The organism is Vibrio sp. FF145, assembly GCF_041439075.1.
In the GTDB taxonomy this organism is placed as follows: Bacteria; Pseudomonadota; Gammaproteobacteria; order Enterobacterales; family Vibrionaceae; genus Vibrio; species Vibrio tasmaniensis_A.
The window spans coordinates 57,672-106,505 of the sequence record NZ_JBGONH010000007.1 but is presented as its reverse complement, the minus strand read 5'-3'; the positions used below and the strand labels follow the sequence as shown (position 1 = coordinate 106,505).

43 protein-coding genes and 1 pseudogene (1 of these 44 cut by a window edge) are annotated in these 48,834 nt (G+C 44.2%); 15 read left to right on the top strand and 29 right to left on the bottom strand.

The genetic code is table 11. The features are described from left to right. A partial coding sequence (locus ACED42_RS04760) for a transposase (protein ID WP_371701641.1) occupies positions 1-349 on the top strand: 349 nt, incomplete at its 5' end. Positions 350-405: 56 nt separating this feature from the next. Continuing rightward, positions 406-624: pseudogene (locus tag ACED42_RS04755) on the top strand (hypothetical protein); the annotation flags it as partial. 87 nt (positions 625-711) lie between these two features. Here ACED42_RS04755 and ACED42_RS04750 read toward each other — a convergent pair. The 3 genes from ACED42_RS04750 to ACED42_RS04740 all read right to left on the bottom strand — a co-directional run bounded on the left by ACED42_RS04750 (position 712) and on the right by ACED42_RS04740 (position 5,005). Further along, positions 712-1,935: a DUF819 domain-containing protein gene (locus ACED42_RS04750; RefSeq protein ID WP_371701639.1), complete on the bottom strand. Its 1,224-nt coding sequence runs from the start codon at positions 1,933-1,935 to the stop codon at positions 712-714. A 526-nt stretch (positions 1,936-2,461) separates the two neighbouring features. After that, entirely contained in the window at positions 2,462-4,387 is a 1,926-nt protein-coding gene (locus tag ACED42_RS04745; RefSeq protein WP_371701637.1) for a monovalent cation:proton antiporter-2 (CPA2) family protein, read from the bottom strand. Positions 4,388-4,390: 3 nt separating this feature from the next. Further along, entirely contained in the window at positions 4,391-5,005 is a 615-nt protein-coding gene (locus ACED42_RS04740) for an NAD(P)H-dependent oxidoreductase (protein ID WP_009845593.1), read from the bottom strand. Between the two features lie 303 nt (positions 5,006-5,308). Between ACED42_RS04740 and ACED42_RS04735 the strand changes: the two genes are divergently transcribed. After that, positions 5,309-6,385, top strand: a complete 1,077-nt coding sequence (locus ACED42_RS04735) for a low specificity L-threonine aldolase (RefSeq protein WP_371701635.1) — start codon at positions 5,309-5,311, stop codon at positions 6,383-6,385. A gap of 124 nt (positions 6,386-6,509) precedes the next feature. Here ACED42_RS04735 and ACED42_RS04730 read toward each other — a convergent pair whose 3' ends face one another. Continuing rightward, positions 6,510-6,635, bottom strand: coding sequence for a hypothetical protein (locus ACED42_RS04730; RefSeq protein WP_017098479.1), 126 nt, complete (start codon positions 6,633-6,635; stop codon positions 6,510-6,512). Positions 6,636-6,909: 274 nt separating this feature from the next. Between ACED42_RS04730 and ACED42_RS04725 the strand changes: the two genes are divergently transcribed. Continuing rightward, positions 6,910-7,344, top strand: coding sequence for a YccF domain-containing protein (locus ACED42_RS04725; protein WP_017075771.1), 435 nt, complete (start codon positions 6,910-6,912; stop codon positions 7,342-7,344). 120 nt (positions 7,345-7,464) lie between these two features. Here ACED42_RS04725 and ACED42_RS04720 read toward each other — a convergent pair whose 3' ends face one another. The 3 genes from ACED42_RS04720 to ACED42_RS04710 all read right to left on the bottom strand — a co-directional run bounded on the left by ACED42_RS04720 (position 7,465) and on the right by ACED42_RS04710 (position 10,198). After that, positions 7,465-8,388: a hypothetical protein gene (locus tag ACED42_RS04720; RefSeq protein ID WP_371701634.1), complete on the bottom strand. Its 924-nt coding sequence runs from the start codon at positions 8,386-8,388 to the stop codon at positions 7,465-7,467. A gap of 237 nt (positions 8,389-8,625) precedes the next feature. Next, entirely contained in the window at positions 8,626-9,774 is a 1,149-nt protein-coding gene (gene yiaY, locus ACED42_RS04715; protein WP_012600397.1) for an L-threonine dehydrogenase, read from the bottom strand. A 238-nt stretch (positions 9,775-10,012) separates the two neighbouring features. After that, positions 10,013-10,198: a hypothetical protein gene (locus ACED42_RS04710; RefSeq protein WP_371695299.1), complete on the bottom strand. Its 186-nt coding sequence runs from the start codon at positions 10,196-10,198 to the stop codon at positions 10,013-10,015. A gap of 213 nt (positions 10,199-10,411) precedes the next feature. Here ACED42_RS04710 and yjjG point away from each other — a divergent pair, with 213 nt between their 5' ends. Both yjjG and yddG read left to right on the top strand, forming a co-directional pair. After that, positions 10,412-11,086 (top strand): pyrimidine 5'-nucleotidase, encoded by a 675-nt coding sequence (yjjG, locus tag ACED42_RS04705; protein WP_017098476.1) that lies wholly within the window; start codon positions 10,412-10,414, stop codon positions 11,084-11,086. A 172-nt stretch (positions 11,087-11,258) separates the two neighbouring features. Beyond that, positions 11,259-12,185, top strand: coding sequence for an aromatic amino acid DMT transporter YddG (gene yddG / locus ACED42_RS04700; RefSeq protein WP_371701632.1), 927 nt, complete (start codon positions 11,259-11,261; stop codon positions 12,183-12,185). A gap of 25 nt (positions 12,186-12,210) precedes the next feature. Here the strand turns inward: yddG and ACED42_RS04695 are convergent, their stop codons facing one another. Further along, on the bottom strand, positions 12,211-13,107 hold the full coding sequence (locus ACED42_RS04695) for a cation diffusion facilitator family transporter (RefSeq protein ID WP_371701630.1): 897 nt from the start codon (positions 13,105-13,107) through the stop codon (positions 12,211-12,213). A 282-nt stretch (positions 13,108-13,389) separates the two neighbouring features. Here ACED42_RS04695 and ACED42_RS04690 point away from each other — a divergent pair, with 282 nt between their 5' ends. Next, positions 13,390-13,740, top strand: a complete 351-nt coding sequence (locus ACED42_RS04690; protein WP_017103721.1) for a hypothetical protein — start codon at positions 13,390-13,392, stop codon at positions 13,738-13,740. Positions 13,741-13,801: 61 nt separating this feature from the next. Here the strand turns inward: ACED42_RS04690 and ACED42_RS04685 are convergent, their stop codons facing one another. Beyond that, entirely contained in the window at positions 13,802-14,680 is an 879-nt protein-coding gene (locus tag ACED42_RS04685) for a LysR family transcriptional regulator (protein WP_009845583.1), read from the bottom strand. Positions 14,681-14,841: 161 nt separating this feature from the next. Between ACED42_RS04685 and ACED42_RS04680 the strand changes: the two genes are divergently transcribed. The 3 genes from ACED42_RS04680 (at position 14,842) to ACED42_RS04670 (ending at position 18,380) form a co-directional block, all read left to right on the top strand. Beyond that, complete coding sequence (locus ACED42_RS04680; RefSeq protein ID WP_009845582.1) at positions 14,842-15,441, top strand: class I SAM-dependent methyltransferase; 600 nt, start codon at positions 14,842-14,844, stop codon at positions 15,439-15,441. Between the two features lie 409 nt (positions 15,442-15,850). Next, positions 15,851-17,416: a YjjI family glycine radical enzyme gene (locus ACED42_RS04675; RefSeq protein ID WP_371701628.1), complete on the top strand. Its 1,566-nt coding sequence runs from the start codon at positions 15,851-15,853 to the stop codon at positions 17,414-17,416. A 49-nt stretch (positions 17,417-17,465) separates the two neighbouring features. Then, positions 17,466-18,380 (top strand): YjjW family glycine radical enzyme activase, encoded by a 915-nt coding sequence (locus tag ACED42_RS04670; protein WP_371701626.1) that lies wholly within the window; start codon positions 17,466-17,468, stop codon positions 18,378-18,380. A 65-nt stretch (positions 18,381-18,445) separates the two neighbouring features. On the opposite strand, the gene ACED42_RS04665 is transcribed toward ACED42_RS04670, so the two are convergent. The 5 genes from ACED42_RS04665 to yccS all read right to left on the bottom strand — a co-directional run bounded on the left by ACED42_RS04665 (position 18,446) and on the right by yccS (position 23,980). After that, entirely contained in the window at positions 18,446-19,357 is a 912-nt protein-coding gene (locus ACED42_RS04665) for a LysR family transcriptional regulator (protein WP_009845579.1), read from the bottom strand. 53 nt (positions 19,358-19,410) lie between these two features. Continuing rightward, positions 19,411-20,670 carry a hydroxymethylglutaryl-CoA reductase gene (locus tag ACED42_RS04660; RefSeq protein WP_371701624.1) on the bottom strand — a complete coding sequence of 420 codons (1,260 nt, stop codon included), beginning with the start codon at positions 20,668-20,670 and terminating at the stop codon, positions 19,411-19,413. Positions 20,671-20,837: 167 nt separating this feature from the next. After that, entirely contained in the window at positions 20,838-21,158 is a 321-nt protein-coding gene (locus ACED42_RS04655) for a hypothetical protein (protein WP_009845577.1), read from the bottom strand. A gap of 121 nt (positions 21,159-21,279) precedes the next feature. Then, the gene (locus tag ACED42_RS04650; RefSeq protein WP_009845576.1) at positions 21,280-21,441 is read right to left on the bottom strand and encodes a hypothetical protein; all 162 of its coding nucleotides are present in this window, start codon (positions 21,439-21,441) and stop codon (positions 21,280-21,282) included. Between the two features lie 352 nt (positions 21,442-21,793). Next, entirely contained in the window at positions 21,794-23,980 is a 2,187-nt protein-coding gene (gene yccS, locus ACED42_RS04645) for a YccS family putative transporter (protein WP_102250417.1), read from the bottom strand. Between the two features lie 177 nt (positions 23,981-24,157). Here yccS and helD point away from each other — a divergent pair, with 177 nt between their 5' ends. Together helD and ACED42_RS04635 are read left to right on the top strand one after the other, a co-directional pair. Then, positions 24,158-26,233 (top strand): DNA helicase IV, encoded by a 2,076-nt coding sequence (gene helD / locus ACED42_RS04640; RefSeq protein ID WP_371701623.1) that lies wholly within the window; start codon positions 24,158-24,160, stop codon positions 26,231-26,233. 87 nt (positions 26,234-26,320) lie between these two features. Beyond that, the gene (locus ACED42_RS04635; protein WP_371701621.1) at positions 26,321-26,671 is read left to right on the top strand and encodes a VOC family protein; all 351 of its coding nucleotides are present in this window, start codon (positions 26,321-26,323) and stop codon (positions 26,669-26,671) included. A gap of 186 nt (positions 26,672-26,857) precedes the next feature. Here ACED42_RS04635 and tkt read toward each other — a convergent pair whose 3' ends face one another. Together tkt and tal are read right to left on the bottom strand one after the other, a co-directional pair. Next, complete coding sequence (gene tkt / locus ACED42_RS04630) at positions 26,858-28,849, bottom strand: transketolase (protein ID WP_371701619.1); 1,992 nt, start codon at positions 28,847-28,849, stop codon at positions 26,858-26,860. 90 nt (positions 28,850-28,939) lie between these two features. Continuing rightward, positions 28,940-29,890 (bottom strand): transaldolase, encoded by a 951-nt coding sequence (tal, locus tag ACED42_RS04625; protein WP_029224345.1) that lies wholly within the window; start codon positions 29,888-29,890, stop codon positions 28,940-28,942. Positions 29,891-30,349: 459 nt separating this feature from the next. On the opposite strand from tal, the gene ACED42_RS04620 reads away from it, so the two are divergent. Further along, on the top strand, positions 30,350-31,348 hold the full coding sequence (locus ACED42_RS04620; RefSeq protein WP_065679926.1) for a sugar-binding transcriptional regulator: 999 nt from the start codon (positions 30,350-30,352) through the stop codon (positions 31,346-31,348). Between the two features lie 90 nt (positions 31,349-31,438). Here the strand turns inward: ACED42_RS04620 and ACED42_RS04615 are convergent, their stop codons facing one another. The 7 genes from ACED42_RS04615 to moeA form a co-directional block, all read right to left on the bottom strand. Next, complete coding sequence (locus tag ACED42_RS04615) at positions 31,439-33,742, bottom strand: bifunctional diguanylate cyclase/phosphodiesterase (protein WP_102250423.1); 2,304 nt, start codon at positions 33,740-33,742, stop codon at positions 31,439-31,441. A 285-nt stretch (positions 33,743-34,027) separates the two neighbouring features. After that, positions 34,028-34,876 (bottom strand): sulfurtransferase, encoded by an 849-nt coding sequence (locus tag ACED42_RS04610; protein ID WP_371701617.1) that lies wholly within the window; start codon positions 34,874-34,876, stop codon positions 34,028-34,030. Between the two features lie 17 nt (positions 34,877-34,893). Next, a complete protein-coding gene (locus ACED42_RS04605; RefSeq protein WP_371701616.1) occupies positions 34,894-35,232 on the bottom strand; it encodes a hypothetical protein in 339 nt (112 codons plus the stop codon). A 227-nt stretch (positions 35,233-35,459) separates the two neighbouring features. Next, positions 35,460-36,176 carry a hypothetical protein gene (locus tag ACED42_RS04600; RefSeq protein WP_371701614.1) on the bottom strand — a complete coding sequence of 239 codons (717 nt, stop codon included), beginning with the start codon at positions 36,174-36,176 and terminating at the stop codon, positions 35,460-35,462. A 10-nt stretch (positions 36,177-36,186) separates the two neighbouring features. Beyond that, entirely contained in the window at positions 36,187-38,322 is a 2,136-nt protein-coding gene (locus ACED42_RS04595; protein WP_371701612.1) for an LruC domain-containing protein, read from the bottom strand. A gap of 255 nt (positions 38,323-38,577) precedes the next feature. Further along, positions 38,578-39,327 carry a molybdopterin-synthase adenylyltransferase MoeB gene (gene moeB, locus ACED42_RS04590; protein ID WP_102582322.1) on the bottom strand — a complete coding sequence of 250 codons (750 nt, stop codon included), beginning with the start codon at positions 39,325-39,327 and terminating at the stop codon, positions 38,578-38,580. 12 nt (positions 39,328-39,339) lie between these two features. Beyond that, positions 39,340-40,575, bottom strand: a complete 1,236-nt coding sequence (gene moeA / locus ACED42_RS04585; protein WP_065679931.1) for a molybdopterin molybdotransferase MoeA — start codon at positions 40,573-40,575, stop codon at positions 39,340-39,342. 216 nt (positions 40,576-40,791) lie between these two features. Here moeA and folE point away from each other — a divergent pair, with 216 nt between their 5' ends. Continuing rightward, positions 40,792-41,445: a GTP cyclohydrolase I FolE gene (gene folE, locus ACED42_RS04580; RefSeq protein ID WP_004731548.1), complete on the top strand. Its 654-nt coding sequence runs from the start codon at positions 40,792-40,794 to the stop codon at positions 41,443-41,445. Between the two features lie 65 nt (positions 41,446-41,510). Here folE and ACED42_RS04575 read toward each other — a convergent pair whose 3' ends face one another. From ACED42_RS04575 to ACED42_RS04555, 5 genes are all read right to left on the bottom strand, one after another. Continuing rightward, entirely contained in the window at positions 41,511-42,983 is a 1,473-nt protein-coding gene (locus ACED42_RS04575) for a C69 family dipeptidase (protein WP_122046278.1), read from the bottom strand. 707 nt (positions 42,984-43,690) lie between these two features. Beyond that, positions 43,691-44,272 carry a hypothetical protein gene (locus ACED42_RS04570; RefSeq protein WP_371701609.1) on the bottom strand — a complete coding sequence of 194 codons (582 nt, stop codon included), beginning with the start codon at positions 44,270-44,272 and terminating at the stop codon, positions 43,691-43,693. Then, positions 44,265-44,804 (bottom strand): YaeQ family protein, encoded by a 540-nt coding sequence (locus tag ACED42_RS04565; protein WP_004731545.1) that lies wholly within the window; start codon positions 44,802-44,804, stop codon positions 44,265-44,267. The genes ACED42_RS04570 and ACED42_RS04565 overlap by 8 nt, the downstream gene beginning before the upstream one ends. 115 nt (positions 44,805-44,919) lie before the next feature. Continuing rightward, positions 44,920-45,129: a cold-shock protein gene (locus tag ACED42_RS04560; RefSeq protein WP_004731543.1), complete on the bottom strand. Its 210-nt coding sequence runs from the start codon at positions 45,127-45,129 to the stop codon at positions 44,920-44,922. A gap of 448 nt (positions 45,130-45,577) precedes the next feature. After that, positions 45,578-46,663 carry a PQQ-dependent sugar dehydrogenase gene (locus ACED42_RS04555; RefSeq protein ID WP_371701607.1) on the bottom strand — a complete coding sequence of 362 codons (1,086 nt, stop codon included), beginning with the start codon at positions 46,661-46,663 and terminating at the stop codon, positions 45,578-45,580. A gap of 297 nt (positions 46,664-46,960) precedes the next feature. Between ACED42_RS04555 and ACED42_RS04550 the strand changes: the two genes are divergently transcribed. After that, positions 46,961-48,154 carry a multidrug effflux MFS transporter gene (locus ACED42_RS04550; protein ID WP_102249781.1) on the top strand — a complete coding sequence of 398 codons (1,194 nt, stop codon included), beginning with the start codon at positions 46,961-46,963 and terminating at the stop codon, positions 48,152-48,154. A 148-nt stretch (positions 48,155-48,302) separates the two neighbouring features. Here the strand turns inward: ACED42_RS04550 and ACED42_RS04545 are convergent, their stop codons facing one another. Then, positions 48,303-48,834 carry the 3' portion of an ABC transporter ATP-binding protein gene (locus ACED42_RS04545; protein WP_371701604.1) on the bottom strand. The gene runs 254 nt beyond the window's last position, so the window shows 532 of its 786 coding nt (coding positions 255-786); its start codon lies off the right edge, out of view; the stop codon is at positions 48,303-48,305.

Here is a 48,834-nt window from a genome sequence, read left to right as displayed (position 1 = left end):
TGGTGATGGCGCTTATGATACGAGAGCATGTCACGATGCAATTAAGATTAAGCGAGCCGTTGCGCTTATTCCTCCAAGAGAAGGGGCTGCCTTCTGGGAGCGGGGTCATCCCCGAAATCTCGCAGTAGGTTGCCAGAAGTTATATGGCTCAAATAAGTATTGGAAAGAGCGGAATGGTTACCACAAACGCTCCCTCTCAGAAACAGCGATGTATCGAGTTAAACAGTTATTTGGTGGTCGTTTAAGTTTAAGAAATTACAATGCACAAGTGGGAGAAACTTACGCGATGATAAAAGCGTTGAACAAGCTCACTGGGTTAGGTATGCCTGAAACTTGCCGTATTGACTAAGAAACGCACGAAATGGGGCTGCTCTGTCTCTAAACTGAATTACGCAACAAAGCCGCTCTGCGCCGACATTCTCGTATGATTGGAATAAGGATCAGGCGGAAATTCCGTTGAATATAAGCGTAAGCAAGACTACTGTGTTGAACGGACGTCCTTGGAAGTTTGGCATTGAAGCGAACTATTACCTTGAGAAAGACGAAGAAACGCGTCCAGATTTTATGTTGAGCTTTAATATCAGCCCAGTTGTTGAAAATAAGCTGGCGTCTTTGTTCGATTAAGCCGTTATTTGAAATACAGTTTTAGAAACGAAAAAGGCTGAACGATCATCGTTCAGCCTTTTGTGTTATTGGATTGAAGCGATTCTATTAACCCGCAGCAGCCTGCATGATGAGACCACAGATGTAAGCGCCGTATGTACCGAGTGCGTAACCAAGTACCGCCATTAGGATACCTACTGGCGCCAGAGCTGGGTGGAATGCAGCTGCTACGATAGGAGCCGATGCTGCGCCGCCAACGTTAGCTTGGCTACCGACAGCCATGAAGAACAGTGGTGCACGGATAAGCTTCGCCATCACAATCATTAGAATGGCATGGATAGTTAGCCATGTGATACCAATGAAGAAGTAGCCTGGATTGTCTAAGATAGCCGTCACATCCATTTGCATACCGATGGTTGCAACTAGGATGTAGATGAACGCTGAACCAACTTTAGACGCGCCGCTGTGCTCAAGGCTGCGTGTAGATTTGAAGCATGAAGCGATGAGCGCGAACGTTGTCACCATTACGATTAACCAGAAGAAGCCAGATGTTAGGCTGTATTTCGCAAGCTCTGGCGCGTTGGTTGAGATCCACGGTGCAATCATGTCACTGAATAAGTGAGCCAAACCTGTTAAACCGAAGGCAATTGCCGTGATCTTCATGAGATCGGTCGTGGTTGTTGGGCGAGCGTTCTCTTCTTGGTATTTAGAAACCGTCTCTTTTAGCTCTTCAATAGATGAAGTATCTGCTTTTAACCATGCATCAATCTTCTTTTGGCGACCTGCCATGATAAGTAACACGGCCATCCAAATGTTCGCACAGATAACATCAACCGTAATCATTGCAGAGAATAATTGGTCATCAACCTCGAACACTTCTTTCATTGCTGCTTGATTTGCACCGCCGCCAATCCAAGAGCCAGCCACTGTTGTAAGGCCGCGCCATACATCGCCAGATACAAGGTCAGGGTTAACTTGGTCGATAATTAGAATCGCTAAAGGCCCGCCAATGATAATGCCGACAGTACCGGTTAGGAACATGATGACGGCTTTAGAACCAAGGCCAAATATTTTACGAAGGTCTGCTGAGATGATCAGAAGAACGAGTGCACTCGGTAATAGGTAGCGACTTGCAACGAAGTATAGCTTTGAGTTTGACGCATCGATGATGCCTAAACTATTCAATAGAGAAGGAACAAAGTAACAGAGCAATAGACCCGGAACGAACGAGTAGAATTTTTTCAGTGCGCTATTTTGGCTACTTTCCGTGATAAAAACACCGCCAAGAATAACAGCTAACATGCCCATTATTACTGCATCATTAGTAATCATTATTATATCTCCTTTAAGGTGAGCGCAACCGCCTCACTTTTTGAAGTGCAGGACTATACCGACAACTGGCATGCGTTACAAATTGTAACGACAGACACACTTTGAAACGTTTGTGTTAATTTTTATGGTTTGAATTTGTGAGTGCGGAGCGTTAATTATTGGCGATGTGAATGCTTTAGTGGCGACTTGTGAGGCGTGTTTAGATATATGCAATGTAACTCAAACGTTAGTGGATGGTCGCTACGAATTAGAACGACGACTGAAGGGCTTAAAAGAATGCATATATACCCGCATTGACGGTATGGTTTATGTGGAGAGGTAATGTTTTATAAATGTAAAAAGTGAATTCATTTTTGACGGGTAGCTTGAGATTGAAAATTATAACTGGATCACATAAATGTCGTGGTTCATCTGATTTAGGTTCCGTGTTTTGGCTTCATCGGTCGTGCTATTCGTATTTAGAGAATGAAAAAGCGACCCGAAAGCCGCTTTTTGAGTGGTTGTTAACCTCGAATTTGAGCTCTGCTTAGGTTTGTTCTTCCTCAAAGCCATCTGCATAGCCTTTCGGTGGCGGTGTCCAACCTCGTTCTGAGCGAGAGTGCTTGTCTGAACGGTCTTTTTTCATGTCTTCTTTCATTGCTTCTTCAAGGTGAATGAAGATTTGTCGGTAGTTGTTGTCGTAACGTGGGTTCTCTTCCGCTTCAGACCAAGCTTGGTATAGTTTTTCAGACTTACGGCTTTCAACACGTTGATACGTTGATTTTTGCTGTTCAACGAAGAATGGATGGTGCCCTAAAGAACGTAGAGCTTCTGCGCCCATTTCGAGTGCCGAGTGGTACGTTTCTGAGACTACAGAATCTGCACCAGCTTCTCGTAGGCGGTAACTGTGACCACGGTCGAACGCACGCGCTAAAATTTTCACTTTAGGGTAGGTGTGTTTAACGTATTTTACTAATTCAACGCTTGAGTCTTGGTTATCGATAGCGACGACAAACATTGCGGCTTCTTCGATCCCTGCTGTATGCAATAAGTCATGACGAGTCGCATCACCAAAGTAAGATTTGATGTTGATAGAGCGAAGTAAATCGACTTGGTTGGCTTGGTGATCCAAAACCACAGTCTTGACATCATTCGACACCAATAAGCGGTTAACGATTTGACCGAATCGGCCAATACCAGCAATGATCACCGTACCTTTCTCTTCGATAGTATCGGCTTCTCGGTCGTTAGACTTTTGCTCGTAACGAGGAAGTATCACTTTATCAAATAGAATGAATAAGCCTGGTGTTAGGAACATTGAAAGAGCAACAACCAGCGACAGAGTTTGGACTATATCAGCAGGCAATACGTGGTTTTGAGCCGAGAAGCTCAGTAGTACAAAACCAAATTCACCGGCTTGCGCCAAGCTCAACGTAAACAACCAACGGTCGCTATTTTTAATTTTGAAGATCAACGCCAATGTAAACAACACCAAGGCTTTAAGTAGCATAACGCCAAGAGTGAGGCCAATGATCAAATCAAAGTCGTTGAATAGAACATCAAAGTTGATGCCCGCACCTACCGTAATGAAGAACAAGCCAAGTAGCAGCCCTTTAAACGGGTCTATATTAGACTCAAGCTCGTGGCGGAATTCACTGTTCGCCAATACCACACCCGCAAGGAAGGTTCCTAAAGCTGGTGAGAGGCCGACTAGGCTCATTAGTGCAGCAATACCAATAACCAACATCAGTGCGGTTGCAGTAAAGATTTCACGCAGGCCTGAGCTCGCCACAAAGCGGAACAGTGGACGACTCAAGAAGTGCCCGCCGACCACAACAATCGCAATAGATGCTGTGATCACAAGGCCATAAGCCCAGCCGGGTAGGCCAGCAACAAGACTCAACTCTTCATGGTGATCAGAAGTCGAAGCGACCGCGCTTTGTGCAGCTTCGATTAATTCTGGCAATGCCAATAGAGGGATAAATGCCAGCATCGGAATGACAGCGATATCTTGGAACAGTAAGACCGAGAAAGCATTCTTGCCGCCTTCTGTCTTGGAGAGCCCTTTTTCATTAAAGGTTTGGAGAACAATCGCGGTAGATGACAGTGCGAAGATCAAACCGATAGTCAGCGCGATCGTCCAAGGTTGCCCGAAGAACAGAGCAATCCCCATGACTATGGCCGTTGTGCCACCGACTTGTAGGCCGCCGAGCCCCATCAGGCGGTTTCTCATTGCCCAAAGCATCTTCGGCTCAAGCTCAAGCCCGACCAAGAACAGCATCATTACTACACCGAATTCGGCAAAGTGTTGAATGGTCGTGGTCTCTTCACCCACTAAGCCGATGATTGGGCCAATCACCACACCGGCAATCAGGTAACCAAGCACAGAGCCGAGGCCAAGCCTTTTGGCGATAGGGACGGCGATGACTGCCGCGAGCAAATAGATAAATGCTTGTAGAAAATATCCTGTCATGATCTAACCTCTGCTCATCATTTCATCGACATAATGGTTTAGCTTTTCAGCCTTGCTTGCCTTTTTAAGATCGACTTCGCCCGCAACAAAAGCCTCTAAAAGCGATTTGTAGCTATTTACATGATCTTGAATTCGGCCTTCTTCTAACGCAGTACGTGAACCAAACAAAGCCAATGGAGCCAAGTAGTTCATGCCGCACAAAGACGCCGTTTGTTCGATTGGGTGAAGCAGTTCACGGATGGTGAAGTGGTTATAACCGTCAGTTTGATAAGCCTCTTTTTTGCCGCCAGCGGTGATACTGCATAACAAGCTCTTACCTTGCAGTTCATTACCGTCGGTGCCGTAAGCAAATCCGTATTCTAGGACGAGGTCTTGCCATTCTTTAAGAATCGCGGGTGTTGAGTACCAATATAGTGGGAACTGAAAAATGATGATGTCATGGTCCAACAGGCGTTTCTGTTCACGATCGATATTGATCTTGAAGGTCGGGTATTCAGCATAAAGATCGACACAGGTGACGCCTTCAATACGCTTGGCTTGCTCAAATAAGGGTTTGTTCGCTTCAGAGCGATGCTGAGAAGGGTGGGCGAATAGCACCAAGACTCGATTTTTCGACATATAGCCCTCTTTGTCCATTAACGAATAATATTTATTGGAATTATAGATATACAATAATAGAAGAATGGTTGAACAACAACGAATTAGCCCATACTTATCTAGTTAGATGCGCGTGTTTTTAGGGACTTAATTATATAAAACACCCGTCAATTTGAGTATTTCCGGCACACGCAGCCGATGACTGCGTAAAACTAATTATTCGCTAATAATAAAAGCGAAGAGGTGCACTTTATGTCACCGTTGAAGGCTAACGTAAATAATTCAATCACCCTACATAGAACGACAATGAATAAAGGAAAAACTATGAGCATGGACTTGCGTCAACAATGTGATTTGTTGCTTTCCGGTCACCTAGAACCGACTCCAGCACAAACATTCGCTCAGATGGCTGAATGGTGTGAGGCACATAATGTGAGCCATGATAGCTACGGCGATGGTGAGTTTATCGAGAGCTTCGAAAACAAAGTCGCGGAACTGCTAGGTTATGAAGCGGCTGTATTTGTGATTACTGGCACAATGAATCAACCGACAGCGTTAGAGATTGCTTGCCAAGAAAAAAGAAATCCTTTGGTGGCGATGCACGAATCCAGCCATATTATGCGCCATGAACACCAAGGGTATCAGCTCCAGAACCGTTTCAATATACTTCCGGTTGGTAATGTATTTCGCACTTGGAATGTCGACGACTTAAAGGCTTGGCCTGATGAGATTGCCGCGGCATTGTATGAACTACCGATGCGAGAGATTGGTGGTCAGCTGCCTGAGTGGGAAGAGCTTGAAGCGATAAAGCAGTACTGCAAAGAACAATCGATTCATCTGCATATGGATGGTGCTCGTTTGTGGGAGTGCGGCGCGTATTATCAAAAGCCATATAGCGAGATCGCGAAGGGGTTCGATACAGCTTATGTTTCGCTCTACAAAGGGTTAAACGGTCTTGGGGGGTCACTCCTACTAGGTGATAAAGCTTTCGTAGCAAAAGCTTCAGCATGGATGAAGCGTCAGGGCGGAAATGTTTATCATCGCACGCCTTACGTGGTTTCGGCAGCAATGCAGTTTGATCAACGGATTGAGTTGATGCCTGCATTGTATGAGCGTACCAAGCAAATCTATCAAATCTTACAAGATTACCCGCAGTTCAAAGTGAACCCGCAGCAACCCCAAGTAAACATGCTTCACCTCTATTTACCGGTGGGTTTTGAGGATGGCATTATCCTGCGCGACAATATAGCTAAGAAGCACAAGGTTTGGATAGGAAACCCAGCGATCAGCGAACTGCCTACCCAATGTAAGATTGAATGGTATGTGGGTGATAACTTACTAAACTTGCCAGATCATGAGCTGATCGACATTCTAGACTTTATTAACGAAGAGCTGATTTAATTAACTAAGAGTTGATTTGATCGCAGAAGAATTGAATTAATTACAGTAGAAGTGATTTAACTGAGATGAATACAGGACATGTTTCCTGTATTCATTTTTACGCCGATAGGATGGCGGGGTCTTGTTACATGTATTGGTTGATGTACACGTCGACTAAAAACATGAATACAGGCACCGTGCTGAGAAGTCCGAAGAAGACGATTGGCACCCAGTTTTTCATTTTCTTTTTAGGTTGCTCAGTGTTGCTCATAAATTCGGCCTTAAATTAGTTGTTGTAGTTGTTGTAGTTGTTGTAGTTGTTGTAGCTGTTTAGCTTTGTGATACTAAAAATCTACGAACATGGTATCAAATAAAATCGATGATCCCTATGCGGATTTGGCGTTTCGTGGTGTGTATCAATCACAGAAAATCTAGGCGATTCATAAGCGGTTCATAAAGACTCAATAATAATGAACCTATTAGAACAAGTATTGCCTTACTCGGCATATGAGATAAACAGCATTCAAAGATTTGGAGAAGACAACATGAGAACAATAGGAAACATCATTTGGTTTCTGTTTGGTGGCGTATTTATGGGACTGGCATGGTGGTTCTTCGGACTGCTCGCATTCCTCACCATCGTTGGTATTCCATGGGGTAGAGCGTGTTTTGTAATGGGTAACTTCTCATTCTTCCCATTTGGTCAAGAAGCGATTTCACGTGATGAATTGACCAATGAAACTGACATCGGGACCAGCCCACTTGGTATGATTGGTAACATCATTTGGTTCTTATTTGCTGGAATCTGGTTGGCGATTGGTCACATCATGTCAGCAGTAGCGTGTTTCATTACTATTATAGGTATTCCGTTTGCGATTCAGCACCTTAAGCTCGCGGTTATCTCATTGGCGCCAATCGGTAAAACCGTTGTCGACAAGCGTGAAGCAGAAGCGGCACGAGTAAGAAACTACAAGGGTTAAGACTACAGTTTAAGCCTTATATAGAACTGAAAAAGCACATCACATGATGTGTTTTTTTGTGCCTCGTTTTCGATCTAACGATGCCCCAATCTCACAAACACTCACTAGATACTAGTTCCACTAGACATTGTTGAACAAGACTTCAAGCCTAAGGGTGATGTTGGCTTCTTCGGTATGTTTCTCATAGGGCTTTCGTTCCCATTGGTAGCGCGGAATCAATTCGTAGAACAGCCATTCTTTCCAAACGTTTTCTCGGTAGGTTATCGACACCTGTGAGTATTCGTAGTGGTTATACGGCTCGCTGGTTGCTGCAATCGTCGCGCTGTATTGTAGAGCTTGGTCTTGAGAAAGATAGTGATACAAAGTTAGCCCCGTACCGTACTCCCAGCCTTTAAGGTCGTCGTTATAACCTGCAAAGTTCGACCATCGCGCTAAGAAGTCATCACTCAAAGAAAGATCAAAATCGATATCGGTGATCTCGCCAGTTTCTTGCTTTTCTTGATACACACGTTGGGTCAGCCTGAATACGGCATCGGTAGTGAGAGGGTAGGTAAAGCGATAACGAGCTTCAATACGCGGACGCAGTGTCGCTTTAATATTGAAGCTACTGTAACCCTTCGCATAAGCATCGTAACGAAGGCCGAGTGCGCTCTCTAATTCCTCTGAATCTTGTGGAAAGAAATCAAAGAACTCTTCATCGCTGACAGATTCGTAGATTAATTTTAGGCGCTTACTCGCAAAGGGAAGATGTAAACGTGCGTTGAGCTTGGTTGAGTAGTCGACGTCACCACCTTCTGAGTAAATAAAATCGTTGTACCAACGGACAGACGTGCCCGCTCGAGCATCTTCGGTAATGCGGTCATCGACAAAGAAACTGTCAAACCATAATGCGGGTTGGCAAAATTTACTGTTTAGGTAGTGATAGGCTTTTTCGACAGGGGCGTCTTCTAGCGGCTGACTGTGGCACTCATTTTGTTCCTCTGCTTGAGCGGAGTGGATAACGAGTGAAGCTAATAATGAGGTGCTAACTATCCAACGACTCAATGGAACCTGTTTGTCATTCTATATATCAATAGTTTAACTATAACCAAGCGATCGCAACAATGCGACTTTTTAGTGGTGAGCAGTGAGTGATTAGTCACTACTGATTAGTGATGAGGGTAAAGATCTGAAAGGTATCGGACAGATAAAAAAACGGGCTCAGAAGGTGAGCCCGTTTGTGTTAGCTATTTGTTTTTAGCAAGAGCCGCGTGTTTCTAGCTCGAATAAATTGTCGCTAGATTACATTGCCGCTTCGAAGATCGCTGAGATTTCTTCGTGAGTCGCTTGTTTAGGGTTAGTGAAACCACAAGCGTCTTTAAGAGCGTTGTCAGACAGAGTCGGGATGTCTTCCAATTTAGCACCCAGTTGAGCAATACCTGTTGGGATGTTCACGTCATTTGCTAGTTGAACAATCGCGTTGATAGCTGCTTCTGCGCCTTGCTCTGCTGTCATACCTTCAACATTCACACCCATCGCTTTTGCAACATCACGTAGACGATCTGGACAAACTTGAGCGTTGTAACGTTGAACGTGTGGTAGCAAGATAGCGTTACATACACCGTGTGGAAGGTCGTAGAAACCACCCAGTTGGTGCGCCATTGCATGAACATAGCCAAGAGAAGCGTTGTTGAATGCCATCCCCGCCATGAACTGTGCGTAAGCCATTTGCTCGCGAGCTTCAATGTCTTCACCGTGCGCTACTGCTGTTCTTAGATGTGCTTGCACAAGTTCGATTGCTTTAATCGCAACTGCGTCTGTGATTGGCGTTGCTGCGATTGAAACGTAAGCTTCGATTGCGTGTGTCAACGCATCCATGCCTGTTGCTGCCGTTAGTGATGCAGGTTTAGCAAGCATCAACTCAGGATCGTTTACTGAGATAAGCGGTGTTGTGTGCTTATCAACGATAGCCATCTTAATGTGACGAGCTTCGTCAGTAATGATGCAGAAACGCGTCATTTCAGAAGCTGTACCTGCTGTTGTGTTGATAGCAATTAGAGGCATCATTGGCTTTTCAGACTGGTCTACGCCTTCGTAATCTGCAATTTTGCCGCCATTAGAGGCAACCAGAGCGATACCTTTTGCACAGTCATGTGGCGAACCGCCACCTAGTGAAACAACGAAATCACAATCGTTGTCAGTTAGTAACTCAAGACCATCGTTCACGTTAGTGATGGTTGGGTTTGGTTGAGTACCGTCGAATACAACTGCGTCTACGCCACGTTGGCTAAGTAGGTCTTGTACCTGTTTAACCACGCCAATTTGGTTAAGGATCTTATCCGTTACGATCAGACCTTTTTTGAAGCCTTGAGACTGAATGCTATCAGCAGCATCTTTCAAACAGCCAGTACCCATGAAGTTGATTGTAGGGATGTAAAATGCAGTAGACATTGGAAAACTCCGTTAATTATGATTTTTTAATTTCCTACATGTTGTCGGCAATCAACTGGTCGACCATTGATCTGGAACAACTTTGATTCCGAACTACCACTTTGTGATTATGTGTTGTGATAGGGCTCATATAGCAATCGTTTTTATGGTTTTCTTATGTGTTTATTGTCAGTAATGGAAAGCGAACTATTGATTGATTTAATAACAGAATTACGTTCCATGACCATGAAAGTAAAGGCTATTCACTCAACGTCGGTTCAAGTTCAGTTTGTGTCGATGGTTTGCGTGAGTCATCGTTAGCTTCAATTTGAGGTTGCTGAGACTCATCGGCATCTAAGGCGTCAGAGGTGTCTTCTGGTTGTTCATCATAATACTTAACAAGGAATGGGGTGAGCATGACGGATGACGGTAAGAAGTGCTTCATGGTACCTCCCGGTACTTAAGTGTATTTCTTGTATGGTATTGGTTTAATATGTGGCAAAATTTGCGATACATCATGACTTGTTGCTTGTTTTCTATAAATTCTTAGAACTATATTCAGGCTCACAAAATTGATAGTAGAATGCACATCTGGCCTTTGAGGCAACGAGAAAATAAATACAAGCACTGCTCAACCGCGCGAATAATAGGACATAAAATGAAGTACGATTGGATATTCTTTGATGCAGATGAAACCTTGTTCCACTTTGATGCTTTTCAAGGAATGAAGCTGATGTTCTCCCGTTTTGGCGTGGACTTTAGCGAACAGGATTATTCAGTGTATCAAGAGGTTAATTTGCCGTTATGGGTCGATTACCAAGATGGCCGTATTACGGCGGCACAACTGAAGCACGCGCGTTTTGAAAGCTGGGCAACAAAATTAGAGACAACAACGGCAGCACTAAACAGTGCGTTTTTAGCCGCAATGGCAGACATCTGTTCTCTGCTTCCTGGTGCAAAAGAGTTGATGGAGTCGTTAAAAGGCAAAGTGAACATGGGCATCATCACCAATGGTTTCACAGAGCTGCAGTCAATCCGTTTGGAACGAACAGGAATGACAGACTACTTTGATCATGTGATCATTTCTGAGGAAGTCGGTGTCGCTAAACCAGACGCGGAAATTTTTGAGCATGCGCACAAGCTGATTGGATTGCCATCAAAGCAAAGAGTATTGATGGTCGGGGACAACCCACACTCTGATATTTTAGGTGGCTTGGATTTTGGTATTGAGACCTGTTGGTTAAACAGTCAAGAAAAGGCAACACCAGCCGGCATCAACCCTCACTATCAAGTGAAGTCTTTGGCTGACCTGCAAGCACTTTTGTTGGCATAATTGCTAATTGCTAACTGCTTTTAGAATTTTGAGTAAATGATTGATAGCCGAGTACAGTTATGTGCTCGGCTACTTATTTTTACTCACTGCAACTTATCGATAGTGGTGTTTAAGCCTACCTTTGCTTAAGCTCGCTTTGATTACCTAATTACAATAAAGAGAAGGAAGAGGCGTGCTGAAATCTCATCGCCATAGCTGCTACGGCATTGCTGCCATTTTACTATGGAGCTGCTTAATTGCATTGTCTCGTAGTGTGTCAGAACAACTGGGCCCAATTGGTGGTGCTGCCAGTCTTTATACAGTGAGCTCACTGTTGTTAGTCTGTGTTATGGGGTTACCTAAGCTGTCGCGCTTCTCTAAATCGTATTTGATGATCGGTGGTGCCTTATTCGTTTGCTACGAAATCTTCTTGGCTCTGGCTTTAGGAATGGCAAATAGCCGACATCAAGCCTTAGAAATGGCCGTTATCAACTACCTATGGCCTGCACTAACGGTGTTGTTTGCGGTGCTGTTGAGTGACAAAAAGATAAACTGGTTGGTTTATCCAAGTATCGTCTTAGCGTTTTTTGGCGTGGCTTGGAGTATCAGCGGCGATCAGGGGCTTTCTGTCGATCAAATCGCGGCTAATATTGCAACCAACCCTAAAACCTATTCGATGGCATTCTTCGGCGCGATTATTTGGGCGGTATATTGCAATTACACCCAACGCGTTGCTAAAGGACAGAATGCGATTGTGCTTTTCTTTATCGCTACGGCGATCACTTTGTGGATCAAATACGCATTGAGTGATGAAACCGGCATGGTGATGACTTCAAGTGCTGCGATTGACTTAGTGCTTGCTGGGGCATGTATGGGGGCTGGTTACGCGCTTTGGAACACGGCGATTCTAGGTGGCAACATGGTGTTTTTGGCAACCATGTCTTACTTTACGCCAATCTTCGCGACGTTACTTTCCTCGATGATTTTGGGCTTGTCATTGACCATGACGTTTTGGCAGGGCGTATGTATGGTAACTGTTGGTTCACTGGCTTGCTGGTGGGTAACCAGAGACAAAAAGCCGACGGTTAAGGTGTCGGCTTCTAAAAAGGTTCAGTCTTGATTGTTGAACTTAAGAGAGAATGCTCTTAGCTCGCGATATTGAGGTTCAATTGAAGCTCATAAGGCATTTTAGATAAGCGTCGCTTTAATTGATGGCGTGTTCGTTCAATATCATCAACCGTAATCGCATCTTGGTCGTTAGTATGAATATCAACATTGACTCTTAGTTCCGGGCCAACCTTAGTCACACCCATTAGCTCCAAATCTTGCTCCGCATCTTTGTCCACAGCGACAACATTCTTATCTACCGCGTCACAAATATCTTTGGTTGCCGACATCATTAGCAGTTCACGCATTGCTTCACGTAACATGCCGAACGGCACTTTGATAAAGTAGAAAGACATCAGCAACATCATCATTGGATCGGCATATACCGCGTATTCAGCAAACGGAGAGTAAGCCACCAACCAAGCAACAACGAAACCTGCCGTAACTGCCACACTCAACAGCGTATCCATTTGCCACTGTTTAGACTCAGCTTGAATCAAACCTGAAGAAATACGTTTGCTCTTGTTAGCGATGTACCACCAAGCGTAACCACAACCCAATACGTTGAAAATACCAAACAGAGTTGCGATAGAAGCATCAACTTCACGACCACCTGTCATCAGAGCACCAATCGCAGAATAAAGCGAATAACCGACCACAAGCAGAATCACAATCGCTTTAATCGCGATTACGATTGGCTCAATGATTGCTCGACCGAACGGGAACTCCCTGTCTGATGGGCGATTAATGTATCTTGAAGCAGCTAGTGACAATAAAGTTAACAGTAAACTGATAAGAGAATAGACACCGTCAAATACTATGACTAAAGAGCCAACGAGAAGACCCAACACCAATCCGCCAATTGCGAAGCCTGATGCTAAAAGGGCTGAGAACAATAGTACTCGGTTTTCGTTTTGGCTTTTCCTGTCACACATAATATTTTCCAGATGTTTTTGATAACTTCATTGTTCTAATATTGAGCTAGCTTTACAAACTTTATCTGATGACGTTTATATGTCGGTAACTCGTTTTATACTCAAGTTGTTATAATTCAATAACTTAGCGACAGACTCAGGTGTCAGTAAAGTTGACGATGACTGTTTTCTAGAGATGGTGTGCAAGTAAAATAAGATCGCTTATGATTAATAAAACAGATTGGTTACAAGCGTTTTATCGAATTGTGTTATTTGGCTGCAGTTTCAAAGGAATGGATAGATATGAAGTTTGACGATATTGGTGATAGTGAGTTGTGGGTGATTGCTAACCCGATCATGGATAACCTGATGGATGGTTCAACTAAGGTTGATCATGCGCAGCACTGTAGGGACTTTACTCAAAGGATGAAAGACATTGTTACGCCGGAGTATCTGGAAAAGGTGTGTCATCATTATCAACACAGCAACGGATTTTTTGCTGAACGTGAGCCTGTGGCGCTATTCAGACGCTCCGATTCCATCGCCTTTGTTTGGAAGCAAGCGTATACCATTGCGAAAGGCGAATTTGTGGCAGAAATGGTGTTAGTTGAAGAAGACGGACGTTATTTAGTGGATCACGTGATGGTCTTCTAAAGAGAGGGCTTTCTATTTGTTAGACGATTTTAAGTGTCGAGATAGAACATTATCTGACACTTTAGAAATCAAACAAGTAATCGCTGATCTGATCCGCTAACCAATTCATTCCTGGGTGTTCTGCCATACCTGCCGCGGTAAACATACAGTAGTCTTCTTGAGTCAGGCCATAAGTGTGCTTGATCACCGCCAGTTCCTGTTCACGCAATAAATGGCGTATCAATGGCTCAGGCATTACGCCCCATGCATCTTCTCGTAGAATCGTATCCAACATAAAATCGAAGCTAGAAAAACCAATGTATCGGCGAGAGAAGGGCTCAAGCTCAGGGTTATCTTTTTCATTGAGATAAACCATGGTCGCTTGCATCGAATTTCTTAGTACTTCATCCGATACTCTTCGCATCGCACTCAAATCATGCCCTTTCTTACATACCGACATCATTCGGATCTTGCCGAGTGGGTTGTAGATAATTCTTGGGTCGTCGACACGCTCGTAATCGACACCAAACGCAAAATCAACTTGCTGAGTTTCGACAAGATTAGCCAAGTCGCCACTAGAAGCGAGAACGAAGTTGAAAGAAGTGGAAGGGTATTTGTTGTTTAGGGCGTGCGATAAACTTTGCCACATTTCATCGGGTAGGGAATCGTCGCGTGCGATCCAAATCTCTGCGTTGAATTCACCCGAAACATGTAAGCAGGTTTGCTTAATGCGTGCTGCCGTTACCAACATGCCTTCACAGTCTTTATATATGGCCTTACCTGCCTCAGACAGCTCGACATGGTTACCGCTTCGAACAAACAGTTCGACATCTAACTCTTTTTCCAAGGCTTTGATCGACATGCTCAGTTTGGTTCGGTTACATTCAAGCTGTCGCGCAGCTTCAGAGACGGATCCTAAATCAGCAACAGAACAAAAGGCTTGGACTTGAGAAAGGTTCATTTCATTTCCATATTGAGCGGGTGGCGGTGCATATTATCTGAATATTGTGCTGACTATCTTAGAAATAGTCCATCTTTGCATGATAACTCTATGACGAATTGACTAATTTGGTTTATTCTGGGGGCGTTCCGAACCTACAAGAAGTAAAGATGGAGGCCATGATGGCGAAACAATGGGACGAGTACGCACCTGATTGGGATAACGACCCCGCTACTGCTGTATTCGCACAGTCCGCATTTGACCAGTTAACACAGCTCGTTGATTTGAACGGAACCCGTGTCCTTGATTTTGGTTGTGGTACAGGATTACTCAGCCAGAAAATATCTCCTTTTGCAAAAGAGATTATCGCTCTCGATATCTCAGAAGGGATGATTGAAGAGTTAGATAAAAAAGAGCTGTCTAATGTAGAGCCTGTCGTTGATATCTTATCGCGCGGACTTGCAGCCCAACACCCAGCATTCAGAAATCAGTTTGACTTAGTGGTAGCCTCTTCGGTATGTGGCTTTATTCCGAACCTACAAGATACGGTCAGCCTTATTTATACTCTGTTAGAAAACGATGGGGTTTTTGTACACTGGGATTGGTACTTAGAAAACGACAGCGAAGATTTTGGGGTCAGCGAACAGCGCTCCCAGAATGTATTGAGCGCAGCAGGTTTTTCGATTGTTGAAGTCTCAACACCGTTTTCAATCGACACCCCACAAGGTACTTTGAAGGTTCTGATGGGTGTAGGCCGTAAACAAGTGGTTCCTCATCTATAGGTTACTTGTCTGTAGTTGACGTATCTGGAGTTGACGTATAGATAACTCCAGATAACCGCACTCACGCTTAATTGACTAAACCCACATCAACGATCTTTGGATCCGTTATGTGGGTTTTCTATTTATACGCACTTGCGTTTTAAACTAAACGGTTCAATTAAGCGGCCTAATCTCTTCTGCTCATTCTTTCCCTTCCCCAACGACAATCATCGATAAACAACCATCGTTAATTGGCAAATGGCCAATTTAAAAACTGTCTATTCACAAAATTTACAAGCTATCTATTCATAAATTACTAAGTTACAAATGGTGTTTTCCATTTTGGAAATGTAGGCTTGAATACATTTCATTAGTGGAAATGTAAGTGTGAGATATAAAATAAGCCCATAAGAATATTAAGGGTTTAATCATGAGCCACCAATCTGCGTCATCTACTTCTTCAACACTTTCAGAACAACAACAACGCTTTAGAAATATCATTTCAGATGCCAACCTGTCCCCAAAACAGAAGTCGAGCTATCTTGCCTTAGAAGCTGAAGCCAGTCTGCCGTATATGCCGGTAAGCAATGAAGTAGAGCAAGCCTTACAACAAGGTGTGCTGTGTGACATGTTTGAAGGTCACGCCCCATTTAAGCCGCGCTATGTGCTTCCTGATTATTCTAAATACTTACATCAAGGCTCCAAGTATTTAGAGCTTAGCGCGGCTACTAATTTCGACGAAGCATTGAACATGCTCACCATCCTTTATCATCACGTTCCATCAGTGACTTCAATTCCGGTTTACTTAGGCCAGTTGGACGATGTGTTGATGCCTTTTGTTGGCGGTTTGACGGGTGAGCAGGTATACCAAAAGCTGAAGCTGTTCTGGATCATGCTGGATCGCACGCTGCCAGATGCCTTCATGCACGTTAATATTGGCCCTAGTGACAACATTGTATGTCGCACTATTTTACGTGTGGATGCTGAACTCAAGCAGATCGCACCTAACTTAACCTTTATGTACGACCCTGCAGTCACATCTGATGACCTGCTTCGTCATGCTGCGAGCAATATCTGTGAATGCAGCAAGCCGCACATTGCCAATTATCCTGCACACGCCGCTGCGTACGGAGATAAGCGTTTTGGCATCGTGAGTTGCTACAACTCTTTGCCTCTGGCGGGTGGTTCAAACACGCTAGTACGTATGAACCTCAAGCAAGTGGCTCTGAAATCTGAAGACAGCGTAGACTTCTTACAGCAAGTACTACCTAACTACAGCAGCATCATGATCGAATTGATGAATGCACGTAGTCGCTTCTTACATGAAGAGTCTAACTTCTTCGAAGGCTTCTTAACCAAAGAAGGCTTAATTGAAGAAGATCGCTTTGCGCCAATGTTTGGTATTTATGGCATGGCTGAGGCGGTTAACATCTTAATGGAAAAAGAAGGCAAAGCAGGGCGCTATGGTCACGATGAACAAGCAAATCAGTTAGGCCATCGTATTTCTGAAAAGCTGGCTGAGATTGTTGAAAACTCGGAAGTGAAATATGGGCTGGAAGGTAAGGCTCTGTTACACGCTCAAGGTGGTATCAGCCTCGATGAAGATGTGACGCCGGGTGTACGCATCCCTTATGGAACAGAACCGGATCCAGTGTCTTACGTACGTGCGACGGCTGGTCACCACAAGTTCTACACGTCGGGTATCAGCGACATTCTGACCATCGACGAAACGGTGAAGTCCAATCCAGAAGCGATGTTCAACCTGTGTAAAGGGGCGATTCAAGCGGGTTACCGTGAGTTCACCGCTAACGTAGCATCGAACGATTTGGTTCGTGTGACAGGTTATATGATTAAGCTGTCTGACATTGCCAAATATGACGAGCAAGGTTCACGCACCAATACCACTTTCCTTGGTGCTGAAGCTGCAAAAAATACGGGCATACTAGAGCGTAAACCACGCGTAGCGAGCTTAGAGATGTCGCCGACATACGAATAGCTTTAACGTACGCATGTTATGTGTTTCTCGAATACGAACAATGTGAATTATGAAAATTTCTGATCTAACAACTCAAATGGCTAGGGTTAAAAATAATAAGACAGAAAAACAAGCGAAGGTCAGCCGTGTGCTGACCTTTTCTTGTGTTGATGGACCAGGAAATCGCTTGGTGCTGTTCCTACAGGGGTGTAATTTCGATTGCATCACTTGTCATAATCCACACACCATCAACCACTGTAACCATTGTGGAGACTGCGTGAGTGGCTGCCCGAGCAGTGCTCTGAGTCTTATTGAAGGCAAAGTGAAGTGGGATCCGTTAGCGTGTACCAACTGCGATCAGTGCGTCGATATCTGTGATCATAAGTCTAGCCCCAAAATCACCACGATGACGGTATCAGATGTGCTTGAACTGGTTAGGCACAATCAATTCTTCCTGAGCGGTATTACCGTTTCGGGTGGCGAGGCGACCATGCAATTGCCGTTTATCGTCGAGCTATTTCAGGCGATCAAAAGCGATCCGCAATTGGCACACTTAACGTGTTTTATTGATAGTAATGGCTCGTTGACACAGCAAGGTTGGGATAAGGTATTACCTTACCTTGATGGTGCGATGATCGACCTAAAATCATGGCAATCTGAAACGCATCAATGGTTAGTGGGTAGAGGGAACCATCGAGTGTTTGAAACCATTAACTACTTAGCTGATAAAGGCAAATTACATGAAGTTCGGTTACTGCATATTCCTAATAAAAGTGACCTAGATATCGAGGTAGAGCAGGTCGGGTATTACTTGAAGGGTTTGCCAAGTGATGTTCGAATTCGGTTAAATGCGTTTCAACATCATGGGGTAATTGGCGAAGCTTTAGAGTGGGCTAAATGCACCGAACAACAAATGCAGAGCTTTCACGATAAGCTCTACTCAATTGTTCAAAGAGCAATGCAAACCCCTGAGGTATATACTTAGTCTCTTATCAAATTTCAGTCTTTATAAAACCAGTCTTGTTAGTTCAATCTGCTTCTAACAAAGGTCTAGGCTTCTAAAAACAAGTCACACAACCATTTGATCGCCTGATCATTCATGTTTGGCTTGTTCCATACCAAACTATACGCTACTTTTCCGTAATCAAAAGGAAGCGGCTTACTTACCAAACCTTGTGCTTGTTTGGCATGCTCAGCCCATTGTTTTGAGCAAGTGAACAAGAAAGGTGTGTGGTGACATAGCACCGCAGCCGCGCCAAAGTCCGCTACCGATATCGCCATATCTCTAGGCTTATGACATTGCACTAAGTTTTGCTCAAAGTAAGGCTTAGACAGTTCGTTATCTAAGATCCCAATGTGTTTGTAGTCTAAATAGCCTTCAACTGTTAGTTCTTGCTGAGCGAGAGGGTGGTGAGCGCCCATCAAACAAACCATTTCATCAGGAAGAATCGTTTCCCACACCAGCTCTTTATTATCCGTTGGGGGTTGAGAGATATCGTGTGGCAACAGGATCAAGTTGACCTTACCACTGAGCAAAGCATCGAATCCAAGCTCCTGTTTCGAATAGATATTAAGTTTGGCTTTTGGTGCAAGTTCAGTGGTGATTTTGCTGATCTTCGAGGCAAACACTTCGAAGGTACTTTCACGCATCGAAAGTGAAAAGCTGCCTTGATACTCTTGAGGAGTAAAACTCTTTTGGTGAAGTAACCCGTTCATGCTGGAAAGAATCGCGTGAACAGTGGGCGCTATTTTTAGGGCAAAGGGAGTCGGGATAAGCTTAGTGCCGTCCCGATAGAAAAGCTCGTCGTTAAGGATGTCACGTAGCTGAGACAGAGTTTTACTGACACTCGAAGGGCTGACAAAGAGTTGCTCTGACGTTTGAGTGACGCTGTGTGTGTTCAGCATAATATGAAGCGCAGTGAGGTGTTTAAGGCTCACTCGCGATAAATGTAAGTAATCCATGCACAACTCACTCAATACGTGACAACGGTCGGTTTAAGGTTTTATAACAGAAACTAGCGCGCTAACTTGTGATGAGCTCGCGAAAAGTGACCCGCACAGAATGCACCCACAATCGATAGTTCACCTGCCAAACATAAAGCCGCACAAACCTCAGCTAAGGCTTGTGACTTACCATTGCCGTGTAGCCCTAGTAAATCGAGACACGCTTTTTGGCTTGGTAGGCCTGTACCGCCACCGACTGTTCCTAACATCAAGTTAGGAAGCGTTACGCTCGCGTACAAACCACCTTCTTTGTTGAGCTCCATACGAGTCATACCAATCGCAGACTCAGCAACACACGCCGCGTCTTGGCCGCAAGCAATGTAGAGCGCAGCAAGTGCATTGGCATAATGAGCATTGATACCAATCGTACCGCTTAGAGCACCACCGACTGTGGTCATTTGTCCGAACTGCACCATCTTCTCTGGTGTGGTGTGGAGGTACTTAGCGACAAGCTCAGCAGAGATGTTGACCTCGGCTGTGACTTTTTTACCACGGACACTGCGCAAGGTCTGGGTATTGGCTTTTTTGTCGCCCGATAAGTTGCCATCAAGGAAGGCGTGATCGGGTTTCACTGGTGTATGTTCAATGATGTACTCAAATACCGCGTTGGTCGCGATAGTTACCATATTCTGACCAGAAGCGTCTCCGGTTAGAAATTCAAACACCAAGTAAACATGGTTACCTTCGATGTTGATATTGATGTCGGTAAGTTTGCCGTGCGACGTTGTTGATTCAGCTAAGGTTTTAAATTGGTCATACTGGGTCACTGCCCATGCCACAAACTGTCCTGCTTCAACCAATCCTTGGAATGCGAAACCAGGAGTACGTGTTACGCCTTCATTGAGCAACATTGCACTTGCACCACCACAAGCTGTGATCAGCTTTGAACCACGGTTATACGACGCGACAAGCGCCGCTTCAGTGGTTGCAAGTGGGACTAGGTAGTCGCCTTTAGCAAACAGGCCATTGACTCTTAAAGGGCCAGATATACCAACAGGGACTTTTACCGTGCCAATAAAGTGCTCTATGTTTTTCTCATAAGCTTGAATCTGGCTTTGAGTATGAGGGTCGAGCAGTTCTTGCTGCGAGTCTGCATTATCGAGAGCCGCCCAGCGACGTGTAAGGTTTTTTTCAGTCAGGTAAGGGCTCGGAGTCAGTTTATTCACTGGCTTATCAAAATGAGGCTGGAGCTTCTTTTCTAATTCGTCTGCGGAGATGTCGCCTCCTAAAATAGAAACATAGTCACGGCGATGCAGATTTAGTTTTGGCATAAATAGTATGAAGTAAAGTTTGTGCAGCAAAATTGATTTGCGCTGATTCTACCGAGTAATAAACCAGAAACAAGTGCCTGATATAATGAGTTACAGTTTGTATGGATTTAGAGCCATTTGTTAGTCAAAAAGAGGGTAACCATCAAATCGATAAATAGTAGCTCGAATCAGATATGGATATCGAGAAGGCTACCAATGGCTTCGTTTTGACGATCAACCACACTCGCACCAACACGGTTGTAATTTGCGCTTTGTGTCAGCTTTAATAACGCTTCAGTAGAGGAAGAAGCTGGTTCAGGCTCTTTCTCTTTAAACGAAATGGGTTGTTCAGGTTCTATTTGATTGAAGCTCAAATCGCTAGTTTGGAAAGTGTCGTTGGTTTTTGGAGAGTGTTTGGAGTTTTGGTTAAGCTCGATAGCGGCTTCTTCAGCCATGTTGGTTGACTGCTGAATGATGGCGTAACCAGATTGAATACCAGATATCGACATAGCAGAACCTTTTATTGACGTATGAAATGAGTCTAGGCGGACGATATTTTGAGTGCAATGGAGAACGGCTACAAATTACTAAGATCAGGTGGATTTAAGCTAAAATAGTGACATTAGTCTATTAATTGAACAACTCATTCAGTACGTTTAACTCTTCATCTGTCAAAAGAGAAGGTTGATCTGTTTCAAGGTTTTCGTCTATTTCACCTTGAAGTGCTTTCAATTGCTGCGGGTTAAGGAGCTGTATTTTCTGCTTAAATGCTTCAAATTGCTGTGTATTCATAATGAGACCTTAGTTCAAATCCATATGCTCAATAGAGCATAGCTTACTGATTCAATAAATCAAACAAGATTAAGTGAATATTAAATGAAGTTTGAAGTTTCCTAAAACTAAGACAACTATAGATCCCTTTGGTTGTTTTTTGTCCGAGGAATGTTAGGCAAAGTTATGGATGAGTCAATCAAAGTCAGCAAGTTTACATGCGTGTAAGATTTGAACGGCCCTTGTAGATAAAGGGTAGGCAAGTGGTTGCTCTACCTAGATGAGCCTTTTGGTAGAGCAATGTATAAACACACGGAGTGTTCAAAAAATGATCAGTTTCGTTATCTTTTTGTTTTTACTGCTGTTTTGTTTTTCATCTTGAAACTTCTTTTTCAAGCGGCTTTTCAATCTTAACTTTAACTGCAAATTTTGTGGCTAAGGTATGCAGTTCTGGAAGCATTCGATAAATCAAATGTAGCTGTTGTAGAACCATTCTAACAGAGCTCTCATCCTCTTCTCTCCATTCACTTAAACGCTTATCAAGTTCAGGATCGTAAGCGTTTTTTACTTCGCATTGTTCTTGATGACAAAACAGTTGGTCGTTGAGAGCGTCGAGATGCTCGTGTATTACTCTGTGTGCGTCCAGTACCAGTTTGTGTGTTGCTTCGTCATCGATACGTGTTCTATGAGCTCCCAGAGCAGAGATATAGCTGAGTAGTGCATGATTGAGTGTTAGGAATCGGAAGCTCTCATCTTCAGATGTACGATACTTACCCGGCTCAACCAGCATGCTACTAACAGCGGCAGTCAGATTTGCATCATTGTTATGTGCACTGCGGCGTGCAATACGATAGCTAAGGCTGTCTTTTTTGCCTACACGGTATTGGCCAATGATCTGAGCGAGATAATCTTTATTGGAATCAAGCGCATCTGCCATCACCTTGTGAAGTCGTTTTGATTGCCAGTCCGGTAAAATATAGCTAACCGCTAAAACAGCGAGCGCGCTGCCAATGAAGGTATCTGCTAGTCTTGGCAATACAACTGCGTAGCCTTCCCCTAATTGATTGAAGCAAAAGAGCACAAGCAGTGTGATAAAGGCGGTCGCGAAACCGTAGTTATTGATACGGAAAGCGAAGAACATCACGCCACTGACCACAATGAATACCAGCTGACTCTCTTGAGATGGGAAAAAGGTCAACAACGGTACTCCAATCAACAAGCCTGCGACGGTGCCAATGACACGAGCCGTCAGCTTTTGTCGCGTTGCACTGTAGTTTGGTTGGCACACAAACAGTGTTGTTAGCAAAATCCAATAACCTCTTTCAATCTCAAAACCTTGAATGATTCCGTAACCGATCGTCAAAGTGATCGCCATACGAATTGCATGACGAAATAGCATCGAGTCGGTGTTCAGGTTGGCTTTGATCTTATGCCACATCGCCGTCAAAGTATGAGGATTGGTATCGTCCAGTACGCCTTCTTCTAGTTTTTCTGCATCTGGGTTGCTGATATTTGATAGCTGTTTTTCTACGGTAGCTAGGTTATTAAATAAGTAATCTAATTGGTTGAGCAATGACTTCCATTCTGGTTTGTTCTGTTGATGCAGGTGATTAAGTGAAGACATCAGTTCATCCAGTGCCAGAACAGATTTTTCGCCATGTTGGTATTCAGCGCCAACCTTCAGTGAGCTTGCCACTTCTTTACAAGCTTTAGCTTGGGCTTCGAGCAGGTACTTGAATCGAAATAAAACGTCTGATCGCTCAAAGTGTTTTGCCAGTTCTTGATAACGGTAGTGGCTGGAGCTTACGCGTTCATGAATATCCTGTGCGATGAAGTAAGTATTAAGGAATCGGTCACTCGGTCCGTCAATGTGTCCGCGCTTAGAGCGGTTGAGTAGCGTTGCTTTGCACATGTTGAGCGCGTTAACAGTGCTAGCATTGAGTTTGGCTTCAATAATGCGATGTGGTTGGGGAATCAAATCTGAAACTGGATAGAAGAGCTCTGCTTTAGAGCCGATGTAATTGCCGATTTGATCGAATACTGTTGCTAGGTTTTGCTGCACTGGTTGCATCGGCCATACGATCTGCCAAATCATCGACATGAAGTAGTACCAAGCTGCGCCCGTTAACAATAGTAGAGGTTGAAACCAAAGGTTAGTGCTCTCGTGAGCCCCAAGCATGGCGTAGATAGCCACAAGTAATGATCCAAATGCGATACTGGCATATTTAGGGCCAATTGCCCCAAGTATAATAAAAGAGAAGGTTGAAACGAAAAGCCCTATCGCGAACAGCCAAGGCGTATCGAAGAGAATCTCAATAGAGAAGGCTGCAACGGCAAAACAGATAAAGGTTAGCGTGAGTGCTTTCAAACGTCCGGTAAAGCTATCATCACTTTCAGCAAGAGCCGCAGCAATAACCCCTAAAATTAATGGTGTGATCAGTGTGTTTTGACCATAATACCAAGCAGGTACTACAACACCGAGCAGAGTGATGAGAATTAATACGCTGTAATTTATGGTTTTATTCGCCCAATAAAGGCGTAGTTTTGCTGAGAAGTCCACAGTCGCTCACTTGACACACTAAAACCATAATCCTAACAGAAATCAAGCACAAGAATTTGATACTTATCCATAATTTCCCCTAGGTGGTCATGAAAGCGTCGATAAGCAGTGAGACATTATTAATTCTCACTGCATCATGATATAAATTCAATATTCCCAATTAAAGAGCATGCTCCAATGCAGCTAAGCGCTAATAAGACTGCACAGTTTTTTATTCAAAATGAATATCATCAAGTTGAGCTTGATGGTCCACGCCTGCTGTTATCTTCAGTAGGCAGTGAAGAACGTATCCCTTTCACTATTTGGAGTGGCAAGATCGCGATAAAGCGCGGATTGTTTTGGGGATCGTTGCAGTTTTTTGCTAATCAACAAGATGGCAAACAGCGAAGCTGGTTAGTCCAAGGCCTTCCATGGGAACAATGTCGTCAATTTGCGCGCGCATCGGTTGCTGCTTATCAGAAGTGGCATGACAGACAATGTGAACAGTTGGCAGAGCACGTTCCTCAATGGGAAGATGAATTGACACGTCTTGAGCAACTTCCTGCTTTCCTACCGCATTCTAAAGTGAAGACTTGGGTCGACATGGTCAACGCAGGTCTGGAAAATATGACGATGACTCTAGAGGAAGCGGCACAGCGCATGCCAAACCGCATCGCTCGAATGCAGCCATGGTTGTCTGAAACGGAAATTAAGCAAGCCGAGAGGAATCAACAGTGGTTAGAGACAGAAAGACAAAATTGGGAAGTATTGTTTGCTCAATGTGAGTCGTCACCCCTGAACTTATCGCAACAATATGCGGTCTTGATGAATGATGATCACAACCTAATTTTAGCGGGCGCAGGCTCAGGTAAAACCAGTGTTCTCACCGCTCGCGTCGCGTATTTATTGCAAAGCCACCAAGCTCAAGCTGAAGAGTTGTTACTGCTCGCCTTTGGTCGTGAGGCCGCGGAAGAGATGAAGCAGCGCCTTAACAGCAAAATTGGCATATCAGCCGAGAAGGTGCAAGTCAGTACTTTCCACCAGTTAGGTCTAAAGATACTGAATCAAGTTGAACCCGAACGCGTGGTTATTTCTCCGCTCGCGCTTGATGACAACCAACGCCAAGCATGGTGCATTGATTGGTTGAAGAAGCACTGGATGACGCCGACCAACTTTAAACGTTGGCAAAAGCACTTGTCTAAATGGCCAATTGCTTATTTAACCGGTGATGATGAGCTAGGTAGTCATGTTTCAAATCTTAAATTGATTGGTTGGCTTGAAAAACAACTTGAACAGTTGAATGCATCGGGTTTAACGAAAAAAGAAGTACAGCAACAACTGATTGATCACCGTGACTATACGCGCCTCAACAGCGAGCTTTCACTGTGTTGGCCATGCGTAACCGCTTGGCAAAAGGAATTGAAAGAACAGAATCATATCGACTTCTCAATCATGATTAGCCGAGCGACACAGTATGTCGAGAAGGGGAAATTCATTTCGCCTTGGAAGTTCATCATGATCGATGAATATCAAGATATCTCACCAGACCGTTTAGCCTTGGTTGAAGCCTTGTGCAATCAATCGAAAGCGCAGCACCAAGCTTCTATTTTTGCCGTAGGTGATGACTGGCAGTCAATTTACCAGTTCGCGGGTGCAGATGTTGATCTAACGACGGGCTTTAAAGATCGTTTTGAGAGCTCGACAATTCATCATCTAGATACGACTTATCGATTTAACAATCAGTTAGGTTCGGTTGCCAATCGCTTTGTGCAGGAAAACCCGATTCAACTACCAAAAGAGCTCAACAGCTTCAAGCAACAGAAACAGAAGTCGGTTTATAGTGCGCCAAGCAAAGAAGTTGAGAAGATCCTCGATCAGATAAACAGGCAAGCAAAAGGTAAAGCCAATAAATCAGTGATGTTGCTTGGGCGAAATCATTACCACAAACCAGAGCTATTGGAAGACTGGAAAAAGATCTATACCTCAATTGATATCAGCTTTATGACTTGTCACGCGAGTAAGGGTAAAGAAGCGGATTTCGTGATTATTCTTTGCGTTGATGAAGGACAGTTCCCCGCGAAGAAGAAACAATTGCACATTGATGGCGCGTTGACTGAATCTTCGGATGTGTTCCCTTATGCGGAAGAGCGTCGTTTGTTTTACGTGGCAATGACGCGAGCGAAAGAGAAAGTATGGATCACGCACAGTGGCGATGGTTCTGGCTTTGTGCAAGAACTGCATGGCTCTGATTACCCTGTCGTTCGTAAAAAGTGATGTCACTTGGCGTAATTGTCTAAGATTAGATCTTCAAGCCCTGCCTTAATATCACAAGGCAAACGTATAAAGCAGAAGGAATCCGCTATGGAACACGGCTCTATTAACTACATTGAATTTGCTGCGAAAGACATCGCCGCAACTAAGGCGTTTTTCAGCCAAGTGTTTGGTTGGAGCTTCGAAGACTATGGCCCTGAGTATTCTGCTTTTGAAGGTAAAGGCTTAATGGGTGGGTTTTATTTAGCGGATCTAGCGTCCAATGCTGAAGGTGGTGCGGCGTTGATGGTTTTTTATAGCGAAGATCTTGAGCAAACCAAGCGTGATGTGACTGATGCTGGTGGCGAGATAAACCGTGAGATATTCAGCTTTCCCGGCGGGCGACGCTTCCATTTTAGAGAGCCAAGTGGTAATGAAATGGCAGTATGGAGCGATAAGTAGAGAGTTAAGATTCTGGTAAACAAAAAGCCAGCTATGTGAAATGATCCTGTAACGTTGGACATTTCTGTTAAGCGGTAATCAAGGCCTGACTATCGAAGTCAGGCCTTTTAGTTTCACTTTATACGTTTGGTATTGTAGAACTAATAATGCATCAACCTAATTAAGGGCGAGGCAATTTAATCAAGACTAAGCAAGAATCTCTTTTGCTGTGTTTACTACGTTTTCAGTAGTGAAACCGAACATCTTGAATAGCTCGCCTGCTGGTGCAGATTCGCCGAACGTTGTCATACCGATGATCTTGCCACCGAAACCAACGTACTTGTACCAGAAGTCAGCGATGCCAGCTTCTACAGCGATACGTGCCGTAACGTCAGATGGAAGTACAGACTCACGGTATTCAGCGTCTTGCTTGTCGAATGCGTCAGTAGCAGGCATAGAGACTACGCGTACTTTCTTGCCTTCAGCTGTTAGTTCAGCAGCAGCGCTAACCGCTAGCTCAACTTCAGAACCAGTTGCGATAAGGATAAGCTCTGGCTTGCCAGCGCAATCTTTCAGGATGTAACCACCCTTAGCGATGTTTGCTACTTGCTCAGCGTCACGATCTTGTTGTGCAAGGTTTTGACGAGAGAAGATAAGTGCAGAAGGACCATCTTTACGCTCGATTGCCAGTTTCCAAGCAACTGCAGACTCAACTTGGTCACATGGACGCCATGTGCTCATGTTTGGAGTCAGACGTAGAGAAGCGATCTGCTCAACTGGTTGGTGAGTTGGACCATCTTCGCCAAGACCGATAGAGTCATGTGTGTAAACTTGGATGTTCTGAGTTTTCATCAGAGCAGCCATACGCATAGCGTTACGAGCGTATTCCATGAACATTAGGAACGTTGCGCCGTATGGTACGAAACCACCGTGCAGAGCGATACCGTTCATGATAGCCGTCATACCGAATTCACGTACACCGTAGTGGATGTAGTTACCAGAGAAGTCATTTGCTTCAAGAGACTTAGAACCAGACCACATAGTCAGGTTTGAAGGCGCAAGGTCAGCAGAGCCGCCCATGAATTCAGGTAGCATAGCACCGAATGCTTCTAGAGCATTTTGAGATGCTTTACGTGATGCGATGTTTGCTGGATTAGCTTGAAGATCAGCGATGATTGCCGATGCTTTCTCTTCCCATTCAGCAGGAAGATCACCGTTTACGCGGCGTTTGAATTCAGCTGCCAGCTCAGGGTATGCTGCTTCATAAGCTGCAAGTTTCTCGTTCCACGCTGCTTCCTTAGCTGCGCCTGCTTCTTTCGCATCCCACTCTGAGTAAACTTCCGACGGAATTTCAAAAGGACCGTGCTCCCAACCTAGTTGCTTACGAGTTGCTGCGATTTCATCAGCGCCTAATGGTGCACCGTGACAGTCGTGCGTACCTGCTTTGTTTGGAGAACCAAAGCCGATTACAGTTTTAGTACAGATTAGAGTCGGACGAGGATCCGCTTTAGCTGCTTCGATAGCCGCGTTGATAGCGTCAGCATCGTGACCATCAACTGCTGGGATTACGTGCCAGCCGTAAGCTTCAAAACGCTTAGGAGTATCGTCAGAGAACCAACCTTCCACTTCGCCATCGATAGAGATGCCGTTGTCATCCCAGAAAGCAACCAACTTACCAAGACCTAGCGTACCCGCTAGAGAACATGCTTCGTGAGAAATACCTTCCATCAGACAGCCATCACCCATGAATGCATAAGTGTAGTGGTCTACGATGTCGTGGCCTTCTTTGTTGAACTGTGCCGCAAGTGCTTTCTCAGCCATCGCCATACCAACAGCGTTGGTGATGCCTTGACCTAGAGGACCAGTCGTTGTTTCGATACCTGGTGCGTAGCCGTACTCTGGGTGACCTGGAGTCTTAGAGTGCAGTTGACGGAAGTTCTTAAGGTCTTCAATTGAAAGCTCGTAACCTGCTAGATGAAGCAGAGAGTAGATCAGCATAGAGCCGTGGCCGTTAGACAGGATAAAACGGTCGCGGTCAGCCCACTCTGGGTTTGACGGGTTGTGGTTTAGGTGAGAGCGCCAAAGTACTTCAGTGATGTCAGCCATGCCCATAGGTGCGCCAGGGTGACCAGAGTTTGCTTGTTGTACGCCGTCCATGCTTAGAGCACGGATCGCGTTAGCTAGATGTTTGCGGTTCATAATTGCTTCCAAAATTGATTCGAAATTAAAAATTCGTGGATAGATGTAAAAGAGGAACGAAATTCGTTCCTCTTATTTATTCGGTAGTGATTACAGCTTAGCTGCGATCATGTCTTCTAGTTTGCCTTGGTCTACGGCGAAGTTGCGGATGCCTTCAGCTAGCTTCTCTACAGCCATTGGGTCTTGGTTGTGATCCCATAGGAACTCAGCGTGAGTCATTGCAGCAGGACGCTCTTTAGTACCGTTAGAGTCGATTAGCTTCTCTACTACTTCGCCTTCAGCTGCTTCTAGGTCAGCTAGAAGTTGAGGAGCGATAGTTAGACGGTCACAGCCAGCAAGTTCAAGGATCTCGCCGATGTTACGGAAGCTTGCGCCCATAACAACAGTCTTGTAACCGTGCTCTTTGTAGTAGTTGTAGATGTCTGAAACAGAGATTACGCCTGGATCTTCTGAAGCTTCGAAATCACGACCTTCTTTCGCTTTGTACCAGTCCATGATGCGACCAACGAAAGGAGAGATTAGGAATACACCCGCTTCAGCACAAGCACGAGCTTGAGCGAAAGAGAATAGAAGTGTTAGGTTACAGTTGATGCCTTCTTTCTCTAGGATTTCAGCAGCGCGGATGCCTTCCCAAGTAGAAGCCAACTTGATAAGGATGCGGTCGTTAGTGATGCCAGCATCGTTGTACATTTTGATAAGTTGACGAGCTTTAGCAACGCTGCCTTCCATGTCGTAAGAAAGACGAGCATCTACTTCAGTAGAGATACGGCCAGGTACAACGTTAAGGATTTCTTTACCGATGTTCACGTTAAGCATGTCACAAGTGTCTTGAACTTGTTGTGCTTTATCAGCGCTTTGCGCTTTAGCGTATTCGATAGAAGCATCGATTAGAGGTGCGTACTCAGCAATTTGAGCGGCTTTAAGAATTAGAGAAGGGTTAGTTGTTGCATCTTCCGGAGTGTACTTGCTGATAGCTTCGATATCGCCAGTGTCAGCTACAACAGTTGTTAGTTTACGAAGTTGCTCTAATTTATTGCTCATTTTGATCATCCTATGTATCGCAGAACACCCCTTTAATGGGAGAGGTGTGGGCATTTGCAAGCGAACTAATGAAGTTCCTCATGGTTGTACCAGTGAGTCAAACTTACATTAATTTAAATTTTTCTCCGAACGAACATTTGCACAGAACATTTGATCGCTCGATGAGTAAATGATGTAGCCATATTTATCCGATCTAGCCCCAAAGTCAACGGTAAATAGTGCTGTATGGTGACTTCAGTCAAATATATTTCGCTCTAGTAACCATGGGGTATGCAAGCAAACGTTTAGCGGGCAAAGTGAGGTAAATTAATCAACAGTAAAATCAAGGACACTATGCTGAACAAATGCTCCTTGATGTTACATATGTTCAGGGTGTAAGCTTGTGTATCACTTACTGAGCTCTCCTTTATTAGGAAATGCAGCAGGTAAAATAATTGTTAAATATTGGTTGAGTGGTATATGAGTAACAATATCCAAGATGTTTCCGAAGAAAACACTGATCTCCTAACCGAAGTCGCCGTTGCCTACTATCAAGATGGTGCGACTCAAGAAGAGATCTCTAAAAAATTCTCTATCTCTCGTGCAAAGGTTGGTCGAATGCTCAAACAAGCCCGCGATGAAGGGATTGTCGAGATCACCGTGAAATACCACCCAGTATTCAGCGCGAAGATCGAACAACGTTTGATCGAACGATTTGGTGTTAAGCGTGCACTGGTTGCATTAGACCAACCGAATGAAGAGAAGCAGCGGTTACAGGTTGCGGGCTTGGTGTCGAACTACTTAACGAGCACCCTAAAAAACGGCATGGTAGTCACGGTTGGCCAAGGTCGAAACGTATCGTCGGTTGCTCACCATACTGGCGTAATTACCCCACGTGACTGTAAATTCGTATGTGGTATCGGCGGCATTCACCCAAGAGGCGGTATGTTTAATGCCGACCATATATGTAGACAACTCGCCAAGAAATACGGTGGATCTTCTGAAACCTTGTATGCGCCTGCTTATGCAGAGAACAAAGCGCAAAAATCCGCGTTCATGGAAAACAGTACTGTTAAGCAAACACTCGATCTAGCTCGTAAGGCAGATGTTGCATTAGTGGGTATTGGTGACATGAGTGAAAACAGCTATATGGTCGATCTTGGTTGGTTTACGGCGGGAGAAGTCGTCCAATCTCGTTTACTACAAGGCGTGGTCGGTGACTTTGCGGGTTATGACTTTTTTGATGTACACGGCAAAGCCGCAAACACTGTGATGAGTGACCGAGTCATCGGCTTAGGCCTGGAAGAGTTCCGCCCAATCGCTGAGGTAATTGCCATCGCTGCCGAGAACAGTAAGCCATTAGCTTTATTAGGTGCATTAAGAACCGGCGTGGTGGACGTGATTGCAACCAGTGTAAGTAACGCATTAACAGTACTTAACCTCGATGAGCAGATGAAGCATGCAGAGTTAGACGACTAACAGAGTATAAAACAAGGGAGCCAATTTAGGCTCCCTTGTTTTATCTATAGCGTCATGCGTCATGCGTCAAGCAGATAAAGCACCCAACACCTACAACGCTGGTTCTGGAAGTTCTGTAGCAGTAGCTTGAGTTGGTGTTAGATACTCGTACAACTCATCGTAAGGAATAGGGCGAGAGAAGTAGTAGCCCTGCATTAAGTCACATCCACATGCCTTTAGAATCGCGAAGTGTTCGTTTGTTTCTACGCCTTCAGCCAATACTACCATGCCAAAGTTCTTACCGATTGCGATGATGTTTTGCACCATAGTGAGTGACTGTTGGTCGACAGCAATGCTATCAATGAAGCTTTTATCAATTTTAAGCTCATCAATAGGGAGAGCCTTCAACATGCTCAGTGATGAGTAGCCTGTACCGAAGTCATCTAAAGATATTTTAATACTCTTTTCGTGTAAGGCTTCAAAAATGGGTTTCACTAAGTTTACATCTTCAATAAACAGGCTTTCGGTGATCTCTAGTGTTAAGCTGCTGGCTGAAAATTGATGCTTTTCTAGCGTCGCGAACAAGTGATCGGAGAATGACGCATGCGAGAACTGACGAACTGATATATTGATCGACAATCCGATATTTTGGTTCGTCGTCCGGTGTAAATGAGCGATTTGCATAATACTGGATTCAATAATAAAGGTGCCTAGCTTGTGCATTAAACCTGTGCTTTCTGCAATAGGAATAAATACATCTGGCGGGACAAAGCCCAGCTCCTCGTCTATCCAGCGTACCAGCGCTTCTACACTGTGGGTACTTTCATCAGCACGAACTAATGGTTGAAAAACCATAAACAAAGTTTGTTTATCGATAGCGATACGAAGCCTTTGTTCTACTCTCATTTTGTAGAGGTGGGCGTCTTGCATCTCTGTTGTGAAAATGCTGTATGAGTTTTGCTGCTGTTTCGCTTTGTACATCGAAATGTCGGCAGAGCGTAACAGGCTATCTAAATCACTTCCGTGTTCAGGGAAGCGCGCAATACCTATACTACAACCCAACAAAAATTGAGCGTTTTCCACTTCATAAGGCTGGGAGAGTACTTCAATAATTCGTTCTGACAGTCGCTTAATTTCAGATTCACTACTCAGCGGTGTTAAAAACAAGAACTCATCACTGGATTCTCGCACCAACAGGCTGACTCGAGAGCGGAATCGCATCAAACGCAATGCTATTTGTTTGAGTACTTTGTCTCCGAAGTCATGTCCATGGGTATCATTAACACATTTGAAGTTATCGATGTCGATAAACAGCAGTGAGAATGGCTCTGATTGATCTTCGAGCCACTTGCCAATGTTTTTACGCATATATAAACGGTTAGGCAGAGAGGTTAATGGGTCGTGGTTGGCTTGGTAGATCAATTGGCTGCGGGTTTTTTGCTCGTTTTTGGCAATCGACTTTACTAAAAAGTAAAAACCAAACTGAAGAACAGCAAAGGCGAAGAAGAAAGCGCCAAATTCGTTTGCGAAGATGCCATCAACGTATGCCAGCTCTGTCTGCCCAACAACCCAAAGTTTGTAGTCGGGGATGTACTTAGCGCTAACGAGTGAGGGGGTTGTACCGTCATCGATACAGAAAGAATACGTTTCTTTTCCCGCTTTCGCTTCAGTGAGGCTGACACTTACTTGTTCTGAAAAACTTTCTGTAATGTACGCCATTACATCGTTCTCTACCGGCTTTAAATAAGCGTCTAGTGATTCGATGTCGCTAGAAAAAAACTGACGATAGTTGTCTGTTCTAAGTAGAGTTAACGTGTTGTAACTACCTGCGTGCGCATTGTTTTGAAATAAGACAGAGCTGTCTAAGCGTAAGCCTGCTGTCATGACAGCATCAACGCTTCTACCATCGATAGAAATGGATTTTCTCATTGGGATCACGAGGCTATTGAGAAAATCATGGAAATAAGTGCGTCCTAAAACCATTTTATCACTAGACACAGCCTCTAGAAACGAGTCCCTGGTGTACGGGATGTCCAGCAAGTTAACTAGCTGAGACAGCTTTAGATTTGAACTTACTGAGAGGTAATCTCCTTGAGGGTTTAACAAACCGAAAGCAGCAATGGCAGGGTGAGTGTCGAGCAGTTTATCTAAGATTGGCCGAATTTGAATCGAAGCTGTGCGAGTAAAGTCAGACTGTTGAGCAAGCTGATGCCCAACCACTTCAAGCAGTGCTTCTTGACTGGTTAAAAGAGAATCTACTGAGCTAGAGAATATTTCGACTTGGATATGCTGCTGTTTACTAAAGTCATCTCTGTTTGATTGCCACTTGTTTATGCCAAAGACGCTAAAAAGTATCAGGGTAAGCAGTACGATCAGAGCGTACAGCGACCAGATATTTTTCTTAAATAGAGCCATGAGATGCCTTTTGTTGGTTACTACTTTTAACAGACTGCAAGTGACAAACGTTTATATCGCGAGTGTGATTCATGCAACGAAGACAAAACATCACGGATTAAATACTGTAACGGCTATGAACAGATATTCTTGAGTTAAATCTTCACATTCATCAACGTTGAGTTATTCAGTGCCTAGCTGATTGAGCAATAAGATGCTTAAGTGTCATGGGCTTCAGCCATAACCTTTAGTAAGCTCCGTATGCATGCGCAGTATATTCTAACAGTATCATTAAGCGAAGCTGAATTACTTTTTAGTTACGGCAATAGGTAGTTTTTCATTTGCGCCCCATTCAGTCCATGAGCCATCGTAAACGCCCATATCACTTGAATAACCAGCCAGTTTAGCGGCTAATAAAAGGATGCAAGCTGTTACCCCAGAACCACAACTGAAGAACGTAGGTTGAGAAGGGGTAAGATCTAAGGTTGAAAATATCTCAACTAATTCCTCTTGAGCTCTCAATTTTCCATCATCTAATACGTGAGCGAACGGTAAGCAAACTGAATTGGGGATATGACCGCTGCGCAGGCCTTCGCGTGGTTCAGGAACTTCCGAATCGAAGCGAGCTTGTGAACGCGCATCTACAATGTTTGCGCTCTTGCCGGTTGAGCAACTTTCAATCTGTTGAGCGTTTACAAAATAGTTGTCTTGAATGCGCCCGTCAAAATTGCCGGTTCGGGCTGTTTTTTTGTAGTCGCTATCTGTTGTGTAGCCGGCATCTACCCATGCTGGTAAACCACCATCTAAGATATAAACATTGTTATGTCCCATAGCCATAAACATCCACCATGCGCGAGGTGAGGCAAAAGTTCCTGAGTTATCGTAAACCACGATCGTACTGTCTTGATTGATCCCGACTTCACGAGCTCGAGTGTTGAAGTGTTTTTCGGTCGGGAACATGTGAGGAAGCAGAGTGTGTTTGTTACAAAAATCTTTATCGTAGTCGAAACGAATCGCTCCAGGAATAACGTGTCCCTTGATCTTTTTTGACTCACTTGGGATCTTAAATTCAATGCTGGCGTCGAGAATAATGAGGTCGTAGTTATCGGATATTTTCTGTTGTAGCTGTGCCGGCGAGATGAGTGGCTGGTTCATTACAGTAGTGTCCATAATTATTGTGCGGTTCGACAGCGGATAAACTGGTAGCTGTTTTGTTTAGTTATTTGGTTAGTTAATGTATCAAGCGTAACAATAGAATCAATAGGGCAGTCTGTTGTTGGTGGAATTGTTACACGAAATATGCCTGTTTTGGTTCCTTCGCTGAATTCATCGTTTACCATCTCGACGGTTAAATAACGCCTATGTCCATCAAGGGATTGAGTTAGGGTATTGGAAATGACCGTGGCTTCAGTTGTTTTCCCTGTAGAAGGTGCCATCGGGAAATAGGTCAGACATAAAAGTAGCCCAATACCAATCGATAATATAACGAATCCTATTTTCAACTGTTTCATAAAGTAAGCCTTTGAAAGTCATCTTTAAAAGATAAGACAGGCTTTCGATAAAGTGAACATAACCAGTACTGAAAATTGAAACAGCGCCCAAATATAAAGGTGAGCCTCATTGCTCACCTTTATGCATTGCTATTCGACTTTCAATTTTCAACTTCGAGACTGCTGCCTAACTCCAACTGAATTTAGCCATTGTCTAAGTGAGCTCAGCGCATTTTATTCCTTTCTGTTTACCAAGTGATTTGTGAACCGTTACTTGCAACGACTTGTTGTAGTGGTGCTTGACCGTCATAAAACCAGATTTCGATCAACAGAGTATCTTCGCTTAAAGGCGCCGCAAAGTTGGAGGTGAATGTTCCGTTGTCTAAAGGGCCGCCAATGACCTTACTTGAATAATCCGGCTTGTAGGTTGAATCTGCTCTTGTGGTAAATCGGCTATATACAGATACAAACGAACGATCGGTTGAGATGTTACTGATATCAATACTGAGGTCGAATTGATCTACAGAGTTGTAATCGAAACCATCAGGGATTACGAGCTCATCCATTTTGTACGCTTGCGGGCCGTTGGAGATAACCGCATTAACTGGTGTCGGTGCAGGATTTATAGCGACATTGACTGGTGTTGAGGCCACTGATGGTGATGTAACGGGCGCTGATACCACAGGTGCTGACGCTGCTGGTGTTGACGCTGCTGGTGTTGACGTCACTGGTGTTGATGTCACTGGTGCTGTCACCGCTGGTGTTGAAGGCGATGGGTTAGGAGTTGATGCTCCTCCATCGCCACCACACCCTACCAACGTTAGTGATGCGATTAGTAATGGAATACGTATTGACTGCGACTGAGCCGTATTTTTCTTAAGTGCAGCATTCGACAGACTAGATAAGATAGCATTGTTAAAGTTCCGGCGACCGTTTGTTACTGTCTGTTTAATTGGCATATTCATAATCATTCTCCTAAGGCAAGTAACATTGGTCAGCGGTAGGTGTTTGGAACCAATCGGTTGATTGAGTACCACCGGATTCAGCAAAGTTCGCAAAGTTTGGATAGGCAGTGACAATATCTACGTATTCCAGTGGCCATTCCCATTCCGTGTCTGAAGTAATCAATAGCGCCCAAGGGTGGTTGTCTGCGGTTTTAAAATACTTGCCCGCAGCGGGGTCACTGTCGTCAACACCTAGCCCCGTATTGAATAGATTTACTGTATCAAATGCTTCAGTTGGAGCTTGGTCTGGCAAGTGAACCTCCCAACTACGTCCAGGATGTAGAGGTAGGTTTTCACCGTGATAATACCCAGGCGTTGCAAAGATGAATGGGTCGTAAGGCATGTCTATCCAACGGTCTGTACTCACACCGTCTCCCGCTAAGGTAATACCGATTTGGAATGAGAACTGCTCATCTTCTTTACATCCATTACTGGTACGGTAGAAGGTACAGCCAGTGCTAATTTTTTCTGTTAGGTCATTGGCGATAACAAATATTGCTTCGCTACGCCCATCTTCTAGGTCGAGGGCAGTGAATGCACCATTGTGCTTCATGTAGGAGTTTCCGCTACTCACTAAGCTCGGGTCTAAGTTAGGGAGTCGAACAGCAAACCCATTTCTGTACGAAGCACCTACAGCCGCAAGACGTCCATCGATGGTTGATTTAACCACTTTTCCGTCTTTTAAGATCTCTGTGATGCGATACATAATCACAGCATCATTCATGTCGTAATCAGCTTTATAAGGCCAGTTATCTTCATACGCCAAGGTTGCGTAACCAGAAGCACTTGGGAAGTAACGGGCTGTAGCGCCGTCGTTAAGAACATCAACTTGAATATCAACTACCTCACCAGATGTCGAACCACCAAAGTAGCTCAGGTTGGTTTGTTGGCTGAATCTAAAGCGAGCCCAAGTAGTCCCCGTTAGTGCGTTGATATCGACATTTAGGAACAGATAGTTTTCACCAGCATCCAATTGGTAGTCGGTAAATACTTGTTCGTTAGCACCATCGAAGCTGCCATCTTGGTTCCAATCGATCCAAGCTGATAGGTAACCAGAGGTCGAAGCTTCTACGATAATTTTCGAATCAAGCCCGGCTTCAAGGGCGGTGACAAAACCGATACCACCGTTGGCCCATTCATCGTCAATGCCAACACTTTCATCTGATTGTGGAGTTACGTAGCCATCAAGGTCGGCATCGGGTGCATCAGTGCCTAACCAAGTCACACCATCAAGTTCATGTCGAGGACCATTGCTGGCGAGTAGGGTTAGGTAGCTGTCTGGCGCATCACCAAAGTCGATGTTGGAATCTTCATCCACAACTGGCGCATTCGCACAACGAGCGCCATCATTTTGATTAGAAGAAGGCCCATTCGATACAAATTCAACGGCTGGAACAATTCCTGCTGCGATATTGCTCGCGTTGTCTGGAGACAGATTGATACGGTAGATTTTCCCGTCTTGATTTCGAGATACGTAGTAATAGCCGTTTACATCAAAATAACCCGCTCCGAATGTACCTAACTCACCAGTATCACCGATGTAAGTTTCGGCACCGGTTGTAGGATTGAAGCTGTATAAGCCTCCGGAGTTATTATCGATACCATATAAAGAACCATCACTTGGGTGGAAAGCGAAATCAGTCAGTTTTACGGTTGCCGGGCTACCAGCTATTTTGTTAACTGTAACAGTCGCGTTTGGGTCGGCGTCTAACGGCGATAGATCAACGGTGAACAAGCCTTTTCCTGTACGGTAAAGGTAATACACATGGTCATAGACATCGCCGACATAGAAAGTGTGATCGGTTGGTAATCCACTGGTATTGATCACTTCTGCTTGGAAATCCTGTCCAAGGCGCACCAAGCGTTTGTTGGTAGTGTCATAACCGTAGATATATCTGTCTTGAAAGTCGAAACCAACACCATTGATATTGGCGTTCATGCCCGTATCGTCTTCTAACAGGGTGGTTGAGCCTGTCACTAGGTTCACGCCCCAAACTTGTACGGGTGTCGATTGGAATAGGTAAGCCTGGCTCGGACAGGTATCGAATGGCGCTGCGTTGGCGACCAAAGGCGCACTTAATAGCAAACTTAACGTTGTAATTCTCATATCTACATCCTTGTCATAGAAGGTCTAGATACTTTTACAAGTTACGTGCCACTTTTAAGTTGTTGATTTTTATTGTTTATATTCTAAATTACTGAGATGTGCAATATATTCTCAAAATGAGAATTCAAATGAAACTAATCTTTTATAGATCATTTCAAATTGATAAATCGATTTGAGAAGCTGATGTTGAGACCTAAAAAAGCCCTGACTTTTAGTCAAGGCTTAGGTTGTCGATTAGAGGGGGATATGCTTAGTCTACCCGCACACCGAGCAATTAGGCATCTTCATTAAATTCATTTCACGCCAGCTGTGAGACATGGCATCGAGAATTAAAAGTTTGCCTTGCTTTGGTTGTCCAAACTGAGCAATAACCTTGATAGCTTCCAAAGCTTGAGCTGCGCCCACCATGCCAACTACCGGTGCCATCACACCCGCTTCAACACAGCTTAGTGCAGCGTTGCCGAATAGAGCACTCAAGCACTGATAACACGGTGCGTCAGTATCTTGATAAGTGAATACGCTGATCTGGCCTTCCATACGAATAGCAGCACCAGAAACTAATGGTGTTTTCGATGCGTAGCACAAGCGGTTCAACTGATTACGTGTTTCTACGTTGTCACTTGCGTCGAGAACAAGCGAGTGAGTTTCAATCAACTTGCCAAGTGCTTGGTCATCAAGCCTGTGGTCGACAGTTTCAATTGTCAGATGAGGGTTCAATACCTGCAGCGACTCAGCGGCAGAATCGACCTTCTTCTTACCAATGTCAGCATCGGTGTGAAGGACTTGTCGTTGCAAGTTAGAAAGCTCGACAATATCATCATCGATCAGTGTTAGCTTACCAATGCCCGCAGTCGCAAGGTATTGAGCGGAGGCACAACCTAAGCCTCCAGCCCCTAATACTAAGATTGAGCTCTGCTTTAGTGCTTCTTGGCCTTCAAAATCAAACTGCTTAAGAATGATTTGACGGTTGTAGCGAAGCATCTCTACGTCAGACAGTATTTCCATCAGTAAGCCTCGTTAGTAAAGCGTCGAGTTAAACAGTTGGATCTGAACCGTTTCACCGACTTCAACACGGCCGCGTTCGCGCTCTAGTACCACAAAGCAGTTTGCTAAACTCATTGAGCGGAAAGCGCCAGAGCTTTGGTTACCCGTTGTTTCTACCACAAATTGACCGTTTTCAATCGAGTAAATGCCACGCTGGTAATCAGTACGGCCTGGGCCTTTTTTGAATGCAGACTTGGTGATAGCAGGAATAGATTCCGGAGCTGTCCACGCTGTGTGACCAGCCAATTTAGCAAGCATAGGTTGAACCAAAACATACATGGTCATCATCGCCGATACTGGGTTACCCGGTAGGCCGCAGAACCACGCGTTATCCAACTCACCAAATGCGAACGGTTTACCGGGTTTGATAGCTAGCTTCCAAAAACCGATTTGCCCCAGTTCTTCAAGAATGTCTTTCGTGTAATCAGCTTCGCCAACGCTTACGCCGCCAGAAGTCACAACCACGTCTGCTATTTGCTGTGCTTTCTCGAACGTCTCTTTAAGCGTTGCAGTGCAATCTGGGATGATGCCTAGGTCTATAGCTTCACAACCAAACGCTTCAATTAGTGGTTTAATGCCGTAGCGGTTGCTGTCGTAGATCTGACCGTCTTCAAGAGGTTGACCTAGTGGCTTTAGCTCATCGCCGGTAGAAAAGAACGCGACTTTAGGCTTCTGTAACACTGTCACGTGGCTCACACCCAGCGAAGCAATCATTGGAATGTCACGAGGTGTTAAACGTTCACCGCGGCTAAGAACGATATCACCTTGTTTGATGTCATCACCAGTAGGGCGAATATTATTGTTCAGCTTGATGTCGTCTTGTTGAATTTCAATGCCAGTATCAGTTTCAACCGTATTTTCTTGCATGATTACGGCGTCACAACCTTCAGGGATCTTTGCGCCAGTCATAATGCGAATACAGGTGTTGCTTGGCCATTCACCTTCGAACGGTTGGCCTGCAAAAGATTTGCCTGCTAATGGTAGTACTTTACCGTTCTCTAGGTCTGCTAAGCGCAGTGCATAGCCATCCATTGCTGAGTTATCAAAAGGAGGTACGAAAATAGGGGAAAGAATATCTTCAGCAAGGACATAACCTAATGCTTCAGCAAGAGGTAGAGATAAAGTCGTTTGGATTGGTTTGATTGGTGATAGCAGCTTATCTAGTGCTTCTTCAATTGGCATTAAGCCCGGAGCGTCGCAACAGCCCATAATTGAAATCCTTTGGTCGTTATTATTTTGATTTAGTGGTTGGCAATAGTGGCTCCATAATTATCAAATCACAGATGTTCGCCAACGAAATTGCAGCCACTTTAGCATAGTTTAAGCCCCGTAAATAATGACCTCCCTTAAAATATGGGTGTATTTAATCAAAATTCCGAGTATCCTTGTTTGCCATCCAGAAGGGGTATTAAAAGAGGAAGTTCAATGTCAGGTCTTAGCGAATCAGCGAAGTTGGTTAAAGATGCGCTAGCAAGCCGCGGATTAGAGACACCAATGCGTCCTAACCAGGTTAGCCGAGAAGAGAAAAAGGAACGAATCGAACACCATATGCGTGAGATTCTAACTCTCCTTGAACTTGATCTTGCAGATGACAGTCTGGAAGAAACGCCGCAACGTATTGCAAAAATGTATGTGGATGAGATTTTCTCTGGTTTGGATTACGCCAATTTCCCTAAAATCACCGTGATCGAAAACAAGATGGGTGTTCGTGAAATGGTTCGTGTAAAAGACATTACCGTCACCAGCACATGTGAGCATCACTTAGTCACCATTGATGGTAAAACCGCAGTCGCTTACATTCCTCAAGGTAAGATCATTGGTCTTTCGAAGATCAACAGAATCGTTCGTTTCTTTGCTCAACGTCCTCAAGTTCAAGAGCGCATGACACAGCAAATCCTTGTAGCATTGCAAACGCTACTAGAAACGGATGATGTTGCTGTAACCATGGATGCGGTTCATTACTGCGTGAAATCTCGTGGTGTAATGGACGCAACCAGCGAAACAACAACAACAGCTCTGGGGGGTATTTTTAGATCAAACCCAGCAACGCGCCATGAGTTCTTACACGGCCTGCGTTAGAACTAAACCTATTCAGATAAAAAAACGGAGCATTATGCTCCGTTTTTATTGGTTGCTTCATAAGCCTACAGATTTACTATTTTCTTAAACTCTTCCTCTGAGTATTTCTTCTCTGTGCTTTTAGTCAAATCTGTAATCATTTTGTATCTAAGCTCAGTTGCCATATCTAAGGTACGCTTAAGCTGTCCGTATGAGTAGTCGGCAGCCATGTTCAGAGCCGCTTGTTTATCTACTTTATACATGTCTGTTAACGTTTTATCTAAGTGTGCGACCTGCTTGTATAGTTGAGTTTCTTCTTTGTCCCAAGTTGCTTTTAGTACTGGTAAATACTTATCTGGGTTTGTAGAAGCGAGGGCGGTTAAACTACGGAACTGCCAATAAGCAGAGTCATCACTGTAGTTATCATCGCCTACTTGGTACGCTTTTGGGTAATCTTGTAGGGTTGAGTATAACGGCACTAAAACAGATTCTGGTAACACGCCGAAGCTTTGCCAAATAATACCTTGAAGCTCTTCTGGCATCTCAGGGCGAAGCTGAATAATATGCGACTCTAGTTGACGCTCAACTCTAATTGGTCGTTTCGATTTTCCTTCCAAAACCGTGTCTTTATAAGTCGCGCTAAGTACCTCTGCCACATTTTCAACTGAGATTTTTGTATCAGGTTTCATAAACAAAGGGTATTGCGTCATGCGACTTTGTTGATGCAGCGAAGGTGTCAGTATTTTTTGGCCTAACCATTCACGATCGATATTATACTCATCACCAATAACCCCGAATGCTTTTGCAAAATTGAAAGATTTTTCATCTGCGTTATCAAGCAGTTTGTGTTGTTCTACAAACTCGAATATGTCTTTTGAATGCAGTACCTCTTTGTTTGCCAAGTTCACACCATGTACACGCAAGCCATTTGCAATCATGGCGTAACTGTCATCAGGCACTTTTACAGCAATCCAATGGTGACCTGAACCAATTTCAAATAACCACGCCTCATTGGTGTCTGCAATATAGAGACTGTTTCCTTCACCAGCACCATAGGTTTCGATGTAATGACCGAGTAACTCTACGGCTTGTTTTGCGTTTTCTGCCTGAGGAAGGATTAACGTAGGTATAATGGCTTCGATTACGCCATTGTCGATTAAAGGATCTACCTTGGCGACTTTGTCGTTTATTTCTGCGCTGGTTGTTGCTGAAATGGCAACGTTGTGTTCATTAATCCCACGTTCTTCATAGAATTTTCCGTCGCGATTAACGGTATCCGCATCCCAGTCTGGTATCGCAGAGTAAGCAAAGAAGTGCTTTGGCATCGGAACAATTAACCCGTTACCTAACTGCCAGTCACCTTCTTGGTTATCTTGCGCAGGTCGATACTTTAGGTATTTGTTCCAGTTGTTAATGCTAAAATCTTCATTACGAGCAATCATAATGCTACCGTCGTTCGACGCTTCTTTGCCAACAATAAGCCCAGTACAAGCTATCGCATTACTGCTTAGAGCGACAGCTACTGCAGTTGCAAGAAAGGATACAGACCATATTTTCATTTTAATTCTCCGCTTATAAAACAAGATAATTTGAAGTTAACGTTAGTTGTATTTGCAGGTTTTTTATTATCATTTTATAAAAGTCAGTGTACTTATCATCACAAGAGAAAATGCTTCTGCTCGTCACATAACTGATATTTCCATTTGAGAATAATTATCTGAAAAATATGCACTTTTTGAATAAATTGATAAGTTATAGTTGTAAAGTAACCTTGCCATATACGTAGCTTTAATTCGTCGTGTTATGAGAAGTATCATTATCACAACAAGACTTTGTTCGTCTCTAACGTATGGTTTTTTGGTTGCAATCGGATAAACAACAGTGCTGAAGCGCGGTATCTTGTGGGGGCTTTTTTGTGCCTGCAATGAAGTAAACTGTAATGACTGCGAATGTCGTCATTCTCTAAAGCGAGGAACGAGTGTAATAGGGAATCTGTTTGTCTGTGTAGTTTCTGACTTGGTATGAGATCCCCGACTCAGTCGTTCCTCCTTCTAGGGGATGACGGCGTGTGAGGGTTCAGTGTGTATTTTATCGACAGCTTTTCAGAGAAAAACGCTGCTGATCTTGCAGAATGAGAGACTCGTTAACTTTTGTCATTCCCTAAAGTGAGGAACGAGCGTAATAGGGAATCTCTGGCGGCTAAGCAGAATAAGTACGCTCTATAAAAACATAGAGCGTATCTAGAGTCAGTCGCTGGTGGGAATGCTTAAGAAAGATTAAACAAACGTTTAAAGCAATGAACAAAACCGGACGGCTTGTTCTCAGCTTGATAGATATTCAAACCATCATAAAAACTTGCCATGAACTCTACGCGAATCTCATCATCGGTGTTTTTTGATACGCGAGATAGCAACGAAGCGGCTACTGCTGCGTGATCATTAGCAAGGCTGTAATCCATTCCTAGTCGTCCCTGAACGAATAACCACAAATGAGTGATTAACTTTAACTGCTGAGCGTTAGAGTTTTGAAACTTGTCGCTATGCTCAGTGCCCACTGTAGTATCGAATACATTTTGCATTGCCTCATTCGCTTCTTTATTGCTTTCAAAGCGATAGCTTGCATCGATATGTACCTTGGTTAACAGGCCAAGCAACGTCTGACGTGCAGAGTTGTCCGGCTTGTTCTCGCAAGCGTGTCTAAACAGAGCATGGTTTTCATCAATAAATGACTTTAACTCTTTTTCATAGCCAGTCGTCAGCGCTTTTACTGAATCGAGACCAGCGAGCTGCAGACACGCTTCGAGCTTAGTTTGGCGCTGAGGTTCAGTCTGAGTTTGGGTCTCAGTCATTACTCTGTAGCTCTTCCCACGTTACTTCTGCAGATTGCGTGTCGCTGTTTACGAACGCAGAGTTACCCGACAGCATTACTGAAAGGTCCATAGTACGTTGTGTCATCGCTGCTAGCTGCTCAATACCATCGTTGTCTAGACGAACGATCTGAGCTTTCAGGTAACCAAATTTACCTTTGTTCTGCTCCCACCAAACGTTCGACTTAGTGTTGAAGCTGAACACGCTCACAGACTTAGATAAGCGAGTCGCCTTCTTAACGCGTTCTGGATCGGGTTCGCCAACATCAATCCACTCTAAGATTTGGTCATCTAATGACTTCTGCCATAAATCCGGTTCTTCAATGCTAGATAACCCTTTAGTGAACTCAAGTTCAGGAGATGCATTGATACAGAAAGCAATGATACGAGCCATCATGCGCTGTTCTGTTTCAGAAGGGTGTTGTGCAACCGTTAGATTAAAAGAGTCGTAATAGTCGCGATTCATATCGGTTAAAGAAATACGAAACTTATAGATTGTTGGTTTGAGAGCCATTGATAGGGTGTCTTAGATAGAAATAGTGGGGGGATGTTACCTTAAATCTCTGAATAGCGGGTAAAAAAATAGCCAGCAGAGGCTGGCTATTTTTAGAAAGCTTTAAAATACTAAATTAAAGTACTTTGATGCTGTCAGCTTGTGGGCCTTTTTGACCTTGAGATACAGTGAACTCAACTTGTTGGCCTTCAGCAAGAGTTTTGAAACCGTCGCCTGTGATTGCAGAGAAGTGTGCAAATACGTCTGGGCCGTTTTCTTGCTCGATGAAGCCGAAGCCTTTAGTTTCGTTGAACCATTTTACTTTACCAGTAACTGTGTTAGACATGATGATATCCTAAAATTAAATTTTTATTTTGAGCCAATTGTGGCACTGATAGCGCGGAAAAGTTTATTGCTATTGCGTACAACACAACGGGGTTAGTAGTAATCCAACGAAATGTTTATATACAAAGAACTTTCTTTCTAGCCGAGATGAAGTCTAAATCAAATTAGGGGATAGTCAATCGAATCCATAGTGAAAGGTTGCAGAAACTTGGGGGTAGTCAAACTTTGCATTCCTTAAATATCATGGAGTTACAGTTGTATGGTGATTTGTTGTAGTTTTTGTGAAAAAGGTGGTCGAAATTGATGACGAATTTGGAGTAATTGCACTGTTTTGGCACATTTATTTTCCAAATTATTAAGCCGCTAATTGGTGCCTGGCCCCAATTTTAACGGCTTATATTTATAAATCTCACGGTAAGCATCATGTGTCTATTGGAACGAGCTTTTGACTACTTTTTCAAGCGATACAGGTTGCCATTATCGGTACTGAAAAAGATGTCGCCGCTTGGTGAAGTTTCAATGTCTCTTATCCTCTCGCCTAAATCTTCTAAAATACGTTCTTCCTTGATTGCATCACCTTGTCTATTGACTGTCACAATATTGATGTGGGTAAGCTTAAGTGCGCCGGCCAGCAGCTTTCCTTTCAACTCTGGGTATTTGTCACCTTGGTAAACAATCAAGCTGCCCGGAGCGATTGAAGGAACGTAGACTTTTTTAGGCGCTTCAATGCCATCCTTAGTTTCAGACTCGCCTACGCTAATTGGGCCCCAATACTCTTTTCCGTGTGATGTGACAGGCCACCCGTAGTTGGCACCTGTTTTTATTAAATTAATTTCGTCACCACCTCGCGGGCCATGTTCAATCGACCACAGCTTCTGGGTCGGGAAGTCGTAATACAAGCCTTGTGGATTACGATGGCCATAGCTCCAAATCTCATTGAGCACCTTGCTGTTATCCGAGAATGGGTTATCACTTGGTGTGCTTCCATCAGCATTCAATCGTAATATTGATCCGGCGTGAGTCATGGTGTCTTGGCCGTTGTCTCGATCACCACGGTCGCCGATTGAAAAATAGAGGTGGCTATCATCAAAGGTGATACGGCTACCAAAGTGACGTCCGGTGTCCGTTCTGGATTTAGATACAAACACGTCTGTCCAATTGGTAACTTCATTATTGCTGTAATTAGCAGAAGCCAGTGTCGTTACGCCTTCACCATCGACGTCTTTACTGTAAGTGACGTAGAACTTTCCGATTTCAAAAGGGGAGAGCGCGATATCCAACAGACCACCTTGGCCTTTCGCCCAAACATTGGGCAGCCTAAACAGTGTGCTTTGCTCACCCGTCTTTAAATCAACCTGTTTAATGACGCCAGCTTTTTCTGTTACTAGCATGGAGTTATCGTTGATATAAGCCAACCCCCAAGGGATCACGAGTCCGTCGGTGATCTTCTCTACTTGCCATGCAAAAGCAGAGGATATTGGACTCGATGCGATGAGTGCCAAAGCACAGGAAATAAGACGATGATGATTCTTCATGGGAGTCCTTTGTTTTCATGACGTGGTATTAGTTTAGCTTGTGGTCGACAGGTGCAAAGGTTGGGTTACTGAAAAGTGACTATTCATTTATTTAGTTCAACCAGTGTTGTATGAGTAAGCAAGCTCACGTATGTTTAGCCTGCCATTCTCTATTCGATTCCTTCGGAGCATAATGAATACTACCCTTGCAACATCTTCGCTGTTTTCTCTGTCTGTATGTTGTCAGGTTGATACCCAAGCTATCTATTCTCAAACCACCCGATCTCAAAACAGCTGTTATGTTGGATACTTTACATCATGAGTCGTCGATTTGACTTTAAATCGATCCTACTTGCGTGTTTGGTCATCAGCATCGGCCAACTCAGTATGGGGCTGGTATTTCCATCATTACCTTGGATCGCGAAAGACTTTGATGTTTCGCTAGAGCAAGCTCAGCTTCTGGTGAGTGTCTATTTGTTAGGTTTTGGACCTTCTCAGTTTATTTATGGTCCAATTTCCGATGCTCTAGGGCGCAAGAAAGTACTGCTGAGCGGATTATTAATCGCCATGCTGGGACTATTAATGATCATCTTCTTTAGCCATTCATTTACTAGCATGGTGATGGGGCGTTTTCTGCAAGGCTTAGGAACGGGTTGTTGCGCTGTACTTGCTCGTGCTTCCACGCGGGATAGATTCAGTGGGGCAGATTTACCTTTAGCTATGTCCTACATTGCGATGGTCGCGTCTATTACACCTTTGATTGCGCCCGTAATCGGCGGCTTTATTAACTTCCATTTTGGCTGGAGCATGGTGTTCATCTCGCTACTTGGCTATGTCTCATTAGCTTGGGTGGTTTTGGCGTTCAAGTTTAAGGAAACCGTCACTCAGATCTCCGCTATTCCTTCGCCAAAGAAAATGGTTTCTCAATACAAAGAGTTGCTAACTTCTCGCTATTTTATGAGTTTTGCGAGTATTGGCTGGCTTAACTTTAGTTTGATGATCACTACCGTATCAGTGATGCCATTTATTATGCAAAATCAGATTGGCATGACGTCTGATGAATACGCGATGTGGGCGGTGATTCCTGCTTTAGGCATGCTGGGTGGAACAAGTTTATGTAACCGTATTCGCCCCATGTTGGGCAACAAGAAAACTCTGTTATGTACCCCTGTATTGCATATCTCTGCGGCGTTGTGGCTTTTCTTTTGCCCACTTGAGCCTTTGTATCTCATGCTTGGCCAGTTCTTGATGATTCTTGGCAATGGTATTGCATTGCCTTGTGCTCAGGCGTTGGTGATGTTGCCTTATAAGAAGAACGCTGGCGCGGCTGCTGCGATGTCTGGCGGCGGGCAGATGGTGGTGTCTTCAATGGTGAGTATGGGGCTAGTTCAATTAGGGCTAGGAGAAGCGTGGCATTTATCGCTTGTCATCATGTTGTTCACTATTATTACTCTGATTAATATTTTGCGTGGTTTCAGTAGTCAAGAAGCGAGAGAGTCGCAGCTGAGCTAGTTAATTAGTTAATTATTTAGCTAGCGAGTGAAAAACGAAAAGGCCATTAAAGTTCTGAGACTTCAATGGCCTTCTTTATGCTTAGAGCTTAGAGCTTAGAGCTTAGAGCTTAGAGCTTAGAGCTTAGACTTAAGCTGAAATGCCCGAACTATTCACAGACGACTGCAACCTTCTCACTTGCTGCTGTCTTAGCTGGAACTGGATGATCGATCAGTCGAATCGGAGACTCATACAAAGCTGATAGCGCTTGTTCATCAAGTAACTGATCCGCACTGCCTTCAAAAGCAATCTGACCTTTTTTCAGTGCAACGATGTGTGTCGCGTAACGCAGTGCTAAGTTCAAATCGTGCAAAATGACGATCACCCCAACATTTTCCGTTTTGTTGAGTTCAGACAGTAAACCCATAAGCTGAAACTGATGATGCACATCCAGTGCCGAAGTTGGTTCATCAAGGATTAGTACTGGTGATTGCTGAGCCAACAACATCGATACCCACGCGCGTTGACGCTCTCCTCCAGATAAATCATCCGCCAAGGCTTGCGAGAATTCAGTGACACCGGTTCTTTCCATTGCCTGTTGAATGATCGACTTATCTTCAGAGTTCCAACGGCCTAATGCGCCTCTCCAAGGAAAACGCCCTAAGCGAACCAACTCTTCTACGGTTAAGCCTGCAGAAGCG

Bases quoted from the DNA above. Each gene is read 5' to 3' on its own strand.
- ACED42_RS04605 (WP_371701616.1), bottom strand. From the start codon at position 35,232: ATGAAACAGTTGAAAATAGGATTCGTTATATTATCGATTGGTATTGGG.
- yiaY (WP_012600397.1), bottom strand. From the start codon at position 9,774: ATGTCTACTGCATTTTACATCCCTACAATCAACTTCATGGGTACTGGC.
- ACED42_RS04570 (WP_371701609.1), bottom strand. From the start codon at position 44,272: ATGACTGAGACCCAAACTCAGACTGAACCTCAGCGCCAAACTAAGCTC.
- ACED42_RS04650 (WP_009845576.1), bottom strand. From the start codon at position 21,441: ATGAATACACAGCAATTTGAAGCATTTAAGCAGAAAATACAGCTCCTT.
- ACED42_RS04560 (WP_004731543.1), bottom strand. From the start codon at position 45,129: ATGTCTAACACAGTTACTGGTAAAGTAAAATGGTTCAACGAAACTAAA.
- ACED42_RS04690 (WP_017103721.1), top strand. From the start codon at position 13,390: ATGAAGTTTGACGATATTGGTGATAGTGAGTTGTGGGTGATTGCTAAC.
- moeB (WP_102582322.1), bottom strand. From the start codon at position 39,327: ATGGAAATACTGTCTGACGTAGAGATGCTTCGCTACAACCGTCAAATC.
- ACED42_RS04750 (WP_371701639.1), bottom strand. From the start codon at position 1,935: ATGATTACTAATGATGCAGTAATAATGGGCATGTTAGCTGTTATTCTT.
- ACED42_RS04655 (WP_009845577.1), bottom strand. From the start codon at position 21,158: ATGTCGATATCTGGTATTCAATCTGGTTACGCCATCATTCAGCAGTCA.
- tkt (WP_371701619.1), bottom strand. From the start codon at position 28,849: ATGAACCGCAAACATCTAGCTAACGCGATCCGTGCTCTAAGCATGGAC.
- ACED42_RS04710 (WP_371695299.1), bottom strand. From the start codon at position 10,198: ATGAAGCACTTCTTACCGTCATCCGTCATGCTCACCCCATTCCTTGTT.
- moeA (WP_065679931.1), bottom strand. From the start codon at position 40,575: ATGGGCTGTTGCGACGCTCCGGGCTTAATGCCAATTGAAGAAGCACTA.
- ACED42_RS04665 (WP_009845579.1), bottom strand. From the start codon at position 19,357: ATGGATTACTTACATTTATCGCGAGTGAGCCTTAAACACCTCACTGCG.
- ACED42_RS04745 (WP_371701637.1), bottom strand. From the start codon at position 4,387: ATGACAGGATATTTTCTACAAGCATTTATCTATTTGCTCGCGGCAGTC.
- ACED42_RS04635 (WP_371701621.1), top strand. From the start codon at position 26,321: ATGGAACACGGCTCTATTAACTACATTGAATTTGCTGCGAAAGACATC.
- ACED42_RS04680 (WP_009845582.1), top strand. From the start codon at position 14,842: ATGGCGAAACAATGGGACGAGTACGCACCTGATTGGGATAACGACCCC.
- ACED42_RS04555 (WP_371701607.1), bottom strand. From the start codon at position 46,663: ATGAAGAATCATCATCGTCTTATTTCCTGTGCTTTGGCACTCATCGCA.
- ACED42_RS04595 (WP_371701612.1), bottom strand. From the start codon at position 38,322: ATGAGAATTACAACGTTAAGTTTGCTATTAAGTGCGCCTTTGGTCGCC.
- ACED42_RS04565 (WP_004731545.1), bottom strand. From the start codon at position 44,804: ATGGCTCTCAAACCAACAATCTATAAGTTTCGTATTTCTTTAACCGAT.
- ACED42_RS04670 (WP_371701626.1), top strand. From the start codon at position 17,466: ATGAAAATTTCTGATCTAACAACTCAAATGGCTAGGGTTAAAAATAAT.
- ACED42_RS04730 (WP_017098479.1), bottom strand. From the start codon at position 6,635: ATGAGCAACACTGAGCAACCTAAAAAGAAAATGAAAAACTGGGTGCCA.
- ACED42_RS04725 (WP_017075771.1), top strand. From the start codon at position 6,910: ATGAGAACAATAGGAAACATCATTTGGTTTCTGTTTGGTGGCGTATTT.
- ACED42_RS04600 (WP_371701614.1), bottom strand. From the start codon at position 36,176: ATGAATATGCCAATTAAACAGACAGTAACAAACGGTCGCCGGAACTTT.
- ACED42_RS04660 (WP_371701624.1), bottom strand. From the start codon at position 20,670: ATGCCAAAACTAAATCTGCATCGCCGTGACTATGTTTCTATTTTAGGA.
- yjjG (WP_017098476.1), top strand. From the start codon at position 10,412: ATGAAGTACGATTGGATATTCTTTGATGCAGATGAAACCTTGTTCCAC.
- ACED42_RS04550 (WP_102249781.1), top strand. From the start codon at position 46,961: ATGAGTCGTCGATTTGACTTTAAATCGATCCTACTTGCGTGTTTGGTC.
- ACED42_RS04610 (WP_371701617.1), bottom strand. From the start codon at position 34,876: ATGAACCAGCCACTCATCTCGCCGGCACAGCTACAACAGAAAATATCC.
- ACED42_RS04695 (WP_371701630.1), bottom strand. From the start codon at position 13,107: ATGTGTGACAGGAAAAGCCAAAACGAAAACCGAGTACTATTGTTCTCA.
- ACED42_RS04675 (WP_371701628.1), top strand. From the start codon at position 15,851: ATGAGCCACCAATCTGCGTCATCTACTTCTTCAACACTTTCAGAACAA.
- helD (WP_371701623.1), top strand. From the start codon at position 24,158: ATGCAGCTAAGCGCTAATAAGACTGCACAGTTTTTTATTCAAAATGAA.
- ACED42_RS04740 (WP_009845593.1), bottom strand. From the start codon at position 5,005: ATGTCGAAAAATCGAGTCTTGGTGCTATTCGCCCACCCTTCTCAGCAT.
- ACED42_RS04575 (WP_122046278.1), bottom strand. From the start codon at position 42,983: ATGAAAATATGGTCTGTATCCTTTCTTGCAACTGCAGTAGCTGTCGCT.
- tal (WP_029224345.1), bottom strand. From the start codon at position 29,890: ATGAGCAATAAATTAGAGCAACTTCGTAAACTAACAACTGTTGTAGCT.
- ACED42_RS04685 (WP_009845583.1), bottom strand. From the start codon at position 14,680: ATGAACCTTTCTCAAGTCCAAGCCTTTTGTTCTGTTGCTGATTTAGGA.
- folE (WP_004731548.1), top strand. From the start codon at position 40,792: ATGTCAGGTCTTAGCGAATCAGCGAAGTTGGTTAAAGATGCGCTAGCA.
- ACED42_RS04620 (WP_065679926.1), top strand. From the start codon at position 30,350: ATGAGTAACAATATCCAAGATGTTTCCGAAGAAAACACTGATCTCCTA.
- ACED42_RS04615 (WP_102250423.1), bottom strand. From the start codon at position 33,742: ATGGCTCTATTTAAGAAAAATATCTGGTCGCTGTACGCTCTGATCGTA.
- ACED42_RS04735 (WP_371701635.1), top strand. From the start codon at position 5,309: ATGAGCATGGACTTGCGTCAACAATGTGATTTGTTGCTTTCCGGTCAC.